Source organism: Streptomyces sp. bgisy027, assembly GCF_057710365.1.
The window spans coordinates 1-56,502 of the sequence record NZ_JBYIVZ010000040.1; the positions used below are offsets into that span (position 1 = coordinate 1).

Consider the following 56,502-nt stretch of genomic DNA (forward strand, 5'->3'; position numbering starts at 1 on the left):
TGCCGGGCAACCGCCCGACCGAGGACGGACACCCCCCGGCACGGCCCCGACCCACCCACCGAACCGCAGGCGCTACGCGCACCCCCACCACCCGGCACAGGCCGCCGCAGGCATCACCGCTGCCCATACCCCCGCAACCGCTCCCCCACCTCCGCCACCTGCCCCTCCGACAGCAGCGTCGGGGTGAGCCCCGGGACGGACGACGCCGTCAGCCAGACGCGGCACATCCACTCCAGCTGGGCCGTGCGGTCGTACGCCTGGTCCAGGTTCGTGCCGTACGCGATCGTGCCGTGGTTCTGGAGGAGACAGGCGGTGCGGTCGGTGAGCGCACGGAGCATGTTCTCGGCCAACTCCGGCGTGCCGTACGTCGCATATGGGGCGACCCGGACCGGCCCCCCGAGCGCCGCGGCCATGTAGTGGATCAGTGGCAGCTCCGGCACCAGCGTCGAGACCGCCGTCGCATGGACCGCGTGGGTGTGGACGACGGCACCGGCGTCCGTCGCGCGGTAGATCGCCAGGTGCATCGGCAGCTCACTCGTCGGCACGAGCGATCCGAGCACCCGGTCCCCGGCCAGATCGACCCCCGTCACATCGTCCGGCGACAGCCGGTCGTACGGCACCCCCGACGGCGTGACCAGCACCGTGTCCCCGACCCGCACCGAGACATTGCCGGACGTGCCCACGACGAGCCCCTCCGAGACGGTCCGCCGCGCCGTCGCCACGAGGGCCTCCCAGGCCTCCACCTCCTCAGGGCGCGCACTCCTGCCCCACGCCTCCCCCACGTCCTGGGCATCCTCCCGCGCGTCCCGCGCCCCCCGCCCGCCCCGCTGGTCCCGCCGCTCCTCAACCATGCGGCGATCCTGCCAGCCACCACGTCGACACGGCGTCAAGTCGCCGCCGGGGCGGCGCACTTTAAGGGGGAAGCCCGGCCTCCGGCAGGGCGCACAGAGGGGAACACCACCCTCGCCCCCGCCTTGGCCTGAGATCGATCAGCGTTCAACGATCTTCCAGTAACCTCGGGGAGATTTGTCGCACACGTCGCCATTCCGGGGGGAAATATGGCCCGTGATCACAAACCGTCCCACCTCGAACTGCCCCGCCACGAACCGTCCCACCGCGAACCGTCCCACCGCGAACCGCCCCGCCACGAACCGCCCCGCCACGAACCGTCCCACCACGAACCGCCCCGCCGCCGCCCCCGCCACCGCTCCCGCCTCATAGCGATATCCGTGGCGGCCCTCACCCTCAGCGGAACCGCCCTCGCCGAGATCCCGGCGGCGGCCGCGAGCAAGCCCAAGGGCCACGACGTCTCGTCCCACCAGAAGAACGTCGACTGGCAGGGCTCCAAGGCGAAGGGCGCGAGATTCGTCTACGTCAAGGCGACCGAGTCCCACACCTACCGCAACCCCTACTTCGGCCAGCAGTACAACGGCTCGCGCAACACCGGCCTGGTCCGCGGCGCGTACCATTTCGCACTGCCGAACAAGTCCTCGGGCAGGACCCAGGCCGCGTTCTTCGTACGCAACGGCGGCGCCTGGCGGTCGGACGGCTGGACCCTGCCGCCCGCCCTGGACATCGAGTACAACCCGTACGGCAGGCAGAAGTGCTACGGACTGAGCAAGGCGAAGATGGTCGGCTGGATCCAGTCCTTCAGCAACGAGGTGAAGCGGCTGACCGGCCGTCGCCCGGTGATCTACACCACGACCCACTGGTGGAACACCTGCACCGGCACCAGCCGCGCCTTCGCCTCGAACCACGCTCTGTGGATAGCCCGCTACAACTCCTCGACGGCCGGCTCGATGCCGGCCGGATGGCAGTTCTGGACCTTCTGGCAGTACGACAACAGCGGCAGCCTGCCGGGTGATCAAAATCTCTTCAACGGGTCCATGACCCAGCTGAGGAAGTTCGCCCGGGGCCACTAGCCCCGCAGCGTCCGGGCCGCGCGGCGACCGGCCGGTCCGAGGTTGCCTCATCCAGCCCTCTCGGACACCGTGCGGCCCACCCCAGTTCACCTTTCGTTCACCCAGGTTACCTACGTTCGTCCGGCCAATGACCTCGAACGATTGCCTGGGTAAATGGAAAACTTCTCGCTGATCCTCGCGATTGTGGTGGTAACCGCACTCGCGTTCGATTTCACGAACGGTTTCCACGACACCGCCAACGCGATGGCCACCACCATCTCGACCGGTGCGCTCAAGCCCAAGGTGGCGGTGGCCATGTCCGCCGTGCTGAACCTTGTCGGCGCCTTCCTCTCCGTGGAGGTCGCCAACACGATCTCCAAAGGTCTCGTCGACGAGACCGGCATCCGTCCCGAGGTCATCTTCGCCGCGTTGGTCGGCGCGATCCTCTGGAACCTGCTCACCTGGCTGGTGGGCCTGCCCTCCAGTTCCTCGCACGCCCTGATGGGCGGTCTGATCGGCGCCACCATCGCCTCGGCCGGCATCGGCGCGGTCCACGGCGACGCGCTCCTCACCAAGGTGCTGATCCCGGCGATCGCCGCCCCGCTGGTCGCGGGCATCGCCGCGCTGCTGGGCACCCGCCTGACCTACCGCCTCGGCAAGAAGGCCGACGGCGAGGCCGCCGCCAAGGGCTACCGGACCGGCCAGATAGCCTCCGCCGGCCTGGTCTCCCTGGCGCACGGCACCAACGACGCGCAGAAGACGATGGGCATCATCACCCTCGCCCTGGTCGCCGGCGGCGTCGTCGCCCCCGACTCGGACCCGCCCATGTGGGTCATCCTCTCCGCCGGCCTGGCCATCGCGCTCGGCACCTACCTCGGCGGCTGGCGCATCATCCGCACCATGGGCAAGGGCCTGACCGACCTTCAGCCGCAGCAGGGCTTCGCCGCCCAGACCAGCGCGGCCACCGTCATCCTGGCCTCCTCCCACCTCGGCTTCTCCCTCTCCACCACGCACTCCGTCTCCGGCTCGGTGATGGGCGCCGGCCTCGGCCGCAAGGGCGGCGTCGTCCGCTGGTCGACGGCCACCCGGATGTTCGTCGCCTGGGGCCTGACCCTGCCGGCCGCCGCCCTGGTCGCCGCGCTCGCGGAGTACGTGACGGGCTTCGGCACCTGGGGCACGGCCGTGGTCGCCGTCTTCCTGGTCGCCTCCAGCGCCGCGATCTGGAAGATCTCCCGCCGCGAGGTCGTCGACCACACCAACGTCAACGACTCCGACGAGGCGCCCGGCGTGGTCACCACCGCCATCGCCGCCGTCACCCCGCCCCCGGCGGGCACGCCGGCCGAGGACCTCTCGGCCACGATCCCGGCCCCCTCGTCCTCCGAGCCCGCGTCCTCCGAGCCGGCGTCCTCGCAGGCCACCGTCTGACCGCCCCGTAATCCGGCTATCCAGAAAGTAGAAGCATGAAGATCGACTGGGCGGCACTCGGCTCCGTCTTCGGCGTCAGCCTCGTGGTCACGGTGGCCCTCGTGGGCCTGTTCACCCTCGGTGTCGCGGGCCTCTCACGCCGCGAACGGGCCGTGGCCCAGGGCGACTCGGCCGCGCTCGCGGTCACCGGCGCCTACGCCTGCTTCGCGGCCTGCGCGGCCGCCGTGGGCTACGGGATCTATCTGATCGTGGCGTGACCCACAGGCCCTTCGTGGCCTGACCCACAACACGCGAAACACCCGAGGTGGGGGGCGGACGACCGTCCCGCACCTCGCCGCTGTGTGGGCCTTCGCACACTCTCCCGTCGCAGGTCAACGGCAAGTTGACGCCCCTCGGAACCCCGTGGTGGACTTCCGGGGCCAAGTACGACGGCAGAAGAGGAAGCCGGTGAGAATCCGGCGCGGTCCCGCCACTGTCACCGGGGTAGCAATCCCCGGGAGCCAGGAACTCTCGCCGTCGGTCTCTTCGAACCAGGGCGCGGACACCCTGAGTGAGGACACAACGCGATGCTCGCCTGCCGATCGACATGCAGTAGCACAACCTCGTCCGGCCGCACGGTCGGCTGACCCCGATGCGAGCCGATCGCGTCTTCGCGTACGGCGCCGCCGCCGGGCTCCTCGGTGACCTGCTGCTCGGCGACCCCCGCCGGGGGCATCCGGTCGCCGCGTTCGGACGGGCCGCGGCCGCCGTGGAACGGGTCTTGTGGCGCGACGACCGCGCACGCGGTGCCCTGCACACCGCCGTGTGCGCCGGTGGCGCCATGGCCGTGGGTGCCGTCGCCGCCCGTGTCGTCCGTACCTCCCCGGCCGCCTCCCTCGCGCTGACCGGCGCCGCCACCTGGGCGGTCGTCGGGGGCACCTCGCTCGCCCGGGAGGCCCGCGCGGTCGGGCGGGCCCTGGAGGCGGGGGATGTCGAGGGCGCCCGGGCACGGCTGCCTCATCTGTGCGGACGGGATCCGCAGGCGCTGGACGCGGACGGGATCGCGCGGGCGGTCGTGGAGTCCGTCGCCGAGAACACCTCCGACGCGGTCGTGGGCGCCCTGGTGTGGGGGGCCGTCGGCGGGGTGCCCGGACTGCTCGGCTTCCGGGCCGTGAACACGCTCGACGCGATGGTCGGGCACCGGTCGCCCAAGTACCTGCGCTACGGCTGGGCTTCGGCCCGCCTCGACGACGTGGCCGGCTGGCCGGGGGCGCGGCTGACGGCCGTACTCGCCACCCTCGCCGGCGACGATCCCCGGGGTGCGGTGCGGGCCTGGCGTGCCGACGCCGCCGCGCACCCCAGCCCCAACGCCGGGCCCGTCGAGGCCTCGTTCGCGGGAGCCCTCGGGGTGCGGCTGGGCGGGACCCTCTCCTACGGCGGCCGGGTCGAGCACCGTCCGGTGCTCAACGGGACGGGACGGGCCGTGGGCATCCACGACGTCGAACGGGCCGTACGGCTGTCGAAGCGCGTCAGTTGGCTGGCGCTGGGCGTCTGTGTCGCCGCGCGCCGCATCGCGAAGGGACGTACGTCATGACGGGCGGTGGCCTTCTTGTCGCCGGCACCACCTCGGACGCCGGCAAGAGCGTCGTCACCGCGGGGATCTGCCGGTGGCTGGTGCGGCAGGGGGTGAAGGTCGCGCCGTTCAAGGCGCAGAACATGTCCCTGAACTCGTTCGTGACGCGCGAGGGCGCCGAGATCGGGCGGGCGCAGGCCATGCAGGCCCAGGCGTGCCGTGTCGAGCCGACCGCGCTGATGAACCCCGTGCTGCTCAAGCCCGGCGGTGAGCAGAGCAGTCAGGTCGTGCTGCTGGGCAGGCCGGTGGGTGAGCTGAGCGCGCGGGGCTACCACGGCGGGCGGCAGCAGCAGTTGCTCGGGACGGTGCTGGAGTGCCTCGCCGAGTTGCGGGGCACGTATGACGCGGTGATCTGTGAGGGGGCCGGCTCTCCGGCCGAGATCAATCTGCGGCGGACCGACATCGTCAACATGGGCATCGCCCGCAATGCCGGGCTTCCGGTGCTCGTCGTCGGCGACATCGACCGCGGCGGCGTCTTCGCCTCCTTCTTCGGGACCGTCGCGCTGCTGTCCCGCGAGGACCAGGAACTGATCGCCGGCTTCCTGGTCAACAAGTTCCGCGGCGACGTCTCGCTCCTCGAACCCGGCCTCGACATGCTGCACGACCTCACCGGGCGGCGGACCTACGGCGTCCTGCCCTTCCGGCACGGCCTCGGCATCGACGAGGAGGACGGGCTGAGAATCTCCCTGCGGGGCGCCGTACGGGAGTCCGAGGTCTCCTCCCCCGTCGGTGAGGACGTGCTGCGCGTCGCCGTCTGTGCCGTGCCGCTGATGTCCAACTTCACCGACATCGACGCCCTCGCCGCCGAACCGGGCGTCGTCGTGCGGTTCGTGGACCGGCCGGAGGAACTGGCCGACGCGGACCTGGTGGTGGTCCCCGGCACCCGGGGCACCGTCCGCGCCCTGGAGTGGCTGCGGGAGCGCGGGCTCGCGCGGGCCCTGGTCCGCAGGGCGGCCGAGGGGCGGCCGATCCTCGGCATCTGCGGCGGTTTCCAGCTCCTCGGCGAACACATCGAGGACGACGTCGAGAGCCGGCGCGGACAGGTCGAGGGACTCGGGGTACTGCCCGTACGGGTGCGGTTCGCCCGGGAGAAGACCCTGACCCGGCCCGTCGGCGAGGCGCTCGGGGAGCGCGTCGACGGCTACGAGATCCATCACGGCGTCGCCGACGTCACGGGAGGCGAAGCCTTCCTCGACGGCTGCCGGGTCGGCCGGACCTGGGGCACCCACTGGCACGGCTCGCTGGAGTCGGACGGTTTCCGGCGGGCGTTCCTGCGCGAGGTGGCGGCCGCCGCGGGCCGCCGGTTCGTGCCGGCGCCCGACACCTCGTTCGCCGCGCTGCGCGAGGAGCAGCTCGACCGGCTCGGCGATCTCATCGAACAGCACGCGGACACGGACGCGCTGTGGCGGCTCATCGAGTCCGGCGCGCCGCAAGGACTGCCTTTCATTCCACCGGGAGCGCCCGCATGAGCACAGTGTTGTTGTTGTCGACCGCCGACACGGATCTGCTGGCGGCCCGCGCCGCCTCCGGTGCCGACTACCGGATCGGCAACCCGACGCGCGTGGACGTCGAGACCGAGCTGCCCGCGCTGCTCGACGGCGCGGACCTCGCCGTCGTCCGGCTGCTGGGCGGCAAGCGGGCCTGGGAGGACGGGCTCGCGAAGCTGAAGGCGTCGGGCGTGCCGACCGTGCTGCTGGGCGGCGAGGCCGTGCCGGACGCGGAGCTGATGGCGGAGTCGTCCGTCCCGGCCGGTGTGGTCGCCGAGGCGCTGAAGTACCTCGTCGAGGGCGGCCCCGCCAACCTCACCGAGCTCGCCCGGTTCCTCTCCGACACCGTGCTGCTGACGGGCGAGGGGTTCGTCGAGCCGCAGAAGATGCCGGAGTACGGCGTCCACGGCGACCGTACGCTCCAGGAAGGCCGTCCGACCGTCGGCGTGCTCTTCTACCGGGCCCATGAGCTCAGCGGCAACACCGCGTTCGTCGACACCCTGTGCGACGCGATCGAGGCGCGGGGCGCCAACGCGCTTCCCGTGTACTGCGGTTCGCTGCGCGGCGCGGACCCGGAGCTGTACGAGATCCTGGGCCGGGCCGACGCCCTGGTCGCCACCGTCCTCGCGGCGGGCGGCACGCACGCCTCGCAGGCTTCGGCGGGCGGCGACGAGGAGGCGTGGGACATCGGCAGGCTGGCCGAGCTGAACGTCCCCGTGCTGCAGGGGCTGTGCCTGACGTCGTCCAAGAGCGCCTGGGACGAGTCCGACGCCGCCCTGACCCCCATGGACGCCGCGATGCAGGTCGCGATCCCGGAGTTCGACGGCCGTCTGATCACCGTCCCGTTCTCCTTCAAGGAGCAGGGCCCCGACGACGTGCCCGTGTACGTGGCCGACCCGGAGCGGGCCGGGCGCGTCGCCGGGATCGCCGTACGGCACGCCCGGCTGCGGCACAAGCCGAACGCCGGCAAGAAGCTCGCCCTGGTCTTCACCGCCTACCCGACCAAGCACTCGCGCGTCGGCAACGCGGTCGGCCTGGACACGCCCGCCTCCGCCGTGCGGGTCCTGGACGCGCTCAAGCAGGCCGGGTACGGCGTGACCGAGTACCCGGACAACGGCGACGAGCTGATCCACCGGCTCATCGAGGCGGGCGGGCACGATGTCGAGTGGCTGACCGAGGACCAGCTGGCGTCGGCGCCCGCGCGCGTGCCGCTCGCCGACTATCAGGCTTGGTTCGACAAGCTCGATGCGGAGCTGCGGGACGCCATGACCGAGGCGTGGGGCGAGCCGCCGGGCTCGCTGTACGTCGACGGGGACGACATCGTGCTGGCCTCCCTCCGGTTCGGGAACGTCGTCGTGATGATCCAGCCGCCGCGCGGCTTCGGCGAGAACCCGATCGCGATCTACCACGACCCGGACATGCCGCCGTCGCACCACTACATGGCGGCGTACCGCTGGCTGGAGGCTGCGCCAGCGGAAGGGGGCTTCGGCGCCGACGCGATCGTGCACATGGGCAAGCACGGCACGATGGAGTGGCTGCCGGGCAAGGGGCTCGGGCTGAGCGGCGGCTGCGCCCCGGACGCCGTCCTCGGGGACCTGCCGCTGATCTACCCGTTCATCGTCAACGACCCCGGCGAGGGCACCCAGGCCAAGCGCCGCGGTCACGCCACCGTCGTCGACCACCTGGTGCCGCCGATGGCCCGTGCGGACACCTACGGCGACCTGGCCAAGCTGGAGCAGCTGCTCGACGAGTACGCGCTCGTCTCCGACCTGGACCCGACGAAGGCCCCGGCGGTCAGGGCCCAGATCTGGACGCTGGTCAAGGCGGCCGAGCTGCACCACGACCTGCATGTCGACGAGCAGCCGGGCGACGACGACTTCGACGAGTTCGTCATGCACATCGACGGCTATCTGTGCGAGATCAAGGACGTGCAGATCCGCGACGGCCTGCACATCCTGGGCGGCGGCCCGGTCGGCGAACCGCGTGTGAACCTGGTCCTCGCGGTGCTGCGTGCCTCGCAGGTGTGGGGCGGGCAGGCGAACGCGCTGCCGGGCCTGCGGGCGTCGCTGGCCGAGCACTTCGGTCTGCTGGAGAAGGAGCTGCTCGCCGAGCCGGGCGCTCCGGTGAAGGTCCCGGTCGAGCTGAGCGACCTCGTCGAGGGCCCGTCCCGTACGGCCGCCGACGCGATCGACCTGCTGGAGCAGCTGTGCCGGCGGGTCGCGGAGGGCATGGAATCCAACGGCTGGAAGGTGTCGGAGGCCCCCGGTCTCGTCCGTGACGTCCTCGGCACCGAGCTCCCCGAGGCCGTCGCCGTGCTGGAGTTCGCCTGCACCGAGGTCGTGCCGCGGCTCGCCCGGACCACGGACGAGATCGGCCACATCCTCAAGGCGCTCGACGGCGGTTACGTCCCGGCGGGCCCGTCCGGTTCGCCGACGCGCGGTCTGGTCAACGTCCTGCCGACGGGCCGGAACTTCTACTCCGTCGACCCCAAGGCCATCCCGTCCAGGCTGAGCTGGGAGGTCGGGCAGTCGCTCGCCGACTCGCTGGTGCAGCGGTACCTCCAGGACACGGGTGAGTACCCGAGGTCCGTCGGCCTGACGGTCTGGGGCACCTCGGCCATGCGCACCCAGGGCGACGACATCGCCGAGATCCTGGCGCTGCTGGGCTGCCGCCCGGTGTGGGACGACGCCTCGCGCCGGGTGACCGGCTTCGAGATCATCGGCCTCGGCGAGCTGGGGCGGCCTCGCATCGACGTCACGGTCCGCATCTCCGGCTTCTTCCGGGACGCGTTCCCGCACGTCGTCGGCCTGATCGACGACGCCGTGCGCAAGGTCGCCGAACTGGACGAGCCCGCCGAGCGGAACTTCGTGAAGGCGCACGCCGACGAGGACACCGCCGAGCACGGCGACCGGCGCAGGGCCACGGCCCGTGTCTTCGGCTCGAAGCCGGGCGCGTACGGCGCCGGTCTGCTGCCGCTGATCGACGCCCGCAACTGGCGCTCGGACGCGGACCTCGCCGAGGTGTACGCCGTCTGGGGCGGCTACGCCTACGGGCGCGGGCTCGACGGGCGGGCGGCGCGCGGCGACATGGAGACCGCGTTCAAGCGGATCAACGTCGCCGCGAAGAACGTCGACACCCGTGAGCACGACCTCGTGGACGCCGACGACTACTTCCAGTACCACGGCGGCATGGTCGCCATGGTGCGGCACCTGACGGGCGCCAACCCCGAGGCGTACGTGGGCGACAGCGCCACTCCCGACCAGGTGCGGACGCGCACCCTCGGCGAGGAGACGCACCGCGTGTTCCGCGCCCGTGTCGTCAACCCGCGCTGGATGGCGGCCATGCGCCGGCACGGCTACAAGGGCGCCTTCGAGATGGCGGCGACCGTGGACTACCTGTTCGGCTACGACGCCACCGCGGGCGTGGTCGACGACTGGATGTACGAGAAGCTCAGCGCGGAGTACGTCTTCGACGCCGAGAACCGGGACTTCATGAAGAAGTCCAACCCGTGGGCGCTGCGCGGCATCACCGAGCGGCTCCTGGAGGCCGCCGACCGCGGACTGTGGGCCGAGCCGGACGCCGACACGCTGGAGCGGCTGCGCGCCACGTACCTGGAGCTGGAAGGCGACTTGGAGGGCGACGAGAAGTGACCACCCCCTTCCCCTTTACGGCCGTTGTCGGCCAGGACGACCTGCGCCTCGCGCTGCTGCTGAACGCCGTCTCGCCGGCGGTCGGCGGCGTGCTGGTGCGCGGCGAGAAGGGCACCGCCAAGTCGACGGCCGTACGGGCGCTGTCGGCGCTGATGCCCGAGGTCCCGGTGGTCCCCGGCTGCCGCTTCTCCTGCGCCCCCGGCGCCCCGGACCCCGCGTGCCCGGACGGACCGCACGAGGAGACGGGCGTGGGCACACGACGCCCCGCCCGCATGGTCGAACTGCCGGTCGGCGCCTCCGAGGACCGGCTGGTCGGCGCGCTGGACATCGAGCGCGCGCTCGCCGAGGGCGTGAAGGCCTTCGAGCCGGGCCTCCTCGCCGACGCCCACCGCGGGATCCTGTACGTCGACGAGGTCAACCTCCTCCACGACCACCTGGTCGACCTGCTCCTTGACGCGGCGGCGATGGGCGCGTCGTACGTCGAACGCGAGGGTGTCTCGGTCCGGCACGCCGCCCGTTTCCTTCTCGTCGGGACCATGAACCCCGAAGAGGGCGAGCTGCGGCCGCAGTTGCTCGACCGGTTCGGGCTGACCGTCGAGGTCGCCGCCTCGCGGGAGCCCGACCAGCGGGTGGAGGTCGTACGGCGGCGGCTCGCCTACGACGACGACCCGGGCGCCTTCGCCGCCCGGTGGGCCGACGAGGAGCGTGCCGTACGCCAACGCATCGTCGCCGCACGGGAGTTGCTGCCGTCGGTGCGGCTGGGTGACGGGGCGCTCCGGCAGATCGCGGCGACCTGTGCCGCGTTCGAGGTGGACGGCATGCGGGCCGACATCGTGATGGCCCGTACGGCCACCGCTCTGGCCGCCTGGGCCGGACGGACCGATGTGCTCGCCGAGGACGTCCGGCAGGCGGCGCTGCTCGCGCTGCCGCACCGCAGGCGCCGCAACCCCTTCGACGCGCCCGGCCTGGACGAGGACAAGCTCGACGAGACACTGGAGGAGTTCGGGGGTTCCGAGGACGAGGACGAGGACCCGGATCCGGGCCCGGACGGTCCCGGCGGGGGCGGGGGGCAGCCGCCGCGGTCCGACGACGGCCCCCGCGGCGGTGACACGGCCGCGCGTCCCGAGGCCGGTGAGGACGGGGAGCCGCAGGGCTCCGGGGCCGGGGAGCAGACTCCCGTACGGGCTTTTGAGCCGTTCCGGACGAAGGCGCTGAGCGTGCCGGGTGTCGGTGAGGGCGGTGCCGCCGGGCGGCGTTCGCGGGCCCGGACCGAGCACGGGCGGACCACGGGGGCCCGGCGGCCCCGGGGCGCGCTGACCAAGCTGCATCTGGCGGCCACCGTGCAGGCGGCGGCCCCGCATCAGCGGGCCCGGGGCCGGTCGGGGCGCGGTCTCGTGGTGCGCCGGGACGATCTGCGGCAGGCCGTGCGGGAGGGGCGCGAGGGGAACCTCGTGCTGTTCGTGGTGGACGCCTCGGGATCGATGGCCGCGCGGCAGCGGATGGGCGCGGTCAAGGGCGCGGTGCTGTCGCTGCTGCTGGACGCCTATCAGCGGCGGGACAAGGTGGGCCTGGTGACGTTCCGGGGGTCGGCCGCCGATGTGGCGCTGCCGCCGACCTCGTCCGTGGACGCCGCCGCGGCCCGGCTGGAGTCCCTGCCGACCGGTGGGCGGACCCCGCTCACGGCGGGGCTGCTGAAGGCGCACGAGGTGCTGCGGGTCGAGCGGCTGCGGGATCCGGCCCGGCGGGCGCTGGTGGTGCTGGTGACCGACGGGCGGGCCACGGGCGGGCCGGATCCGGTGGCGCTCGCGGGACGGGCGGCCCGGCTGTTCGCGGCCGACGGGGTCGCCTCCGTCGTCGTGGACTGCGAGTCGGGGCCGGTGCGGCTGGGGCTCGCGGGGCAGCTCGCGGGTGAGCTGGGCGGTACGGCGGTGACGCTGGACGAGTTGCGGGCGGACTCGATCGCGGGGCTGGTCAGGGATGTTCAGGGTGGGTCGAAGAGGAGGGCCGCGTAATGCCGCAGGGACAGCCGAGTGTGGTTCCGGACGACGGTCTGACGACGCGTCAGCGGCGTAATCGGCCGCTGGTGGTCGTGCACACCGGCATCGGGAAGGGCAAGTCGACCGCCGCGTTCGGGCTCGCGCTGCGCGCCTGGAACCAGGGGTGGCCGATCGGGGTGTTCCAGTTCGTCAAGTCCGCCAAGTGGAAGGTCGGCGAGGAGAACGCGCTGCGGGTGCTCGGCGCATCCGGTGAGGGCGGCTCCGTCGACTGGCACAAGATGGGCGAGGGCTGGTCCTGGGTCCAGCGGGACGCCCAGATGGACAACGAGGAGAAGGCCCGGGAGGGCTGGGAGCAGGTCAAGCGGGACCTGGCCGCCGAGACTTACAGGCTGTACGTGCTGGACGAGTTCGCGTACCCGATGCACTGGGGCTGGGTCGACACCGACGAGGTGGTCGACGTGCTGCGCAACCGGCCGGGGACCCAGCATGTCGTGATCACGGGGCGGAACGCACCCGAGAAGCTGGTCGGGTTCGCCGATCTGGTGACCGACATGTCCAAGGTCAAGCACCCCATGGACGCGGGCCAGAAGGGCCAGAGAGGCATCGAGTGGTGATGTCCTCCGTCCCTCGGCTGGTCATCGCCGCGCCTTCCTCCGGCAGCGGCAAGACCACCGTCGCCACGGGGTTGATGGCCGCGTTCGCCGCGCGGGGGCTCGACGTGTCCCCGCACAAGGTCGGACCGGACTACATCGACCCCGGGTACCACACGCTCGCGAGCGGGCGGGTGGGGCGGAATCTCGACGCGTACCTGTGCGGGCCGGAGCTGGTCGGGCCGTTGTTCCTGCACGGGGCGCGCGGGTGTGACATCGCCGTCGTCGAGGGTGTGATGGGGCTGTACGACGGGGCCGCCGGGGAGGGCGAGCTGGCGTCCACGGCCCATGTGGCGAAACTGCTGCGGGCGCCGGTCGTGCTCGTCGTGGACGCCTCGTCGCAGTCTCGGTCCGTGGCGGCGCTGGTGCACGGGTTCGCGTCCTGGGATCCGCAGGTGCGGGTCGGGGGCGTGATCCTCAACAAGGTCGCGTCGGACCGGCACGAGGAACTGCTGCGGGACGCCCTGGACTCGGCGGGGGTGCCGGTGCTGGGCGTGCTGCGGCGGGCGGCCCGGGTGGACACGCCGTCGCGGCATCTGGGGCTGGTGCCGGTCGCGGAACGGCACGCTGCCGCGGTGGAGGCCGTGGCGGCGATGGGGGCGCAGGTCGAGGCGGGGTGCGATCTGGAGGGGTTGCTGGGGCTGGCGCGGAGTGCGGGCGCCTTGTCGTGTGCGGCTTGGGACGCGGCTGAGGTACTGGCTCCCGCGGCGGAGCCGCTGATGGATGCAGCGCCCCCGCCGCCCCTTCCCGCCCCGACCCCGGGGGCTGCGCCCCCGCACCCCCGCTTTCGGCCCGAAGGGCCTCGTCCTCGAACTCCCCCAGAGGGGGCACCCCCGGACGGGCTGAAGGACGCGAAGCGGCGTGTGAGAGTCGCCGTCGCCGGCGGTCCCGCCTTCACCTTCTCCTATGCCGAGCATGCCGAGCTGCTCACCGCCGCCGGTGCGGAGGTCGTCGCCTTCGATCCGTTGCGGGACGAGCAACTTCCCGACGGGACGGCCGGGTTGGTCATCGGGGGTGGTTTTCCCGAGGTGTACGCGGCCGAGCTGTCGGCCAACGAGCCGCTGCGCAAGGCCGTCGCCGCGCTCGCGCGGAGCGGCGCTCCCGTCGCCGCCGAGTGCGCGGGGCTGCTGTATCTGTGCCGTGAACTGGACGGGCTGCCCATGTGCGGGGTGCTCGACGCGAGCGCGCGGATGAGCGAGCGGCTCACGCTCGGGTACCGGGACGCCGTGGCCGTCGGCGACAGCTCACTCGCCGTCGCGGGGACGCGGATGCGGGCGCACGAGTTTCATCGGACCGTCGTCGAGCCCGGCTCGGGGGCGGCGCCCGCCTGGGGAGTCAGGTCTCCTCGGCGCCGGGTCGAAGGTTTCGTACAGCAGGGCGTGCACGCGAGTTATCTGCACACGCACTGGGCCGCCGAGCCCGGTGTCGCCCGTCGGTTCGTGGAGAGGTGCCGGACGTCATGAGCAGCAGGTTGATCGGAGTCGGGGTCGGTCCCGGCGATCCGGAGCTGGTGACCGTGAAGGGCGTGGGCGCGCTGCGCGAGGCCGATGTCGTCGTCGTACCCGTCATGGACAGCGGGGAGCGGGGGCGGGCCGAGGCGACCGTGCTGCACTACGTGCCCGAGGAGAAGGTCGTGCGGGTCGTGTTCGCGCTGAACGAGCGCACCGACCGGGCGCGGCGCGAGGCCGCCTGGGACGCGGCCGGCGAGCGGGTCGCGGGGCTGCTGAAGGAGCACCGGGCCGTCGCCTTCGCCACCATCGGCGACCCCAACGTGTACTCCACGTTCACGTATCTCGCCCAGACCATCGGCGAGCTGGCGCCCGGCACCGTCGTGGAGACCGTGCCCGGCATCACCGCCATGCAGGACCTCGCCGCACGCTCCGGCGCGGTCCTCACCGAGGGGACGGAGCCGCTGACGCTGGTGCCCGTCACCGCCGGCTCGGCCGTGCTGAAGGACGCGCTGGCCGGGCCCGGCACCGTCGTCGCCTACAAGTTCGGGCGGCAGGCGGCCGAGGTCGCCGAGGCACTGCGGGAGACCGGGCGGCTCGACGACGCGGTGTGGGGGTCGGCGCTGGGCCTCGCGGAGGAGTCGATCCGGCCGGCCGCCGACCTCGACGACACCCCGCTGCCCTATCTCTCGACCCTCATCGCACCGGCCCGGCGCGACGGCGGCCGGGGCGGCAAGCTCTGACGCCCGCCCCGCGCCCACCAACCCCCTGTACCTGTAGGAGAGGACCGATCCCCATGGCCGATGCCCCCACCGGCAAAGTGACCTTCGTCGGTGCCGGCCCCGGCGCCGCCGATCTGCTGACGTTCCGTGCCGCGCGCGCCATCGCCGAGGCCGACATCGTGATCTGGGCGGCCAGCCTGGTCCAGGCGGAGGTCCTCCAGCACGCGCGAAAGGACGCCGAGATCCTCGACTCGGCGACCATGTCCCTGGAGGACGTCGTCGGCGTGTACGAGCGGGCGTGGGCCGGGTGCCTCAAGGTCGCCCGTGTCCACTCGGGCGACCCGGCGCTGTGGGGCGGCACGCAGGAGCAGCTCGACCGGTGCGCCTCGATCGGCATCGCCACCGAGGTCGTCCCCGGCGTCTCCGCCTTCTCCGCCGTGGCCGCGCTCGCCCGGCGGGAGCTGACGATCCCCGAGGTCGCCCAGTCCGTGGTGCTGACCCGGCTCGGCGGCGGCAAGACGCCGATGCCGCCCGGCGAGGAGGTGCGGGAGTTCGCCAAGCACGGCACGACGATGGCGATCTTCCTGTCGGCCGCCCGCAGCGGGCAGCTCGTGCGGGAGCTGCTGGAGGGCGGGTATCCGACGTCCACGCCGGTCGTCGTCGCCTACCAGGCGACCTGGCCGGAGGAGCTGGTGGTGCGGTGCACCATCGGGACGCTGGAGGAGACCGTCAAGGAGCACAAGCTCTGGAAGCACACCCTGTTCCTGGTCGGCCCGGCGCTCGACGCCCACGGCACGCGCTCGCACCTGTACCACCCCGGTCACTTCCACGGGTACCGCAAGGCCGACCCGCAGGCCCGCAAGGCCCTGCGGGAGCGGGGAGCCGGCACGTGATCACCGTCGTCGGCACGGGGACGGGCGAGCCGCTGCCCGAGGACGTCCTCGCCGGGGCCGAACTCGTCGTCGGGGGGCGGCGGCACCTGGACGCCGCCGCCCCGGGCGACGACGTGGAGCGGGTCGTGCTCGGGGCGCTGGCTCCGGCTCTCGACACCATCGCGGAGTACGTGGAGAAGGACCGGCTCGTGGTCGTGCTGGCCTCGGGCGACCCCGGGTTCTTCGGGATCGTGCGGGTACTGGCGGAGCGGTTCGGGTCGGAGCGGCTGCGGGTGCGGCCGGGGGTGTCGTCCGTCGCCGCCGCGTTCGCCCGGATCGGGCTGCCCTGGGACGACGCGGTCGTCGTCAGCGCGCACGGGCGGGAGCTGCGTACGGCCGTGAACGTGTGCCGGGCCCGTCCGAAGGTGGCCGTGCTGACCGGCCCGGGTTCCGGGCCCGCGGAACTGGGCGCGGCGCTCGCCCGCAAGGCCGACGCGCGGGTGCTCGTCGTCGCCTCCGCGCTGGGTACCGGGGACGAGCGCGTGGAGCGGGTGACGCCCGCCGAGGCCGCCGCGCGTGACTGGGGCACGTCCGTGAACGTGGTGCTGTGTCTGGACCCGGCGCGGGCGCTCGGCGGGCCGCGCACGGTCGCCGGGGCGGGTGCCGGGCCGACCGAGTGGGCGCTGGACGAGGGCGAGTTCGCCCACCGCGACTCGATGATCACCAAGTTCGAGGTACGGGCGCTCGCCCTGGCCCGCCTCGGCCCGCACCTCGGCGACCTGGTGTGGGACGTCGGCGCGGGCTCGGGGTCGGTGGCCGTGGAGTGCGCGCGGCTGGGTGCCGCCGTCACCGCGGTCGAGAAGACCCGGGACGGGATCGAGCGGATCCGCGCCAACGCCGACGCGCACGGCGTCGACGTCCATGTCGTGCACGGCGCGGCGCCCACCGTCCTGTCCGACCTGGAGGCCCCGGACGCCGTGTTCATCGGCGGCGGGGGGCGCGAGCTGCCGGCCATCGTCACCGCGTGCGCGCGGCGCGCCCGGCGTGCGGTGGTCGTCGCGATGGCGGCGCTGGACCGGGTGCCGGCCGCCCGCGAGGCGCTGAGCTGCGCCGGGTTCGACTGCGACGGGGTGCTGCTGCACTCCTCGCGGCTCGCGCCGCTGCCGGGGGATGTGACGCGGCTCGCGTCGACGAATCCGGTGTTCCTGTTGTGGGGTGTCAGAAAGCCCCTGGACCGTGAGGGAGTTGATCGGTGATCGGCCTCATTTCCGCCACCGCGGCGGGGGCGGCGGCGCGGGACCGGCTGGCCGCGGCGTGGCCGGACCGGGTGCGCGTGTACGACGGGCCCGTCGGGGACGCCGTGCGGCGGGCGTTCGCGGAGTGCGAGCAGCTCGTGTGTTTCCTGGCGACCGGCGCGGTCGTCCGGCTGATCGCCCCGCTGCTGGGTGACAAGGCGTCCGACCCGGGTGTGGTGTGCGTCGACGAGGGCGGGCGGTTCGCCGTGTCGCTGGTCGGCGGGCACGGCGGCGGCGCCAACGAACTCGCCCGTGAGGTGGGTGAGTTGCTGGGCGCCGAGCCGGTGGTGACGACGGCGACCGATGCCGTGGGGGTGCCCGGTCTGGACACGCTCGGGCTGCCCGTCGAGGGCGATGTCGCCGGGGTCTCGCGAGCGCTGCTCGACGGGGAGCCGGTGGCGCTGCGGGCCGAGGTGGCCTGGCCGCTGCCGCCGCTGCGGGCCGGCGCCGAGGGGGCGTACACGATCCGGGTGACGGACCGGCTGGTGGAGCCCGGCGAGCGGGAGGTCGTGCTGCGTCCGCCGTCGCTCGTCGTCGGCGTCGGGGCGTCCAGGGGCGCGCCGGCCGACGAGGTGCTCGGGCTGGTCGAGAGCGCGCTGCGGGACGCCGGTCTGTCCCCCGTCTCCCTCGCCCGGCTCGCCACCGTCGACGCCAAGGCCGACGAGCCCGGCATCGTCGAGGCCGCCGAGCGCCTCGGTGTCCCGCTCGTCACCCACTCCGCGGACGAGCTGGCCGTGGTGGAGGTCCCCAACCCCTCCGACGCGCCGCTGGCCGCCGTGGGCACCCCCTCGGTCGCCGAGGCCGCCGCGCTCGTCGGCGGCGGTGAACTCCTCGTACCGAAGCGGAAGTCCGCGCGTGCCGACGGGCGCCCGGCGATGGCGACCTGTGCCGTCGTACGGCGTCCTGGGCGCGGGCGGCTCTCGGTCGTCGGTCTCGGGCCAGGCGCCCGTGACCTGCTGACGCCGCGTGCCAGGGCGGAGCTGCGGCGGGCGTCGGTGCTGGTCGGGCTGGACCAGTACGTCGACCAGATCCGCGACCTGCTGCGGCCCGGCACCCGGATCCTTCAGTCCGGGCTCGGCGCCGAGGAGGAGCGGGCGCGCACGGCCGTCGAGGAGGCCCGCAAGGGGCAGGCCGTCACGCTGATCGGCAGCGGGGACGCCGGCGTGTACGCCATGGCCTCCCCCGCGCTCGCGGAGGCGTCCGACGACATCGACGTGATCGGCGTACCGGGGGTGACGGCCGCGCTCGCCGCCGCCGCGATCCTCGGCGCCCCGCTCGGCCACGACCACGTGTCGATCAGCCTGTCCGACCTGCACACTCCGTGGGAGGTCATCGAGCGGCGGGTGCGGGCGGCGGCCGAGGCGGACATCGTGGTCACCTTCTACAACCCCCGTTCCCGGGGGCGCGACTGGCAGCTGCCCAAGGCACTGGCGATCCTCGCCGAGCACCGGACGCCCACGACGCCGGTCGGGGTCGTACGGAACGCGTCGCGGCCGGACGAGTCCAGTCGGCTCACGACACTGGGCTCCCTGGACCCGGCGACGGTCGACATGATGACGGTCGTGACCGTCGGCAACACGGCGACCCGGGACGTCGCCGGGCGCATGGTGACGCCGCGCGGCTACCGCTGGCAGGCATCGCAGGAGGGCCCGAGGTGAACCGAGTCGTCCATCCGATAGAGGTGGAGTCCTACCGGCGCATGCGTGCCCGGCTGGACACCTCGCACCTCCCGCCGCTGACCCGGGCGGTGGTGGAGCGGGTCGTCCACTCGGCCGCCGACCTCGACTACGCGTCCGATCTCGTCATGGACGAGGGGGAGCTGGCGAAGGCGCACGCGGCGCTGCATGCCGGGGCTCCCGTGGTCACCGACGTGGAGATGGTGGCCGCCGGGATCACCCGCCGCGAGACCGTCTGCCGGCTCGGGGACGCCGTGGCCGGTCCGGGGCTGACGCGTTCCGCGCACGCGATCCGGCTCGCCCACGAGCAGGTCGGTCCGGGTGCGCTGTGGGTGATCGGCAACGCGCCGACCGCCCTGGAGGAGCTGCTGACCCTGGACGTCTCCCCCGCGCTCGTCATCGGCCTGCCCGTCGGCTTCGTCGGCGCGGTCGAGTCCAAGGCCGCGTTGCGCGAGAGCGGGCTGCCCGCCGTGAGCAACGTGTCCGAGAAGGGCGGCTCGGCCGTGGCCTCCGCCGCGCTCAACGCCCTGCTGTACCACCCCGTTTCGCACTCCGAGGAGAAATCGTGACCACCCCGCCGCCCGCCCTGCTCATCGCCGGTCATGGCACCCGGGACGAAGCCGGAGCCGAGGCGTTCCGCGACTTCGTCCGGGAGCTGGGGCGCCGCCACCCCGAACTGCCCGTCGCGGGCGGCTTCATCGAGCTGTCCCCGCCGCCGCTGGGCGAGGCCGTCACCGAACTGGTCGAGCGCGGCGTCCGGCGGTTCGCCGCGGTGCCGCTGATGCTGGTGTCCGCCGGGCACGCCAAGGGCGACATCCCGGCCGCACTCGCCCGCGAGAAGGAGCGCCACCCCGGGATCTCCTACACCTACGGCCGCCCGCTGGGCCCGCACCCGTCGCTGCTGTCCGTGCTGGAGCGGCGGCTGGACGAGGCCCTCGGCGCCGAGGGCAGCCGCACGCCCGGCGACCGGGCCGAGGTCACGGTGCTGCTGGTGGGGCGCGGCTCGACCGACCCGGACGCCAACGCCGAGGTGCACAAGGCGGCGCGGCTGCTGTGGGAGGGGCGCGGTTACGCGGGCGTGGAGACGGCGTTCGTGTCGCTGGCGGCGCCGGACGTGCCCAGCGGGCTCGACCGGTGCGTGAAGCTGGGGGCACGGAAGATCGTCGTGCTGCCCTACTTCCTGTTCACCGGGATCCTGCCGGACCGGGTGCGCCACCAGACGGAGGGCTGGGCTGCCGCCCACCCGGAGATCGACGTGCGCTCGGCGGACGTCATCGGTCCCGAGCCGGAGCTGCTGGACCTGGTGATGGAGCGCTACGAGGAGGCCGTGAAGGGCGACCTGCGGATGAACTGCGACTCGTGCGTGTACCGCATCGCGCTGCCCGGCTTCGAGGACAAGGTCGGCATGCCGCAGCAGCCGCACTTCCACCCGGACGACGACGACCACCACCACGGGCACGGTCATCACCACCACGGCGCCCACTCGCATGCCCACTGAGGCGCACGACCTGCGCCATCACGGCGACGCGGAGGTCCGTGACGACGGCTCGGCGCTGGTCGACCTGGCCGTGAACGTCCGCGCGGACACGCCGCCCGGGTGGCTGCGCGAGCGCATCGCCGGGTCGCTGGGCTCGCTCGCGGCCTACCCGGACGGGCGGGCCGCGCGGGCGGCGGTCGCGGCGCGGCACGGGCTGCCGACGGAGCGGGTGCTGCTGACGGCGGGGGCGGCGGAGGCGTTCGTGCTGCTGGCCCGCGCCCTGAAGGTGCGCCGGCCGGTGGTCGTGCACCCGCAGTTCACGGAGCCGGAGGCGGCGCTGCGGGACGCCGGGCACACCGTCGACCGGGTGCTGCTGCGGGAGGAGGACGGCTTCCGGCTCGATCCGCGGGCCGTCCCCGAGGACGCCGACCTGGTGGTGATCGGCAACCCGACCAACCCGACGTCGGTCCTGCACCCGGCCGGGTCGATCGCCGAACTGGCGCGGCCCGGGCGGACGCTGGTGGTGGACGAGGCGTTCATGGACGCGGTGCCGGGCGAGCGGGAGGCGCTCGCCGGGCGGACGGACGTGCCGGGTCTGGTGGTGCTGCGCAGCCTGACCAAGACCTGGGGGCTGGCCGGGCTGCGGATCGGCTACGTCCTGGCCGCCCCGGAGACCGTCGCCGAGCTGGAGAGCGCCCAGCCACTGTGGCCGGTCTCCACGCCGGCGCTGGCCGCCGCCGCGGCCTGTGTGTCGTCGCAGGCGCTGGCGGAGGCGGCCCACGCGGCCCACCGCATCGCCGCCGACCGGGCCCATCTCGTCGCGGGACTGGCCGACTTCGCGGCGGCGGGGCTGCGGGTGGTGGAACCGGCCGAGGGCCCCTTCGTGCTCGTACGGCTGCCGGGGGCGGCCGCGGTGCGCCGGCACCTGCGCGACCTCGGGTACGCGGTCCGGCGCGGGGACACCTTCCCCGGCCTCGGCGAGGAGTGGCTGCGCCTCGCGGTGCGGGACCGCGCGACCGTCAGCGGGTTCCTGCGGGCACTGGAGCGGGCGCTGAAGTCGACGGCGCGCTGAGCCGGCGCGCCGTCCGCTTCCGTGCGCCTCGCGGTCAGTTGCGGCCGCGTCGGGCCACGGCCACCGCGCCGCCGCCCACGAGGAGCAGGGCCACCGCGCCGCCCGCGATGTACGGCGTCATGGAGTTGCCGCCGGTCTCGGCGAGCCCCTCGTCGGCGGGCCCGCCCTGGGGCTTCACGTCGCCGGCCGGTTCGGTGCTCGGCTCGGCCTGCTGCTCGGGCGCGGCCGGGGTCTCGCAGGTCGCCTTCGCCAGCGTCAGGGTGCCCTCGACCTCGGCGACGTTCAGCTTCAGCGGATTGACGGAGACCTTGAGTTCGAGCGCGGTGGCGGCGGCGGTGCGCGAGGTCTTCTCGGTCTTGGAGTAGTCGAGCCGCACCTCGCCGACGCCGGGCACCTCGACGTTCGTGGTGCCGCCGGCGGTCAGCGTGACCTTCTTGCCCAGCACGGTGACGTCGCCGAGCAGGTTGGAGGAGGCGGTCGGCGCCTTGCCGGCCTCGCAGGTCGCCCTGGAGGTGACCTGGCCGACCTCGATGAGCGACAGCAGCGGCAGGCCGGGGACGTGGACCTTGGCGTGGGCGAGGTTGGTGTACCCCTCGGCCCTGCCGTCCTCGACGGTCGCCTTGGACCGGGCGACCTCGGCGTTCAGGACGCTGAAGGGCCGGCCGCCGTCGACGCCGTTCAACTCGGCCGTCAGGGTGGCCTTCTCGGCGCTCTGCGGCGCCTGGACCTCGTTCAGGGAGACCGCGAGCGGGACGTTCACGGTCTTGTTGAGCAGGGAGACGTCGAGCCCGGTACGGAGCACGACGGCGCTCGCGCGACCCTCGTCGCCGGTCGCGTGTGCGGGGCCCGCGACGCCCATGACGACCGGGGCGGCGGTCAGGGCGGTGGCCGTCGCGACGGTGGCGAGACGGCGTGCGGGCAGGCGGAAGTTCTTGCCGTTCAAGGTGGGGACCCCCAGAGGAGACTTGCTCGGGACCCGGCAAGAATTGCGCACTGAGAGTGAACAGTCAGCATTCCGGCGCTACTTCACTCCAACGTGACTTTCCCGTGAACCTTTTCGAATCCCCGGGCACGGATGTTCCTTCAAGTCACCGCTGTACCCCCTCCTGTGCGAGCGCGCGTGTGGCGGCATCGGCGCACGCCAGGGAGGCTGCGCAACAGCCTGGTCCGACGCCTGTCACGCTGAGTGAACGGGCGGCTAGCCGACGACCCGCCCGTCGAGGACGATCCGCCGGGGTGCCGCGAGGACGCGGACGTCCGCGCGGGGGTCGCTCTCGTACACCACGAGGTCCGCTGCCGCGCCCTCCTCCAGGCCCGGCCGGCCGAGCCAGGCCCGAGCCCCCCAGGTCGTCGCCGCGAGGGCCTCCACGGCGGGGATGCCGGCGGTGACCAGCTCCGCCACCTCGGCCGCCACGAGCCCGTGCGGCAGGGTGCCGCCGGCGTCGGTGCCGACGAAGACGGGGATCCCGGCGTCGTAGGCGGCACGGACCGTGTCGTAGCGGCGCTCGTACAGCCGGCGCATGTGGTCCGACCAGCGCGGGTACTTGGACTGGCCGCCGTCGGCCAGGTTCGGGAAGGTCGCGATGTTGACGAGGGTGGGGACGATGGCCACCCCGCGCTCGGCGAACAGCGGGATCAGGTCGTCCGTCAGGCCCGTGGCGTGCTCGACGCAGTCGATGCCGGCCTCGACCAGGTCCCTCAGCGAACTCTCGGCGAAGCAGTGCGCGGTGACCCGGGCGCCCAGCCGGTGCGCCTCCGCGATGCCCGCCTCGACGGCCTCGCGGGGCCAGGTGGGCGCGAGGTCCCCGAGGTCGCGGTCGATCCAGTCGCCGACCAGCTTGACCCAGCCGTCGCCGCGCCGGGCCTCCTGGGCGACGTAGGCGACCAGGTCCTCCGGCTCGATCTCGTGGGCGTAGCCGCGGATGTAGCGGCGGGTGCGGGCGATGTGCCGGCCGGCCCTGATGATCTTCGGCAGGTCGTCACGGTCGTCGACCCAGCGGGTGTCGGAGGGCGAGCCGGCGTCGCGGATCAGCAGGGTGCCCGCCTCACGGTCGGTGAGGGCCTGCTTCTCGGCGACGTCGTCGTCGACCGGGCCGTGCGCGCCGAGGCCGACATGGCAGTGCGCGTCGACGAGACCGGGCAGGACCCAGCCCTGAACGGTACGGACGTCGTGGGCGCCGACGGGACGGTCGTAGGAGATCCGGCCGTCGACGACCCACAGTTCGTCCCGGACGTCTTCCGGGCCGACGAGAACCCGGCCTTTTACATGCAGCACCGCACGATTGCTCATGCCACGCACGATAGTTCGTCGGCTGCGGGTTCCTTGAGGCTGGTCGCGCAGTTCCCCGCGCCCCTTACGGGGCGCTCTCCTCGTCCTCGACCTCGGCCATCGCCGGGTCCAGCAGCCGGGACAGGAAGTGGCGGGTCCGCTCGTGGGCCGGGTTGCCGATGACCCGGTCCGGGGTGCCGTCCTCGACGACCACTCCGCCGTCCATGAAGACGACCCGGTCGGCGACCTCGCGCGCGAAGGTCATCTCGTGCGTGACGACCATCATGGTCATGCCCTCGTCGGCGAGCATGCGCATGACCGCCAGGACGTCCCCCACCAGCTCGGGGTCGAGCGCGGACGTCGGCTCGTCGAAGAGCATCACCTGCGGGCCCATGGCGAGGGCGCGGGCGATGGCGACGCGCTGCTGCTGGCCGCCGGAGAGGGACGCCGGGTACGCGGTCGCCTTCTCCGACAGGCCGACCCGCTCCAGGTTCTCGGCGGCGACCTTCGCGGCGGCCGCCTTGTCACGCCCGAGGACCCGGCGCTGCGGCAGGGTGAGGTTCTCGGTCACCGTGAGATGCGGGAACAGGTTGAACTGCTGGAAGACCATGCCGATGCCGCGGCGTACGGCGTCGATGTCGACGTCCGGATCGGTGAGCTCGGTGCCGCCGACGAAGACCTGGCCCTTGGTGGGCTCCTCCAGCAGGTTGACGCACCGCAGCAGCGTCGACTTGCCCGAGCCGGACGGGCCGATGACGCACACGACCTCGCCCTGCGCGATCTCCAGGTCGATGCCGCGCAGCACCTCGTTGTCGCCGAAGGACTTGTGCAGGCCGCGGACCTCGATCTCCGCGGCCGGCTCGCGAAGGCTCTCGCTCATTTCACTGCCTCCTGGGCCTTGGCCTCCATACGGCGTACGACGAAGCCGAGCGGGATCGTGACCAGCAGGTAGCACAGGCCCGCGACCAGGATCGGCGTGGAGTTGGCGGTCTGGCTGGCCAGGTCGCGCCCGAACTTGGACAGCTCGCGCTCCTGAAGCGTCACACCGAGGAACAGCACCAGCGAGGAGTCCTTGAACAGCAGGACGAGTTCGTTGGTGAGCGGCGGCAGGATGATCCGGAACGCCTGCGGGATGATGATCGAGATCATGGCGCGGGCCGGCGAGAAGCCGAGCGAACGCGCCGCCTCCATCTGCCCCTTGGGCACCGCCTGGATGCCCGCGCGGATCGTCTCCGCCATGTACGCGGCGGCGACCAGGCCGAGCGCGAGCGCGACCTTGCCGTAGGTGCCGCCCGGGATCTCCGTGCCGGGGAAGGCCAGGGGTACGGCCACGCCGATGAAGATGAAGATCAGCAGGGCGGGCAGGCCGCGGAAGATCTCGATGTAGATGCCGGCGACCCAGCGGTAGGGGCCCACGGACGACAGCCGCATCAGCGCGATCACCATGCCGAGGACCAGTCCGACGACGAAGCCCGACACGGTGTACAGCACGGTGTTCTTCAGCGCGAGGGTGATGACGTCCGGGAACATCTCCCGGGCGATCGACCCTTGCGCGAACTGGTTCTTCAGCCGGCCCCAGTCGGCCGCGACCGCGAAGGCGATCACGGCCGCGACGAAGACGACGTACTGGACGCCGCGCGACAGGCTCCGCTTCTGGCGCCGGGTCAGGCCCTGCTTCTTCGGCCGGAGTGGTACCTCTGCGCCGCTCATCGGGCTCAGGCGGCGGGCGACGGAGAGGCGGCGGACTCGTCGTACGGGCCGATCCACTGCTCGTACAGCTTCTTGTACGTGCCGTCGGCCTTCGCGTCCTTGATCGCCTTGTTGACGGCCTCGCGAAGCTTGTCGTTGCCCTTCTTCACCGTGACGCCGTACTGCTCACCGGTGTTGACCTGCTCGGCGACCTCGAAGGCGGCGGCGTTGGCCTTGTCCTTCAGCCAGCCCTGGACGACCGGGTAGTCGATGACGACGGCCTCGACCTGGCCGGTGCGCAGGCCGTTGAGGACGGCGTCGGAGGACTCGAAGGAGACCGGGTCCAGGCCCTTGCTCTTGGCGTAGTCCTCGCCGGTGGTCTGCGCCTGGGCGCCGACCTTCTTGCCCTTGAGGTCGGCGAAGGAGGAGATGCCGCTCTTCCTGTCGACCAGGACGGCCTGGGTGGCCTCGAAGTACGGGTCGGAGAAGTCGACGTTCTTCTTGCGCTCGTCGGTGATGGTCATGCCGGCGGCGGCGAGGTCGCACTCGCCGGAGTTCAGGAAGGCGCCCGTCTTGAAGTTCTCGAAGGGCGTGTCGAGGATCTCCTGCTGCACGCCCAGGTTCCCCGCGACCAGGTCGATCAGGGCGACGTCGAAGCCCTGCACCTTGCCGTCGATCTCCGACTGGAAGGGCGGGTAGGGCAGGTGGGTGCAGGTGGTGAGCCGGCCCGCCTTGACGAGCTCGACACCGCCGGCCGCGGTCTTCGAGCCGCTGCCGCCGTCGTCGCTGGAGGAGCAGCCGGCCACGAGCACCAGCCCGGCCGTCGCGGTGGTGGCGGCCAGAATGCGGGTCCGGCGCCCGAGGGTCGTCTTCACGGGGGGCCTCCTGTGAGGGAACATTGAGTTCCGATTATAAGGAAACGTTTGGGGTCCTCAAACCAATCCGATGGCTCCGTGGCCGCCGGACCTAAGAAGTCGGGAGCGGTGGGCGATATCGGGCGCCCGGTGCGGGGTGCCGGGGCGCCGTGCCACGCCCCGGTGCCCCGTGCCAGGCTCTCCCTATGACCGCCGACACCCCCCAGACCCTCCCCGACGGCCGGCTCGTCCCCCTCATGACCGGCGACGAGCGGCCCATGCTGGAGAGCTGGCTCGACTTCCATCGCGCCACGCTGGAACTCAAGTGCGCGGGACTGGAGGACGCGCAGGTGCGCAGTACACCCGCCGGGCCCTCGGAGCTCTCGTTGCTCGGACTGGTGCAGCATCTCGCGGAGTGTGAGCGCAACTGGTTCCAGCGAGTGGCGGGTGGGCTCGAGCTGCCGCCGGTGCACGGCGAGGAGAAGTGAGCGGGTACGGGCTCGAACCCGGGCGCGGGATCCGTGAGGCGCTGGACACCTGGCGGCGGGAGATCGCCCGAGGGCGCGAGGTGTGTGCCGGGCGGGCGCTGGAGAGTGCGGGGCGGATCGGGGAGGGACCGATGGCCGGGGCGGAGGTCAGCCTGCGATGGGTGTTCCTGCACTTGATCGAGGAGTACGCGCGGCACAACGGTCATGCCGACATTCTGCGGGAGCACATCGACGGGGTTACCGGAGCTTGAATTCAGGGTAATTCTGGAATTCTTTTCCAGGGCAGCTCCCCATACTCTTCTGCCCGCTTTCTCCGAACCTAAACGCAGAGATTTCACGAGCGTCGACCGGACTAATTCGGTCAGGTACCGAGAGAGTTACACTTCTGTGACGCGTTCCACATCGCGACCGTTTTGTGCGGTATTAAGGGGGCGAAAAGGGCATCTCGCCCCCTCTGGGGCGCCTCCCTCACGCCCGCGTGATAACACATCACCGCGTCACACGTAACCCCATCCGGCCATGCAATTTCGAATTTCACTCGGTAAATTCAATTCGCATGACTGCCGCACAAGCAGACCTGCAAATCGACCGTCCGGCGGTGGCCGACGGGGCCGCGCTGTGGCGTATTGCCAGAGACTCCAAAGCCCTCGACCTCAACTCGTCGTACAGCTATCTGCTGTGGTGCCGCGACTTCGCCGGCACGTCGGCCGTCGCGCGCGACGAGCGCGGGGAGCCGGTCGGCTTCGTCACCGGGTACGTCCGCCCGGACCGCCCGCACACCCTCCTCGTCTGGCAGGTGGCCGTGGACGACGCGTACCGCGGCCGCGGCATCGCCGCCGCACTGCTCGACGGACTCGTCGCGCGGGTCGGCCGCGAGTACGGCGTCACGAGCGTCGAGACCACCATCACCCCCGGCAACACCGCATCCGATCGGCTGTTCGACTCCTTCGCCGAGCGGCACGGCGCCGCCCTGGAGCGGGAGGTGCTCTTCCCCACCGGCCTGTTCCCGGACGGACCGCACGACCCCGAAGTCCTGTACCGCATCGGCCCCCTTTCTCTCTGACACCCCACGCAACGAGGAGCGATTCGTCGTGACCATCACCCAGCCCGACCTCAGCGTCTTCGAGACCCTCGAGTCCGAGGTGCGCAGTTACTGCCGCGGCTGGCCCACAGTCTTCGACCGCGCGCGGGGCAGCCGTATGTACGACGAGGACGGCCACGAGTACCTGGACTTCTTCGCCGGCGCGGGTTCGCTGAACTACGGGCACAACAACCCCGTCCTGAAACGGGCGCTGATCGACTACCTGGAGCGTGACGGCGTCACGCACGGGCTCGACATGTCCACCAGCGCCAAGCGGGTCTTCCTGCAGACCTTCCAGGACCTGGTGCTGCGTCCGCGGGACCTGCCGTACAAGGTCATGTTCCCGGGCCCGACCGGCACCAACGCCGTGGAGTCCGCGCTGAAACTGGCGCGCAAGGTGAAGGGCCGCGAGGCCATCGTGTCCTTCACCAACGCCTTCCACGGCATGTCCCTGGGCTCGCTGGCCGTCACCGGCAACGCCTTCAAGCGGGCCGGCGCCGGCATCCCGCTGGTGCACGGCACCCCCATGCCGTTCGACAACTACTTCAACGGCGCGGTCGAGGACTTCCTGTGGTTCGAGCGGCTCCTGGAGGACCAGGGCTCCGGCCTCAACAAGCCCGCCGCCGTGATCGTGGAGACCGTGCAGGGCGAGGGCGGCATCAATGTCGCCCGTCCGGAGTGGCTGCGGGCGCTCGCCGAGCTGTGCGAGCGGCAGGACATGCTGCTCATCGTGGACGACATCCAGATGGGGTGTGGTCGTACCGGGGCCTTCTTCTCCTTCGAGGAGGCCGGCATCACCCCGGACATCGTCACCGTGTCCAAGTCCATCAGCGGCTACGGCCTGCCCATGTCGCTGTGCCTGTTCAAGCCCGAGCTGGACATCTGGGAGCCGGGTGAGCACAACGGCACCTTCCGCGGCAACAACCCCGCCTTCGTCACGGCCACCGCCGCCCTGGAGTCCTACTGGGCCGACGGCAGCGCGATGGAGAAGCAGACCCGGGCCCGCGGTGAGCAGATCGAGCAGGGCCTGATCGCCATCTGCGAGGAGAACCTCCCCGCCGTGAAGGAGTACCGGGGCCGCGGGCTGGTGTGGGGCATGGAGTTCCACGACAAGGAGCGGGCCGGCCAGGTCGCGCGCCGCGCCTTCGAGCTCGGACTGCTCGTGGAGACGTCCGGCCCCGAGAGCGAGGTCCTCAAGCTGCTGCCCGCGCTCACCATCACCCCGGACGAGCTCGACGAGGGGCTCCGCATCCTGGCCCGCGCCGTCACCGAGACCGCCTGACCGGCGCCGAAAGACCCCCGGCCGACGGACGGCCCGCCCGATGGGCCGTCCCTCCGGCCGGGCGCACCGAGTACACCCCACCTAGGAGGCATCGCAGCACTGTGATCGTCCGTTCGTTCAAGGACATCGAAGGCACCGACCGCCATGTGAAATCGGCGTCCGGCACCTGGGAGAGCAAGCGCATCGTCCTCGCGAAGGAGAAGGTCGGCTTCTCGCTGCACGAGACGATCCTGTACGCGGGTACGGAGACGTCGATGTGGTACGCGAACCACATCGAGGCCGTCGTCTGCGTCGAGGGCGAGGCCGAACTGACCGACCACGAGACCGGGCTGACGCATGTGATCACGCCCGGGACCATGTACCTCCTGGACGGCCACGAGAGGCACACACTGCGGGTGAAGGAGGACTTCCGCTGCATCTGTGTCTTCAACCCGCCCGTGACCGGCCGCGAGGACCACGACGAGAACGGGGTGTACCCGCTGCTCACCGAGCCCGAGGAGGTGTGAGAACCCCATGACCACCGCCATGACCGGAAACGTCACCGATCTCTACCCCAGCCGCGGCGCCACCGAGGTGTCGACGCCGCGCCAGGACCCCGTCGTGTGGGGCGCTCCCGACACGCCGGGCCCGATCGCGGCCGGCGACCTCCAGTCGTTCGAGCGTGACGGCTTCCTCGCCATCGACCAGCTGATCGGCGCGGACGAGGTGGACGTGTACCACCGCGAGCTGGAGCGGCTGATCGCCGACCCGGCGATCCGCGCGGACGAGCGGTCGATCATCGAGCCGAAGTCCAAGGAGATCCGCTCCGTCTTCGAGGTGCACAAGCTCAGCGAGGTGTTCGCCGCCCTGGTGCGCGACGAGCGCGTCGTCGGCCGGGCACGGCAGATCCTCGGCTCGGACGTGTACGTCCACCAGTCGCGGATCAACGTCAAGCCGGGCTTCGGGGCCAGTGGCTTCTACTGGCACTCGGACTTCGAGACCTGGCACGCCGAGGACGGTCTGCCGAACATGCGGACGGTGTCCGTCTCGATCGCGCTGACCGAGAACCACGACACCAACGGCGGGCTGATGATCATGCCCGGCTCGCACCGGACCTTCCTCGGGTGTGCGGGGGCCACTCCGAGGGACAACTACAAGAAGTCCCTCCAGATGCAGGACGCGGGCACGCCGTCGGACGAGGCGCTGACCGAGATGGCGTCCGAGTACGGCATCAAGCTTTTCACGGGCAAGGCCGGTTCGGCGACCTGGTTCGACTGCAACTGCATGCACGGCTCCGGCGACAACATCACGCCGTTCCCGCGCAGCAACGTGTTCATCGTGTTCAACAGCGTGGACAACGCGGCGGTGGAGCCCTTCGCGGCTCCGATCCGGCGCCCGGAGTTCATCGGTGCACGGGACTTCACGCCCGTGAAGTGAGCACCGCGCAGGTGCGTTTCACAGCCACGCCAGCGACGCGGCCCGCTCCAGTACCTTCCGTACGGCGGCCGCGTCGCCCGTGGTTCCCCGGGGCACCGCCTCCGGGGCGTACCGTCCGCCGACCAGCAGGCAGAAGTCGTACGGATCGAGACTGAGTTCGGCCTGTACGGGCTCGTCCGCGGAACCCAGCACCCACTCCTCGCCCCCGGTGACCGAGAACAGCACCGGGGGCGCGGTCGGTCCCAGGGCCAGTCCGAGGACGCGGACGGCCAGGCGGACCAGCCGCTCCAGGTGCTCCGGCGGCGGCAGCGGAACGGCGAGGCCCAGCGCGCGGCCGAGGTCGTCGGTGTGGATCCACGTCTCGAAGCCGCGCACCAGGAAGTGGTCGGCGACGGGCAGCCGCATCCCCATCAACGTCACGGCCCGCGCGGCGAGTTCGACGTCCCGGGCCTCGGGCGTGCCGAGCAGCTGCCCGGCCTGCGCGGCCCAGTCGGCCACGGTCTCCTCGGGCGTACGGCCGTGCTCATGGGCGATGACGTCGGCGCTGCGGCGGATCCAGGCGTCCTCCCAGTGCGCGCCCTCCTCGATGTGCGAGGGCGGCACGCGCGCGTCGACGCCGAGCCGGCCGGCCAGGTGCTCGTCGGCGGCCAGGAGGTGGGCGACGGTGGCGTGCGCGTCCCAGTCGTGCACGACCGGCGTGGTCCAGCGGCCCGCCAGCTCCGGCAGCAGGGCCTTGAGCCCGGCGACCGCCGCGGCGTAGGGGGCGGCGTGCGCGGCGACGCGGGCGAGGGGGGTCCGGGTGCGCAGCGCGAGGGAGAGCACCCCGTCGGACGACCGGGTGGGAGCCGTGAGCGGCGTCCCGTCGAGCAGCCGTACCGTCTCCTTCAGCCTCGCCGCCTCCGCGGCGCAGCCCTCGCACCCGGCCAGGTGCCCCGAGACCGTCTCCGCCTCGGCCCGGTCGAGGGCGCCGAAGGCCCAGGCGGCCAGCAGATCACGCACGGCCTCGTGCCCGTCGGTCATCGCGTCCCTCCTCTGCGTGCCCGTTGCCCGCGAGTACCCCTCTCGCCATCATGCGCCCCTTTCGAGCGCGGGGTCGGGCGGGTCCGCCAAAGTTTCCGCCAAGGAGCGCAGGGCGCTGCGCAGCCGGGTCTTGGCGGTGCCCTCGGGTATGCCCAGCTCGACGGCGGCCTGCCGGTAGGTGCGGCCGGCGAAGTAGGCGAGGTGCACGACCTCGCGCTGCGGCTGCGGTAGTTCGGCGAGGGCGGTGTGCAGCAGCAGGGAGCGCTCGCGGTCGACGACCGTCTCGTCGGGGCCGGGCCCGGCGTCGGGGATGGCCTGGAGCGCCGAGTCGTCGGCGCCGGCGTCCTTGCGGTGCCGGGCCTCGCTGCGCACCCAGTCCACGGCCCTCCGGTGGGCGAGCACGGACAGCCAGGTGCGCAGCGAGCCACGGCCCGCGTCGAACGTGTAGGGCCGGCTCCACAGATGGGCGAAGACCTCCTGCGCCACGTCCTCGGCGGCGGCCGGGGAGCGGGTCACGCGCACGGCGACCCGGCGCACCAGCCCGCCGTACGCCACGTACACCTCGGCCAGCGCGGACTCGTCGCCGTACACCAGCCGCCGGTGCACCTCCGCGTCGGCAGGCGGCGGTGCGGAGGTACCGCCCGTGGACTCCACGTGCCCTTCCTAGCGTCCCGGCAGGGGCCGGCGCCAGGGGTTCAGTCGGAGAGGACGCCGAGCAGCCGGTCGACATCGGCGGGCGTGTTGTAGAGGTGGAAGGCCGCGCGCAGGTTGCCCGCGCGGTCGGAGACCTCCACTCCGGCGGCGCTCAGCGCCTCCTGGCGGCTGCCGAGTCCGGGCACGGAGACGATCGGCGAGCCGGGCGAGGGGACGGGCTCGTGGCCGAGGGCGGCCAGGCCCGCGCGGAAGCGGTCGGCGAGAGCGAGGTCGTGGGCGCGCACGGCGTCCACGCCGAGTTCCTCCAGCAGTTCCAGGGAGCGGCGGGCGCCGGCGTAGGAGAAGAGGGCGGGGCTCTCGTCGAACCGCCGTGCGGAGTGGGCCAGTTCGGCGATGGGGCCGTAGCACGCGTCCCAGGGGCGCTCCCCCGCGACCCAGCCGGCGAACAGCGGGGTGAGGCCGCCGAGGTCCTCCGGGACGACCAGGAAGGCCACGCCCCGCGGGCAGACGAGCCACTTGAAGGCGACGGAGGCGGAGTAGTCGTAGGCGTCCGCGTCGAAGTCCAGCCATCCGCTCGCCTGGGACGCGTCGATGTACGTACGCGCCCCGTGCTCGCGCGCCGCCTGGCGGATCGCGGGCAGGTCGGCCACCCGGCCGTCCGCGGACTGGGCGGCGCTGACCGCGACCAGGGCGGTGCCGGGCCGCACGGACTCGGCGATCCCCTCCAGCGGCACGCTGCGCACCTTGAGGTCGGGGCGGACGTGGAAGGGGTTCACGAGGGAGCTGAAGTCGCCCTCGGCGGTGAGGACTTCGGCGCCCGCCGGGAGGGAGGCGGCGATCAGGCCGCTGTAGACCGCGACGGAGGCCCCGGCAGCCACCCGGCGCTCGGGGACCGAGACGAGCCGTGCGAAGGACGCGCGGCTCGCCTCGACGTCCGAGAACATGTCGGTCGGCCGCCCGGCCGCCGCGGCCTCCACGGCGGTGTGCATGGCGGCGACGGTACGGGCGGGCAGCAGGCCGGTGCTGGCCGTGTTCAGGTAGGTGTTCTTCGGCGTGAACTCGGTGCGGACGAGGCTCTCGAAGGTCTCCATGGCTCCACTGTGGGCCCCGGAGAACTAACAGTCCATTGCCTATTTTTGCGTGGTTTCGCCAAGGATCCCTTATAGATCCGCCGTCACCTGCGCTTTCAGTGCTGCGGCACCGCGCACCCGTCGGGGCCGCACGCGTCCGCGTCACCCTGGTCGATGAGCCGAAGCGGGGACCGCTCGCCCCACGCCTGCGTCAGGGCCTGCTGGAAGACCTCGGCGGGCTGGGCGCCGGAGACGCCGTACTTGCGGTCGAGGACGAAGAAGGGCACGCCGTTCGCGCCGAGCTCGGCGGCCTCGCGCTCGTCGGCGCGGACGTCGTCGGCGTAGGCGTCCGGGTCGGCGAGGACCTTGCGGACGTCGTCGGCGTCGAGTCCCGCGGCCACCGCCAGCTCCACGAGCCGCTCGTCACCCTCGGAGAACACGGACCGCTCCTCGGCGAAGTTCGCCTGGTACAGGCCCTGGATCAGCTCGTCCTGGCGGCCCTGCTCCTTGGCGAAGTGCAGCATCCGGTGCATGTCGAACGTGTTGCCGTGGTCGCGGCCCTCGGTGCGGTACGCGAGGCCCTCCGCGGCAGCCTGCGCACCGAGGTTCTCCTCACCGGCCTGCGCCTGCGCGGCGCTCATGCCGTACTTCTTGGTGAGCATGGTGATGACGGGCTGGATGTCGCCCTTGGCGCGCCCGGGGTCCAGCTCGAAGGAGCGGTGCACGACCTCGACCTGGTCGCGGTGCGGGAAGGCTTCGAGCGCCTTCTCGAAGCGGGCCTTGCCCACGTAGCACCAGGGGCAGGCGATGTCGCTCCAGATCTCGACGCGCATGTCTTCGGCTCTCTCCAGCTCGGACGGATACGGAGACACCCTCCGCAGACTGGATGAACGTTCAAGCAGCGGGGTTCATTCCCGGTCGGGTGCGTCGCCCGTCACGGAGAAACGCAGGTACAGGTGGTGGTCCCCGTCCGCGGGCGGGTTCTCCGGGTCCGGCTGCCAGCCCCGGCCGGCGTAGAAGCTCTGCGCGCGCCGGTTGTCCACGTGGACGTCGAGCACGGCCGTGCGCCTGCCGTCGGCCCGCCACTCCTCGACGCAGGCCGCGTGCAGGGCCGTACCGACGCCGCGGCCCCAGTGACCGGGGTCGACGTGGAACTGGAACAGCTTGACCGTGTCGGCGGGGCCGCCCTCGGGCCGCCGGAAGGACGCGAGGCCGACCATCCGGCCGTCCTCGACCAGGCACAGCACATGCCCGTCGGGCCGCTCGATGGCACGGCGCCAGGCGGCGGACCAGTCGGTGCCGTCGTCGGGTAGTCCGTCCGGGTAGTACGTCGCCCTCGCACGGGTGTGCAGGGCGGCGACGGTCTCCGCCTCGGCGGGCAGAACGGTACGGATCATCCGGTGCGCGGTCACTCGGTCACTGATCATGCAACGGAGGACGTGGCTCCGGCCGTCCCGGTTCCGAGCCGGCGGGTGTCGGAGCAGGCGTTGCCGCGCTCGGGCGGCAACGGGGTCTCGGTGAACCGGGTCTGGCCGCCGGGCCGTACGGGGGCGACCAGGGCACGCCGGGCGACCTCGTCGGCGACGGCGGCGCCGTAGTCGGTGCGCACGATGTGCAGGCACAGGTCGATGCCGGCCGCGTAGCCGGAGGAGGTGACGCAGGGCCCGTCCTGGACGTGGAGCACGTCTGCGCGCAGGTCGGCCCTCAGCTTCCGTCTCGCAGGTCCTTCGGCCAGTGCGGCCTGAACTCCAGGTGGTCGTACGTCACCACGCACCCCTCCCCCAGCGGCGACTGCGTCATGAAGCCGACCAGGGCCGCGCCGGTCTCCTTCTCGTCGGCGAGCGTGAACAGCCGGACGAAGGTCCAGCGCTCGCCGTCACGGGAGGCGTGGAAGGCGAAGGCCCGGCCGGTACGGCTCACCCGCAGCCACACCGAACTGCCCTCGACCGTGAAGGAGTTGGCGTCGTCGGAGTGGCCCCGGGTCACGACCGTGCAGACGGTGGGCACGTCCGGGGAGTACTCCAGGCACAGCTTGGCCCAGGCCCGCTCGCCGACGTGGACGTAGAGGACCCCGGCGTCGAAGGCGCCGGCGAAGCCGACGGTGACGCGGGCGATCAGCTGGAAGTCGCCCTCGGGGGCGCCCAGCAGCCGGGGTGCGTCGGAGGCGGCGTCCAGGGCCTCGCCGGTGGGCGGCACGAAACGGTCCTGCCGGGGGCCGGCCCATCCGGAGAGGATGCCGTCGTCCTCGTAGGACCAGTGGCCGTCGGGGCCGTAGGTGCGCAGTGGGAAGGGGAGTTCGGGGATTTCCAGGTCCATGGCGGGATTCTTCCAGGCCGTCTCCCGTACCGCGCGCCCGAGGGGGTCCCGGTCAGCGGGACTGGAGCGCGTCCAGGGCGACGGCCTGCGCGATGGCGAGGCGCAGGTCGAGGTCGGGCGAGTCCACGTCGAGCAGATAGCGGTCGCGCAGCCCTGTCTTCTTGTCGACCTTCATCACCGGCTTCCCGTCCGAGGCGAAGTCGAAGTGGTACGGCCACGCGAACGGCACGAAGTCGAGCGGCAGCAGCTCCCAGACCCGGCGCAGCACGGCCACGAACCGGTTGCGCTCGGTCCCGACGGCGGTGACGGAGCCCGGCTGCTCCATTTCCCACGTCGAGCGCAGCAGGGAGGCGGCGAACTTCTTGCGGAAGGTGCCGACGGGGTTGCCCGTCGCGTCGCACACGTCGTAGGCGGCGCCGACGTCGAGGACCTGGCGGGCCTTCGCGGTGAACAGCACGCGGTCTCTGGACTCGTCGGTGTAGAAGGTCATCTGCTCCTTGAGCGCCATCCGCTTCTGCTCGGCGAAGGCGACGACCTTGCCGTCGGAGCCGTCCGGCAGCGTCTCGGTCACGACGTACCGGTTGATCATGAACGTGGTCTTCTGCCGGATGGTGAATCGCTCGTTCGCCTGCGGTCGCGCGCTGTCCACTGTCCCTCTCCCCTTGCCCGTGATGCCGGCCGCCGGCGTCCTGGTCCGGCGGGATCCATACTCGTCGCGCGCCCGCGCCCGGGGCAGTCTCCGTAAGTCGACGTCCGCAGCGACCAAAGATGACGGGCCCGACGGGGGGACGGTGTCGACTTTCGTCGTTCGGGACCGAGCCGAAGGGGGGCTGCGGGCGGCACCGGGCGGCTGACTATCGTCTGCGCGTGGACGTAAGCCAGACACCCCGCACGGACCGGCCGCTCCGCTCCCGGCTCCTCGCCGCCTCCCCCTGGCCCCGCAAGCGGATCGTCGGGGAGAGCGTGCTCGCCCTCGTGCTCGCCGGGATGGCGGGCCTCTTCGACGACCAGCCCGGTTTCGGCGCGTGGACCGTCGTCGTGGCCCTGGCGGCCGCCGTACTGTCGCTGGCCCGCCGCTCGCTGCCGGCGACGGTGCTGCTCGTCGCGTCGGCCATGTCCGGGGTGGTGGCGGGCGCGGTACCGCTGCTGGTGTGCGCGAGCTGGTCGGCGGGCAGCCGGATCATGCGCCCCTCGCGCGCGCTGGCCGCGTACGCCGCCGGGTTCGTGCTGTACGCGGTCGTCGGCATCGCCGAGGCGCCCGACGAGGAGGTCCGGTTCTCGCTGGTCGTCACCGGCTCGCTGGCGGCGGGCTCGTTCCTGGCGCTGGTGATCGTGCCGGGCCTCGCCTCCCGCTATCGCGCCCAGCGCCACGCGCTGCTCGACGCGCTGCGGCGGCACAACGCCCAACTGGTGCGTGAGCAGGCGATGGTGGCACGGCAGGCCCGGCTCCTGGAGCGCCAGCGCATCGCCCAGGACATGCACGACAGCCTCGGTCACCAGCTCGCCCTGATCGCGGTGCACGCCGGGGCGCTGGAGGTGGACCCGGAGCTGGGCGACCGGCACCGGGAAGGGGTGGGCATCCTGCGCGAGGCGTCCCGCACGGCGATGCGGGAGCTGCGCGAGGCGGTGGGCATCCTGCGGGACGACCTCGGTGAGGCGGCCGGGCAGCGGCCGGACCCGGCCGACGCCGAGCACCCGCCGGCCCGGGTGGCGGCGTCCGTCGACGGCCTCGTCGAGTCGTCGCGGGCGGCGGGCGCGGCCGTGGAGCTGCACCGTTCCGGGGACGTACGGCCTCTCGCGCCGGCCGCCGACCATGCCGCGTACCGCATCGCCCAGGAGGCGCTGACCAACGCGCACAAGCATGCGCCGGGCGCCCCGATCACGGTGGCGCTGCGCTACGAACCGGACAGCCTGGTCGTCGAGGTGGCCAACGGGCCGGTGCCGGACGGGGCTCCCGCGTCCCCGCCCGCGGTGAGCGGCGGCCAGGGGCTGGCGGGTCTGCGGGAGCGGGCCCGGCTGGTCGGCGGCATGGTGCACACCGGTCCCACGCCCGACGGCGGTTTCCGGCTCGCCGGGGTACTGCCCTACGGCGGCGGCGAGACCCTGCCCGGCCCGGAGGGCGCGACCTCCGTGGCGGCGGGCGACGACTTTCGGGGGCAGCCCTTCGAGGGTGCGGCGGGCGACGGTGGAGCGGTCATCGACCGTTCCGATCCGCAAGGGGAGTTCGCCGCCATCATGAGCAGCAAGAAGAAGGTCGCCCTCGGCTGCGCCGTCACCGCCGTCGTCCTGGTCGCGGGCGTCGTCGCCCTCGGGGCCTGGGGGCTGAAGGCACTGTGGGACGAGATGGAGAGCGGCACGATATCGGCCGACGTGTACAAGTCCGCGAAGATCGGGGACGCCGAGGCCGACGTGAAGGCCGAACTGCCCGAGGGCAGTTCGCTGCTCACCGACGGCCAGGAGAAGCAGGGCCCGCCGCTGCCCGAGGGTGCGAAGTGCCGTCACTACCTGGACCTCGACGAGGACATCGTCTACCGGTTCTGCTTCCGCGACGGGAAGCTGGTCGCGAAGGAGAGCTTCAAGGACAAGCTCTGACCGGCGGCACGTGGTCGCCCCCGTGACCGGATCGGGCATGATGACGGGGCTCTGCCATCCGTTCATCGCACCGACACCGCGCAGGAGGCCGCGTGATCCGGGTCCTCGTCGCCGACGACGAGCCGCTCATCAGGGCCGGCATCAGGATGATCCTCACCTCGGCGGACGACATCGACGTCGTCGCCGAGGCGGCGGACGGGCGGGAAGCGGTGGAGACCGCCCGGAGCACCGCGGTCGACGTGGCCCTGCTGGACATCCAGATGCCGGTGATGGACGGGCTGACCGCGCTCGCCGAGATGGGCCGGGCCGCGCCGGACGTACGGGTGCTGATCCTGACCACGTTCGGTGAGCGCGACAACGTGCTGCGGGCGCTCGGTCACGGCGGCGCGGGCTTCCTGCTGAAGGACTCCGCGCCGCAGGAACTGATCCACGCGGTCCGTGCGGCGGCGGCCGGCAACGCCTATCTCTCCCCCGCCGCCACCCGGCACGTCGTGGACACTCTCGCCTCCCCCGCCGCCACCGCGCGCGGCGAGGAGGCCCGCCGCCGGCTGGCCGGACTGACGGCCCGCGAGCGCGAGGTCCTGGCCCTGCTCGGCGAGGGCCTGTCCAACGCGGACGCGGGCAGCCGCCTGCACATGAGCGAGGCCACGGTGAAGACGTACGTCAGCCGCATCCTGACCAAGCTCGACTGCGACAACAGGGTGCAGGCAGCCCTCCTGGCCCGGGACGCGGGCCTGGAGTCGAACGCGGGTTGACAACCGACGCCGACGGCTGCCGCGCCCCGAAAAGGGCGCGGGGCAGTCCGACATACGGTTCGGCAACGCCCTGAAGGGGCGCGGGGAACTGCGCGACCAGCCACGACGGAGCCGCAGCCTTACGACGGCCGCCCCGGCGAACGCCTACCGCTCCAGCGTGCCGTTGAACCGCCGAGGCAGCCCCAGCGGATTCTCATCCCGCAGCTCCGCCGGCAGCAGCGCCGCAGGCGCCCCCTGATAGACCACCGGCCGCAGCCACCGCTCGATGGCGGTACCCCCCACCGACGTGGACGTCGACGTCGTCGCCGGGTACGGACCGCCGTGGTGCTGGGCCGGTGCCACGGCGACGCCCGTCGGCCAGCCGTTGACGAGCACGCGCCCGGCCAGCGGCGTCAGCTCCGCGAGGATCTCCGCGCCGCGTCCCTCGCCGGCCGCCTCCTCGCTCGACAGGTGGACCGTCGCGGTGAGGTTGCCGGGCAGCCGGGACAGCACGGCCTGCGCCTGCGCGTCGTCGTCGTAGCGGGCCACCACCGTGACGGGGCCGAAGCACTCCTCCAGGAGCAGGTCGTAGGCGCCCTCGCTGGTGAGCCTGTCGGCCGCGACCGTCAGGAACCCGGCGCTGACCGTGTGCTCGCCGCCCGCGCCCGGTGTCACCGGCGACTGCACGTCCGGCAGTTCGGTGCGCTCGGCGACCCCGGCGATGAAGTTGTCCCGCATCCGGTGGTCGAGCAGGACCCCGGCGTCGGTGTCGCTGACGGCGTCCGTGAGGGACTTCAGCAGGCCGTCGCCCGCGGCGCCGGACGGCACCAGGACCAGGCCCGGCTTCACGCAGAACTGCCCGACGCCCAGCGTCATCGACCCGGCGAGTCCGGTGCCGATGGCCTCGCCGCGCTCGGTGGCGGCCGCCTCGGTGACGACGACCGGGTTCAGGGAGCCCAGTTCGCCGTGGAAGGGGATCGGGACCGGGCGGGCGGCGGCCGCGTCGAAGAGGGCGCGGCCCCCTCGTACGGAACCGGTGAAGCCGGCCGCCGCGACCAGCGGGTGCCTGATCAGTTCGATGCCGGCCTCGAAGCCGTGCACCAGACCGACGACGCCGGCCGGGATGCCGTGCTCGGCGGCGGCGATGCGCAGCACCTTGGCGACCAGCTCCGAGAGCGCCGGGTGGTCGGGGTGGGCCTTGACGACGACCGGGCAGCCCGCGGCCAGCGCACTGGCGGTGTCGCCGCCGGCGACGGAGAAGGCGAAGGGGAAGTTGGACGCCGAGTAGACGGCGACGACCCCGAGGGACACCTTGTAGCGGCGCAGGTCGGGGACCGGCGGCGTCGCGGTGTCGTCGGGGTGGTTGACGACGACGTCGAGGAAGGCGCCCTCGTCGACGATGTCCGCGAAGGCACGCAGCTGGTAGCAGGTGCGGGCGAGTTCGCCGGTGAGGCGGACCGGGCCGAGCGCGGTCTCGGCGTCGGCGGCCTCCACGAGCTGGTCCTTGGCCGTCTGGAGCCGGTCGGCGGCGGTGCGCAGGAACGCCGAGCGGACCGTGCGGTCGGCGAGGGAGCCGCGGGCCTCGTGCGCGGCGCGGACGGCGGTGTCCACCTCCTGGGCTGTGGCCTCCACCGCAACCTGTTCACGCTGCTTCCCGGTTCGGGGGTCGACACTCCAGACTGGTGCTGCTGCCACCGCGGGTCCCTCCACATGTCATGCCGCAGTACTGGGTCATCCACCAGAGGTGTTCGATATACTGAACACTGTCTCTGATGATGAATACGCTGTCGGAGACTATAACTCTGGGTTCTCGTCGAACGAAGGGGTCAAGGGCGATGTCGGCAGGCGAGACGGGCGGCGGAGCGCAGGTCAAGTCCGCGGTACGGACGGTTGAACTGCTCGAATACTTCGCCGGGCGCCCCGGCATGCACTCCCTCGCGGCGGTCCAGGAGGCCGTCGGATACCCCAAGTCCAGCCTGTACATGCTGCTGCGCACACTCGTCGAGCTGGGCTGGGTGGAGACGGACGCGACCGGCACCCGCTACGGCATCGGCGTACGGGCGCTGCTGGTCGGCACGTCGTACATCGACGGCGACGAGGTGGTCGCGGCGGCCCGCCCGACCCTGGACCGGCTGTCGGACGACACCACGGAGACCATCCACCTGGCGCGTCTGGACGGCACGAACGTCGTCTACCTCGCCACCCGCCAGTCCCAGCACTACCTGCGCCCCTTCACCCGGGTCGGCCGCCGGCTGCCCGCGCACTCGACCTCCCTCGGCAAGGCGCTGCTGAGCACCTACTCGGACGAGCAGGTCCGCAAGCTGCTCCCGGAGACGCTCCCCGCGCTGACCGAGAACACGATCACCGACCGCGAGAAGCTCATCGAGGAGCTGCGCCAGGTCCGCGAGCAGGGCTTCGCCGTGGACCGCGAGGAGAACACCCTGGGCCTGCGCTGCTTCGGCGTGGCGATCCCGTACCGCACCCCCGCCCGCGACGCGATCAGCTGCTCGGTGCCGGTGGCCCGGCTGACGCCCGCGCACGAACAGATGGTGAAGGACGCGTTGTTCGACGCACGGGACCGGCTGACACTGGCCACTCGTAGGCTCTGACTCCATGGATGTGGAACTGCGCGAGGTGCACGACAGCGATCTGCCGGTCTTCTACCGCCAGATGAACGACCCCGAGGCCCTGCGGATGGCGGCCTTCACCCCCAAGGACCCGGCGGACCGGGACGCGTTCGACGCGCACTGGAGCCGGATCCGGTCCTCCGCGGACGTGCTGCGCACGATCCTGGCCGACGGTGACGTGGTCGGGAGCGCGGCGGTGTACGGGGAGCCCGGCGAGCGGGAGGTGACCTACTGGGTCGACCGCGCGTACTGGGGCCGCGGGGTGGCCACGGCCGCCCTGCGCGGGCTGCTCGCCCAGGTGCCCGAACGCCCGCTGTACGCACGGGCGGCGGCGGACAACGAGGGCTCGCTGCGGGTGCTGACCAAGTGCGGCTTCGAGGTGAGCGCCCGGGCGCGGGGGTTCGCGAACGCGCGGGGCGAGGAGATCGACGAGCTGGTCCTCACGCTGCTGGGCTGAGCGGGCCTCCCCCGTGCGGCGGAGACGGATCACCGTCGCGCAGGAGGTGAACCCCTGCCGCCGCGCGGGAGCGTGGGGGCATGACGCAGACGCTCGCCCCAGCCCCAGCCCCAGCCCCGGACCACGACGGCGCCGACGCCCCCGGTCCCGGCCGCCCCCGCCGGATCCTGCGGGCCGTCGCCATCGTCTCGTGCGTGCCGTAATCTCGGGCTCAAGGCCGCCTGGATCGCCGGGAGTCACGTCGGGATCCCGGCCGGCAGCTCGCTGCTGGAGCACCGGGTGCCGATGGCTGTGGCCAACGGCGTCTCGGTGCTGCTGGACAGTGCCGTGATCGTGCTGGCGCTGGTGCTGACCCGGCCGTGGGGGCTGCGGGTGCCCGCGTGGCTGCTCGTCCTCCCGGCCTGGGTGGCGACCGGGCTGCTCGCACCGATCATGACCGGGTTCCCGCTCCAGCTCGTCGTGCGCCTGTCCGGCGGGGGCGGCCACCGCGGCCCCGCGGGCGAGCCCTTCCTCGACGAGTGGGTGTTCGGCGTCGTGTACAGCGGGTTCATCGTGCAGGGGCTCGCGCTGGGCGCGCTGTTCGCGCTGTACGCCCGGGACCGGTGGGCGCATCTGTGGCGCGGGCGGGTGTGGGAGCTGCCGGTCAGTGTGATCGGTCCGGCCCGGCAGGTGACCGCCGTCGCCGCCGGGCTCCTCGCGCTGTTCCCGCTGACTGTGCACCTGTGGTGGGCCTGCGGCGGCACTGGCGGGCTCAGTGAGGGCCGCGCGCACGAGGCGACCGCCGACTTCCGGGTCCTGGAGGTCATGTACGTGGTGTTCCTCGCCGCCGCCGTCGCGGGCGCCTGGCAGCTCGCCTTCCGCTGCGGGCGCGCCCTGCCCGTCCTCGTGCCGCTCGCCCTGGCCTGGGTCGGCTCGGCCGCCGTCGCCTGCTGGGGCGGCTGGCTGTCGCTGGCCTCGCTGGGCGGCGTCGACGACATCGCCGACCGGCCGACGCAGCTGATGAACCTCGCCTACGCTGGCCAGATGATCGTCGGCATCCTCGTCGCCGGCCTCGGCGTCCACTTCCTCGCGGAGCGCTCGGAGAGGTCGAAGTGCCGTACGGCGTGAACGACTTGCTCCGTACGCTGTTCGGCCGGCGGGCGCGGCTGCGCTGGATCCATCTGATCCTCGGCGGCGCGCTCGCCATGCCGTACGTCTTCGTGGGCCAGCTCGTCGTGGGCCCCGCCATGGACTCCCGGTACGTCTTCAACGACCTGCCGCTCCAACTCCTGTCCTTCGCCGTCGGGTTGCCCCTGGCCGCGGTCACCGCCGCCGTGTTCCCGCTGACCCGTCCGCTGGAGTCGGGTGCCGTCCGGTCGCTGTGCGGCGTCGGGGCGGACCGGCTGGCCCTGGACCCCGCGCGGACGTGGGCGGCGAAGAGGCGTGCCGCGGCCTGGTTCACGCTGCATCTGGGGTTCGGCGGGATCATCTCCGGGATGTCGCTGGCGGTGCCGCCGTTCGCCGGGTTCCTGACCGCGCTGCCGCTGCTCGTGTGGCTGGGCGGGGACACCCTCGTCGAGCTGCCCGGGCCCCTCGACCACTCCTGGGTGCCGGCGCTCGCGCCGGTCGCGGGCGTGGCGGCGATGCTGGCGCTGGCCGGCTGCGCCGCGGTCTCCGGCGCGTTCCTGGCCCGCTGGGCGCCCGTACTGCTCGGGCCTGCGCCGGAGGACCGGCTCGCGGCGGCCGAGGCGCGCGCCGCGGACCTCGCCGTGCGCAACCGGCTCGCGCGCGAGCTGCACGACTCCGTGGGCCACGCGCTGAGCACCGTCACCCTGCAGGCGAGCGCGGCCCGCCGGGTGCTCGACACCGACCCGGAGTTCGTCCGCGAGGCGCTCGCCGCGATCGAGGACACCACCCGGCGCACGGTCGGCGAACTCGACGCCGTGCTCGGCGTGCTGCGGGACGGCGACGCACCCGGTACGGCCCCGGCGCCCACCCTCGGCGGGGACCTCGCCGGTCTGCTGCGGCGCACGCGCGCGTGCGGGCTGCGGGTGACCTCGGCGGTCGGCATCGCCCCGGAGACCCTGCCGCCCGTCCTGTCCCGCGAGGCGTACCGGATCGTGCAGGAGGGGCTGAGCAACGCCCTCAGGCACGCCGGTGACGGCACGAGCGTGACCCTGTGCGTCGGGATCGCCGACGGGCATCTGGAGATCACCGTCGAGAACCCGCTGGAGCGGGCCCCGTCCTGCCGTCCCGGCGGCGGTCACGGCCTGCGCGGCATCGCCGACCGGGCCCGGCTGCTGGGCGGGACGGCCGAGGCCGGCCCCGAGCGGGGGGCGTGGCGGCTGCACGTACGACTTCCCATGAAGGGCCCCGCATGACGACCTGCCCGCCCGTCCGGATCGTCCTCGCCGACGACGAGCGCATGGTGCGCACGGCCCTGCGCGCCATCCTGTCCGCCGAGCCGGACCTGGAGGTGGTCGGCGAGGCGGCGACCGGGGCCGAGGCCGTGTCGGTCGTGCGGGAGCTGCGGCCCGACGTCGTCCTCATGGACGTCCGGATGCCGCAGACCGACGGCATCCGCGCCACCGAGCAGATCCTGGCCACGCTCGACGACCCGCCCCGCATCGTCGTCGTCACCACCTTCGAGAACGACTCCTACGTGTACGACGCCCTGCGCGCCGGAGCCGCCGGTTTCCTGCTGAAGCGGTCGGACGCCGACGCGCTCGTCCAGGCCGTACGGCTGGTCTCGCACACCGACACGCTGCTGTTCCCCTCGGCCGTCCGCGCCCTCGCCGCCGAGCACGCGCGCGCGTACCCCGCGCCACCGCCCTGGGTGGCGCGGCTCACAGGGCGGGAGAGCGATGTGCTGCGGCTGATGGCGCAGGGCCTGACCAACGCGGAGATCGCACGCCGGATGGAGGTCGGTCCGGCCACCGTGAAGTCGCACGTGGCGGCGGTGCTGGCGAAGACCGGCACCCGGGACCGCACCCAGGCGGTGATCGCCGCGTACGAGGCGGGCTTCATGAACGCCCGATGAGAAAACGGGGCGCAAGGGAACGTTTGCCCCCAACCTGATCGTCCTTGGGAGTGGGATGAACAAGACGATCAGGCGGGCGTCCGTCTTCACGCTGCTGCTGGTGTTCGCTCTGCTGGTCAGGGCGACCTGGGTGCAGTTCTACGACGGCAAGGCACTCGCGGACGACAAGGACAACCGACGGAACACGATCGCTCTGTACAGCGAGCCGCTCGGCAACATCGTCGTGGGCGGAGAGTCGATCACCGGCTCCGCGCGCACGAAGAGCGGTGACCTCGCCTACAAGCGGACGTACACGGACGGCTCGCTGTACGCCGCCGTCACCGGCTTCAGCTCGCAGGCGTTCGGCGCCACCCAGCTGGAGGGGATCTACCGGGACCTGCTCGACGGCACGGACAACCGGCTCAAGAGCGCGCTGGACACGGTCACCGACAAGCGGTCCGAGCCGGGCAACGTGATCACGACGATCGACCCGGACGTGCAGAAGGCCGCCTATGACGCGCTCGGCGACAAGAAGGGCGCGGCCGTCGCGATCGATCCGGCCACCGGGAAGATCCTGGCGGTCGTCTCGACGCCGTCGTACGACCCGTCGCGCATCACCACGGGCGACTCGGACGCCTGGAAGCAGCTGACCCAGGACTCCGACAAGCCGATGACGAACCGGGCGCTGCGCCAGCCGCTGCCGCCGGGTTCGACGTTCAAGCTGGTCGTGGCGGCCGCCGCGCTGGAGGACGGGCTGTACTCGTCGGTGGACGAGAAGACGGACAGCCCGGATCCGTACCCGCTGCCGGGCTCCAGCAGCAAGCTGACGAACGAGAACCCGTCCGCTCCCTGCGAGGACGCCTCGATCCGGGTCGCTCTGCAGTACTCGTGCAACAACGTCTTCGGCAGCCTGGCCGTCGACCTGGGGCAGGACAAGGTGCGGGCGATGGCCGAGAGGTTCGGCTTCAACGACGCGTCGCAGGACGTGCCGGTGCGGGCGTACGAGAGCGTCTACCCCAAGGACATGGACGAGGCGCAGACCGCGCTGTCCGGCATCGGCCAGTTCGACGTCACCGCGACGCCGCTCCAGATGGCCATGGTGTCCGCCGCCATCGCCAACGACGGCAAACTGGTCTCGCCGCACATGGTGTCGCAGATCACCGACAGCGGCGGCAACGCACTGGAGAACTACGACGACTCGGCCGACACGACGGAGATCGTCAGCTCCTCGACCGCCGAGCAGCTCCAGTCGGCGATGCAGACGGTCGTGCAGGACGGCACCGGCACGAACGCGCAGATCGCCGGCGCGACGGTCGGCGGCAAGACGGGTACCGCCCAGCACGGCGAGAACAACAGCAAGACGCCGTACGCCTGGTTCACGTCCTACGGCAAGGCCGACGGCAAGGAGGTCGCCGTGGCGGTCCTGGTCGAGCAGTCGGACGCGGCCCGCTCGGAGGTCAGCGGCAACGGGCTGGCCGCGCCGGTGGCCAAGGCGGTCATGGAGGCGGCCCTGAAGAAGTGAGGTGGGCTGCCCCGCGCCCCTTTCGGGGCGCGGCCTCACTGCGTCACCCCACGCCGAGAATCTGCTCGATCGGATCGATCGCGAAGTACACCAGGAACAGCGCCGAGGTCCCCCACATCAGCCAGTGGATCTCCTTGGCCTTCCCGAGCACCGTCTTGATGAGCACGAAGGCGACGAAGCCGGCGCCGATGCCGTTGGTTATCGAGTAGGTGAACGGCATGACGGCGATGGTCAGGAACGCCGGGATGGCGATCTCGTACTTGTCCCAGTCGATGTGCTTGACCTGGGTCATCATCAGGAAGCCGACGGCGACCAGCGCGGGGGCGGCGGCCTGGAGGGGGACGATCGTGAGCAGCGGGGTGAGGAACAGGGCCAGGGCGAAGAGGCCGCCGGTGATCAGGTTGGAGAAGCCCGTACGGGCGCCCTCGCCGACGCCGGCCGCCGACTCGATGTAGGAGGTCGCGGAGGACGCCGAGGCCGCTCCGCCCGCGGCCGCCGCGGCACCGTCGATCAGCAGCACCCGGCCGAGGTTGGGCACCTTGCCCTCGTCGTCGAGGAGACCGGCCTCGGCGCTGACGCCGACGACGGTGCCCATGGTGTCGAAGAAGTCCGACAGCACCAGCGTGAAGATCAGCAGCACGACGGTGATGGCGGTGGTCTCGCCGAACGCCCCGAACAGACTGAAGTCGCCGAGGAGTCCGAAGTCCGGGGTGTCGACCACCTTGTCGGGCCACGCGGGTGTGGTCAGGCCCCAGGCCTTTATGTCCGCGACCGAGTTGATGATCATCGCGACGACGGTCATCGTCACGATGCTGATCAGGATCGCGCCCTTCACCTTGCGGGCGAGCAGCGCGATCGTCAGCAGGACTCCGAGGCAGAACACGAGGATCGGCCACCCGGTGAGCTGACCGGTGGCGCCGATCTGAACCGGCACGGTGGTGTTCGCTGCGTCCGGGATCCGGCTGACGAACCCGGCGTCGACGAAGCCGATGAACGCGATGAACAGACCGATGCCCACGCTGATCGCCTGCTTCAGCGGCTGCGGGATGGCGTGCATGACGGCCTCACGGAGCCCCGTCGCCACCAGCACACAGATCAGCAGGCCCTCCAGGACGATCAGGCCCATCGCGTCGTCCCACGCCATGAGCGGGGCGATCTGGAAGGCGACGACGGCGTTCAGGCCGAGGCCGGCGGCGAGCGCGAGCGGCAGGTTGCCGCCGACGCCCATGATGATCGTCATGACCGCGGCCACCAGGGCCGTGGCGGTGGTGAGTTGGACCGCATCCAACTGGTGGCCGAACTTGTCCTTCGCGCTCCCGAGGATGATGGGATTCAGGACAAGGATGTAGGCCATCGTGAAGAACGTGGCGAAGCCGCCCCGTATCTCACGGGCGAAGGTGGACCCGCGTTCGGAGATCTTGAAGTACCGGTCGACGCTGTTCGCGCCTGGGGGTGGGGCACTTGACCGGTCGGCCACCTTCTGCGTTTCGGACATGGCGGTAACTCCTTGTTGCCTGACGGATCGGTGTGCGGATGCTGGCTGGATTGTTCCCGCGTTGAACGGGTTTCAGGTTTTCTCCGTGTTACGGAATCAGCGCTGTTCACGTGCGAGGTGCCACACAGCGTTCGACACCCCGCACAGTAAGGGCTTTCGGACGCTGCTACGCTTCCGGATCCGCCCGGATGATCGCGCAATGATCGCCGGACGATCACACGCCGTCCACACGCCACCGGCAGGCAGGAGGGGTCGCCCGTGGGCACGGTCGTCGACGACGCCGCCTCCGTGGAGTTCCACGCCTTCTTCGAGCGCTACTACGCCGAACTCTCCCGCCTGGCCCATCTGTTGACGGGCGAGGCGGACGCCGCGGACGACCTCGCGGCGGACGCGTTGCTCGCGCTGTGGCACCGCTGGGACCGGGTGCGCGCGGCCGACCATCCGGTGGCGTACGCCCGCGGCGTCGTGGCCAACCTGGCCCGCACCAGGATCCGCAGCGCGGTCCGGGAGCGCCGCCGGGTCGCCCTCTTCTGGTCGCAGCGCGAGGAGAAGGCGGAGAACCCGGACGTGGCGGGCGTCGTCGACGTCCAGGAGGCGTTGCGTGGCCTCCCGTTCCGCAAACGCGCCTGTGTGGTGCTGCGGCACGCGTTCGACCTGTCCGAGAAGGACACGGCACTCGCCCTGGGCATCTCCGTCGGTACGGTGAAGAGCCAGACCTCGAAGGGGATGGCCGAGCTCCAGCGGCTGCTCGGGACGCGGCAGGCTCCGCTCAGGGTGCACGCCGCGGCGATGGGGGCGGCTCCCCGCCCGCTCGCCGTGGAGGGCCTGGGGGACCGCGCCGGGGACGCCCGAGGAAGGAACCGATGATGCGGCGGGACGGGCACGACGAACTGCGTGCGCGGCTGCACCAGGCGGCCGGGGCGCACGAGCCCGACCGCGAGCGGATCCTGGCCCGCGTCGAGCGCGGCATGGCCGAGCGGACCCGCCCCGGCCACCGGGCGACCCGGCCACCGGCGCACGGCTGGCTCCGGGTGGTGACCGCGACGGCCGCGGTGGCCGGTGTGCTCGCGGCCGGCGGCTACGCGGTGGCGTCCGCCGTGAAGGAGGACCGCCCGCGGCAGACGGTGGCCACGTCGCCGACGCCCGCCCCGTCCCGGGACACCACGACCCGCACCCCGGCCCCGCCCGCCCCGTCCACGGCCCCCACGCCGGAGCGGACGCCGACCTCCCGCGGGACGACCGGGGCACCGGCCCGGCAGCCCACGGCCACGCCCGAGCCGCCCACCGCCGAGGGCGAGCAGGACGGCCCGCTGTGGTCGGACGGCTCGGTGGACCCGCACAGCAACGACTTCTGGGCGCAGAGCAATCTGACCCTGCGCACCAGCGGCCGACTCAGCGCGCTCACCGTCCGGTTGAAGGTCGCGCAGACCGGCGGGGTCACCTCGGCCGGCGCCTGGCGCTCGCTGCCGGAGGACGACTTCACGCTGACGGTCGAGGAGAAGGACGGCTTCCTCGTCTACACCTGGGTGCTCAAGGAGGGCCGTACGGTCCGTGTGGGTGAGTGGGTGTTCGCGGGACAGTACGACCATGAGCGCGGCGGCCGGGACGCGAAGGACGACAGCTACACGATGACGGCCACGGCGGGCGGCGAACAGCTCTCCGTGACGGGCGGTTTCGCGGCGCACGACGGCAACGCCCCGACAGCCGCCGGAGATTCGTGAAGAAGTTCCGCGGCACCGGCAACCCATTCCGCACGCGTGGCGACCAGGAGACGCAAGGATCCCCTCCACGCAAGGAAGACCCGTTCATGACTGCACAGACCGAACAGCGCGTCCGGCACCGCCGCAAGGTCACCAAGCGGCGGGCGGTGATCGCCGGCGTCTCCGCGCTCGGCATCACCGGCGCGGCCCTCGTCGCCACCACCTCGCTGCTGTCGACCGCCGGCGCGGCCACGTCCTGGCCGACGGAGAACGGCAGCAAGCCGGTGTCGAGGACGATCCCGGTGTCGGGCACCTACGACGGCAGGCTGGCGAGGTTCTACGGCACCGGGGACCTGGGCGGCAGCGGCCAGGAGGAGGGCCAGGACCCGATCTTCGAGCTGGCCGACGGCGCGGTCCTCAAGAACGTCATCATCGGCAGCCCGGCCGCCGACGGCGTCCACTGCAAGGGCTCGTGCACCCTTCAGAACGTGTGGTGGCTGGACGTCGGCGAGGACGCGGCCACCTTCAAGGGCAAGTCGTCGTCCGCCGTGTACACGGTGTACGGCGGTGGCGCGAAGAACGCCGACGACAAGGTCCTCCAGTTCAACGGCGCGGGCAAGCTGGTCGTGACCAGGTTCCAGGTCGAGAACTTCGGCAAGCTGGTGCGCAGTTGCGGCAACTGCTCCACGCAGTACAAGCGCACGATCATCATCAACGACGTGGACGTGACCGCGCCGGGCAAGTCGATCGTCGGCATCAACTCCAACTACGGCGACACGGCCGCGCTGCGCAAGATCCGTATCCACGGCGACAGCGGCAGGAAGATCAAGACCTGCACCCGCTTCGAGGGCAACAGCAGCGGCAAGGAACCGAAGGAACTCGGCAGCGGTCCGGACGCAACCTCCTGCAGGTTCTCGTCATCTGACATCACGTACCAGTGAGCACGCTGGCACCATGCCTGCTGGCCTGAGCCCCCCTTCGGTCAGCAGTGGAACGCCCCCGCCGGTGACGACTGGCGGGGGCGTTCGGATCCCGTACGGCGCCGAGGCTCAGCTCACGAAGTACGTCGGGTTGGGCAGCTTGTACGTGCGGTCCACGTACCCGCCGTCCAGATCGCTGTACTGGTCGCCGAAGCCGGCGACGATCTCGTAGCCGAGGTCGTCCTCGATGTGCTGCCGGGTGCCGGACTTGTACTGCACGGTCGTGCAGTTCCAGGTGCCCGGCGTGGCGCACTCGGCGAGGTAGGCAGGCGGGTTCGCCTTGTCCTTGAGGAACATGTGGCCGGGGTCGAGGTTCACGTCGGCGCCGATCTTCTTCAGGTTCTCGACGGCGGCGGTCCGCTGCGCCTCGCTCAGGCCCGAGTTGTAGAACACCTCGACGCCCCTGGCCTCGGCGTACCGCACCAGCTCGGCGCTGCCGAAGACGGCCGGGCGGTCGGCCTTGTTCACGTACTCGGCCCAAGTGGTGGGGTTGTACGTGTAGTTGGTCTTCTTCTCGTAGTCGAGGCTGAGCAGCAGCGTGTCGTCGATGTCGAAGACGACGGCCGGCTTCTCGCCGTGGTGGCGGGCCTTGCGGGCGGCCTTGTCGATGTACTTGCGCGCGGCCGCGTCGATCCGGGCGAGGTCCTTGGCGTACGGGCTGTCCGGGGACGCCTGGTACACGCCGTCCGCGTCGAGCGTGGTGCCGTAGTAGGCGTCGATGTCCTTGGTGAGCAGACCTATGTTGTAGGGCTCGTGGGTACTGTTCGCGGTCGACTGTCCGGCCGTGGCGGCGCCGGCGCCGTACAGGGCGGCTCCGGCTACGGCACAGGCGGTGGCGACGGCCGCGATACGCAGTGGTTTATGCATGACAATGAGTTCTACGCGCGTCACCCCGGCGGGCGCGAGACCCGTTGCCCGATCTTTACCCTGTCCCGGACGGACGGGCCCCGCGCCGCCACCGGCAGGTCAGCCCATCGTCGCCCCGATGGCGGTGCTGCCGGCGGTCAGGAAGGCGATGCCGACGACGTTCACCCGTGGTTGGCGGCGTCGTCGTGGCCGTAGGCGCCGATGGGCTCCTCGGCCCTGGCGCGGGCGGCCCGGCGCCAGGCGTGGAAGTCGCGGATCGGCGACCGTCCCCGGGCGAGCGGGACGGTCAGTCCGGCCTTGAGCGCGGCATGGGAGTCGGGCAGCGGCCCCTGCACGACGGCCGCGTCCGCCGCGGCCCGTTCCCCCGGCGGACGGCGCCGCCCCGGCACCCACCACGAACGCCCGGCGCCCCACCGGGTCATGGCCGCCGCTCATACGGCCGCCAGCCCCCGAGTCCACGGCGTCCAGTCGCCCAGGTACGCGGCGCGGGTCGCCGACGCGGCCTGTTCGGCGGTGAGCTGGGGTCTGTTCTCGGGGACCGTGACGAGCGCGCCCGGGCCGGTGTTGCGGTACTCGGCGAAGCGCTGGGCCTGCCACGGGAAGCTGTCCGACATGTTGGTCCAGGGCGCGACCGCGTCGATGCCGGAGCCCAGGTGGGTGTCGCGGACGGTGAGCGACGGGTGGGCGGTGGGGTCGGAGCTGGGTACCCAGGGGCGGGCCAGCTTGTAGTAGGCGTCCGGGGCCGCACTGGTGACGCGGCTGCGGGTCACCAGGTATCCGCGCGGGTTGGCGCCGGCGGTCGAGGGGGCGAAGACGAAGCCGTACGGGGCCGAGGACAGGTCCGTCCGGGTCAGGGTCCGGAAGTGACAGTGCTCGAAGACGGCGGTGCCGCGGCCGAAGACGAAGTCGACGTCACCCTCGGCGTAGCAGTGCGCGAAGTACTGTCGGGCGAAGACGCCGAGGGCCGGGGAGTCGGCGTACAGGGTGTCCTGGTGCCCGAGGAACCGGCAGTGGTGGAACGCGGACCGGTCGCCCTGCACCTTGATGGCGACCGCCTGGGTGCCGCTGACGCCGGGGTGGTCGGCGCGCAGCCAGTCGTTGGCGAAGGTGATGCGGTGGGCGGTGAATCCGTCGGCCTGGACGACGGTGGTGGCGGAGCCGGTGGTGCCGTAGGTGCCGCCGCCGGGCCTGGGGGTGCCGGCGGCGTTGTCGTACACGATGACGACGGCGCGCGGGTCGTCGCCGGCCCCGATCCAGGTCATGCCGGTCCGGGTCGCGTCGACGGCGACCGTCTCCCGGTAGGTTCCCGGCGCGACGACCAGTGTCCAGCCGCTCCCGTTCACCGCGGTCACCGCGGCCTGGACGGAGGTGAAGTCGCCGTGGCCGGCGGGGTGGACGTACAGGGTCTTCGGGGTGAGGCGGGCGGCGGGTGAGCCGTGGCGGCCGAAGGGGCGGGGCCCGGCCCACGCGGGTCCCGGTGCGAGGGCGAGGGCGGCGGCGGTGCCCGCCGTGAGGAACCCCCTTCTGGACAGGGGCGGTCGGACACGGTCGTGCGACGGCATGCGGATGCTCCTTCGCGGGGCGGATCTGCTGGGTTGCCGGGGAGGGGCGGGCGCGGTGCCCGCCCCTCCCCCGCCGGGTGGGTCAGCGCAGGCGGCCGGCGCCCGCACGGTGGTCGACGATCCCGGGCACGGCCCTGGGGCTGTCGACCCTCGTCCGCAGGGTCGGTGTCCATCCGGCACCGGACTGGAGGGTCTCGCCGGGGATCTCGGCGTTGTGGACGGCGATGAGGTCCGTCAGCCTGCCGTTGACGTAGTTGTTCTCGGCGGTCAGCGGTGCCTCGTTCCACTTCTTCAGCGCCTTGCCGACGCTCACGCCGGAGGCCAGCGACAGGGCGTTGTCCGTGGCGTACAGCTGCGAGGAGGCGCCGATGCCGAAGACGTACCCGTAGTTCTGGCCCTTGGTGACGACGAAGTGGTTGTTGTACGAGTCGACCTGCCCGAACCGCACGCGCGGCGCCCGCTCGACGATGCCCTCGAAGCGGTTGTGGTGCAGGGTGACCTTGAGCTTGCCGGTGTCGGTGGAGCCGGCGCTGTCGCTGTTGCCGATCAGCATGGTCTTGTCGTGGTCCTCGAAGGAGTTCCAGGACACGGTCACGTGGTCGGCGCCGCGCACGACGTCGAGGAGGCCGTCGTGCTGCTGGTAGACCTTGCCGAAGTACGACGGCAGGGAGCTGTCGGGGTAGCGGCCGTCGGTGAGTGTGTTGTGGTCGATCCACACATGGGTGGAGCCGTACACCACCACTGAGTCGTATTCGGAGTTCCAGGCACCGGTCTTGTTGTCGTCGGTCGGGTCCCACTGCGGGAAGCAGTCGATGGGGGCCTCGACGGTGAGATTGCGCAGGATGACGTTGTCGACGCCCTTGATCTGGAGGCTGCCGCCGAGGATGCCGGAATTCCTGCCGACGCCCACGATGGTGGTGTTGGCGGGGACGTTCGCCTTGACGGCCTGGTCCTGGACGGCGGCGGACGCGGCCCGCAGCTCCTCCTGGACACCGCTGACGGGGGTGTCGTGCCCCCATACGGCGGGGTCGTAGTCGGCGAGGTACCGCTGGAAGTCGTACCCTTCGGCCGCGAAGGCGTCGCACCCCTCGGAGACGGCGTCGATCATGCCCTTGACCTTGATGATCTTCGGCGCGCTGCCGCCGTCGGCGAGGGCCTGCCGGAACTCCGCCCAGGTGGTGACGGTGTGGACGTGCGCGGCGTCGGCGGCCGACCCGCCGGTGGTGCCGGCACCCTCCGAGGCCCAGCCGTCGCCCGCGGGAAGCACCTCACGCCCGAGGCCCCGGCCGCCGGCCTGCGCCGGCCCGGTCCCGGTGAGTCCGAGCACCAGCGCGGTGCACCCCACCAGGACGGCAGCGCGTGTCGTGGCATGCCCATGCCATGTCCCTGCATTCATTGTGCGGCTCTCCTTCACAGTCGGGGTTATGCGGTGGCCTGCGGCCAGGTGATCCAGGACTCCGGGATCTCGTCGTGCAGCCGGCGCACGTCCCGCGCGGCCAGCACACGGGTGCGCACCAGCTCGCGCGCGACGAGCCGCGCCACGGCGATCGCGCCCGGCGGGTTGAAGTGCGTGTTGTCCTGCTCGGTGGCGGTCCAGTTGAAGTACGTCTTCGTTCCCTCGGCCCCGAGCTGCTGCCACAACGCGAGCGACAGCGCCTGGATGTCGAGCAGCGCCACGCGCTCCTCGCGGGCGAGTGCGCGCATCGCCGCCGGATAGTCGCCGTGGGTCGGCACGGCGTTGCCGCCCGTGTCGAACCGACGCCGCTCGACGGCGGTCGCCAGCACCGGCCGCGCACCCCGCACACGGGCGCCGTCGACATACAGCCGCAGATGGTCCTGGTACGTCGACCAGGGCTCGGTGTACCGAGTCGGATCGGTGTCCTTCTCGTCGTTGTGCGCGAACTGGATCAGCAGGAGATCGCCGGGACGAACGGCCTGGAGAATGACATCGAGCCGCCCTTCGTCCACGAAGCTCTTCGAACTGCGCCCGTTCACGGCGTGATTGGAGACGGACAGCTGCTTGCGCAGAAAGAAGGGCAGCGCCATGCCCCACCCGGTCTCGGGAGCGGCGTCGGCGAATTTCTGGGCGGCGGTGGAGTCGCCGGCGATGAAGAGGGTGCGGTGGCGCTGACTTGCTTCGGCGGTACTGATGCCCGAGAGGGCGAGAGGAAGGGCGGCGAGGCCCGCCAGACCGATTTGTCTACGGGTGAGCGACACAACAGTGCCTTTCAGCCGGGGCGGTGGACACCGCCAAGGGGCGCGGGGCTGTACCGATCTGCGGCTCCGCCGCGTGGGCGCGACCAGCCACGAACAATCCGCAGCCGGCCGCGCACAGAAGCAACCGAGCTCTCAGCCGTTCCTTTGCTTCCACTCGGTCTGAGCCTCATTCAGCTGACCGGCCATGGTGTCCAGGAACCCCTTGGCGCTCATGTCCCCGTTCAGCACCTTCTGGAAGTTCGGCTCGTTGTCGGCCTTGGAGATCGTGTTCCAGTCCGGCAGGTAGTAGGGCAGCTGCACGATCGTCGTGGACCCGTCGGTCAACGCCGCCGCGGCCAGCTTCGTGGGCTCGGCCTTGGAGATCCACGCGTCCTTGGCCGCGTCGTTGTTCGCCGGCACCTGCCCCGCCGACTCGTTGAACTTCGAGCTCTCCGCGTGCGAGGAGGCGAACTCGATGAACTTCCAGGCGGCCTCCTTGTTCTTGGAGTTCTTGAACAGCCCGACCCCGTCCACCGGGTTGGAGACCTGGACCCGCTTGCCGTCGGCGAGCGTGGGCTGCGGAATGCCCCGGAACTTCTCGGTGCCGAGCGCCTTCACATGGTCCTGGTACGACCCCAGGTTGTGGTTCAGCATTCCGATGGTGCCGGAATCCCACTGGGCGACCATCTTGGTGAAGTCGTTGTTGAGGTCGGCGGCCGGAGTGACCTTCTTGTACAGCGCGGCGTACTTCTCCAGCGCGGCCACGTTCTTCGGGTCGTTGACGGTCGTCTTCTCGCCGGAGGCGTCCCAGAAGGACGTGATCCCGGACTGCCCGTACATGGCGTCCAGCGCCTGCGCGATGGAACCGGCACCACCGCGGATGGTGTAACCGAACTCGTTCTTCCCGGAATCGGTGAGCTCCTCGGCCGCCTCGTAGAACTTCTCCCACGTGGTCGGCGCGTCCAGCCCGGCCTTCTCGAACAGGTCGGTGCGGTAGTACAGCACGCCGTTGTTCGCGGAGGTCGGGATCGAGTACAGCTTGCCGTCGCCGCCGCCGGCGGCCGTCAGCGAGGTGACCATGTCCTTGTTGAGCACGCCGTTCAGGGGGGACTTCGCGAGCCGGTCGTCCAGTGGCTCCAGCGCGTTCTGCGCGGCGAACCCGGCGAGCATCGCCGCGCCGACACCGCCGACGTCCGGCAGGCCGCCGCCCTGGATCGCGGTGTCGACCTTGGACTGGTAGTCGGTGGACGGGATCCCGACGTACTCGACCTTGATGTCCGGGTTCGCCTTCTCGAAGTCGGCGATGATCTCCTTCCAGATGTCGGTGCGGACACCGCCGTTGTTGTCCC

At 72.0% G+C, this 56,502-nt stretch carries 51 protein-coding genes, 3 pseudogenes and 1 riboswitch (1 of these 55 only partly in view); of the genes and pseudogenes, 32 read left to right on the top strand and 22 right to left on the bottom strand.

Annotated elements, in window-relative coordinates; all coding sequences use genetic code 11:
* Positions 1-113: 113 nt before the first annotated feature.
* Complete coding sequence (locus AC3ETA_RS33355) at positions 114-851, bottom strand: class II aldolase/adducin family protein (RefSeq protein WP_432196628.1); 738 nt, start codon at positions 849-851, stop codon at positions 114-116.
* 378 nt (positions 852-1,229) lie between these two features.
* On the opposite strand from AC3ETA_RS33355, the gene AC3ETA_RS33360 reads away from it, so the two are divergent.
* The 16 genes from AC3ETA_RS33360 to cobC all read left to right on the top strand — a co-directional run bounded on the left by AC3ETA_RS33360 (position 1,230) and on the right by cobC (position 21,284).
* Entirely contained in the window at positions 1,230-1,922 is a 693-nt protein-coding gene (locus AC3ETA_RS33360) for a lysozyme (RefSeq protein WP_432196701.1), read from the top strand.
* A gap of 153 nt (positions 1,923-2,075) precedes the next feature.
* On the top strand, positions 2,076-3,326 hold the full coding sequence (locus AC3ETA_RS33365) for an inorganic phosphate transporter (protein ID WP_432196629.1): 1,251 nt from the start codon (positions 2,076-2,078) through the stop codon (positions 3,324-3,326).
* Positions 3,327-3,361: 35 nt separating this feature from the next.
* A complete protein-coding gene (locus tag AC3ETA_RS33370) occupies positions 3,362-3,583 on the top strand; it encodes a hypothetical protein (protein ID WP_432196630.1) in 222 nt (73 codons plus the stop codon).
* A 129-nt stretch (positions 3,584-3,712) separates the two neighbouring features.
* Positions 3,713-3,858, top strand: a riboswitch (cobalamin riboswitch).
* 99 nt (positions 3,859-3,957) lie between these two features.
* The gene (locus AC3ETA_RS33375) at positions 3,958-4,899 is read left to right on the top strand and encodes a cobalamin biosynthesis protein (RefSeq protein ID WP_432196631.1); all 942 of its coding nucleotides are present in this window, start codon (positions 3,958-3,960) and stop codon (positions 4,897-4,899) included.
* Positions 4,896-6,407 carry a cobyric acid synthase gene (locus AC3ETA_RS33380; protein ID WP_432196632.1) on the top strand — a complete coding sequence of 504 codons (1,512 nt, stop codon included), beginning with the start codon at positions 4,896-4,898 and terminating at the stop codon, positions 6,405-6,407. Before AC3ETA_RS33375 ends, AC3ETA_RS33380 begins: the two co-directional genes overlap by 4 nt.
* Complete coding sequence (cobN, locus tag AC3ETA_RS33385; protein WP_432196633.1) at positions 6,404-10,075, top strand: cobaltochelatase subunit CobN; 3,672 nt, start codon at positions 6,404-6,406, stop codon at positions 10,073-10,075. The genes AC3ETA_RS33380 and cobN overlap by 4 nt, the downstream gene beginning before the upstream one ends.
* The gene (locus tag AC3ETA_RS33390) at positions 10,072-12,087 is read left to right on the top strand and encodes a putative cobaltochelatase (protein ID WP_432196634.1); all 2,016 of its coding nucleotides are present in this window, start codon (positions 10,072-10,074) and stop codon (positions 12,085-12,087) included. Before cobN ends, AC3ETA_RS33390 begins: the two co-directional genes overlap by 4 nt.
* Positions 12,087-12,686, top strand: a complete 600-nt coding sequence (gene cobO / locus AC3ETA_RS33395) for a cob(I)yrinic acid a,c-diamide adenosyltransferase (RefSeq protein WP_133910341.1) — start codon at positions 12,087-12,089, stop codon at positions 12,684-12,686. Before AC3ETA_RS33390 ends, cobO begins: the two co-directional genes overlap by 1 nt.
* Positions 12,686-14,185, top strand: coding sequence for a cobyrinic acid a,c-diamide synthase CobB (locus AC3ETA_RS33400; protein ID WP_432196635.1), 1,500 nt, complete (start codon positions 12,686-12,688; stop codon positions 14,183-14,185). Before cobO ends, AC3ETA_RS33400 begins: the two co-directional genes overlap by 1 nt.
* The gene (gene cobI / locus AC3ETA_RS33405) at positions 14,182-14,913 is read left to right on the top strand and encodes a precorrin-2 C(20)-methyltransferase (RefSeq protein ID WP_432196636.1); all 732 of its coding nucleotides are present in this window, start codon (positions 14,182-14,184) and stop codon (positions 14,911-14,913) included. Before AC3ETA_RS33400 ends, cobI begins: the two co-directional genes overlap by 4 nt.
* A gap of 53 nt (positions 14,914-14,966) precedes the next feature.
* Positions 14,967-15,785, top strand: coding sequence for a precorrin-4 C(11)-methyltransferase (cobM, locus tag AC3ETA_RS33410; RefSeq protein WP_432196637.1), 819 nt, complete (start codon positions 14,967-14,969; stop codon positions 15,783-15,785).
* The gene (gene cbiE, locus AC3ETA_RS33415) at positions 15,782-17,020 is read left to right on the top strand and encodes a precorrin-6y C5,15-methyltransferase (decarboxylating) subunit CbiE (RefSeq protein ID WP_432196638.1); all 1,239 of its coding nucleotides are present in this window, start codon (positions 15,782-15,784) and stop codon (positions 17,018-17,020) included. The genes cobM and cbiE overlap by 4 nt, the downstream gene beginning before the upstream one ends.
* Positions 17,017-18,717: a precorrin-3B C(17)-methyltransferase gene (cobJ, locus tag AC3ETA_RS33420; protein WP_432196639.1), complete on the top strand. Its 1,701-nt coding sequence runs from the start codon at positions 17,017-17,019 to the stop codon at positions 18,715-18,717. The genes cbiE and cobJ overlap by 4 nt, the downstream gene beginning before the upstream one ends.
* Positions 18,714-19,304, top strand: a complete 591-nt coding sequence (locus AC3ETA_RS33425) for a precorrin-8X methylmutase (RefSeq protein ID WP_432196640.1) — start codon at positions 18,714-18,716, stop codon at positions 19,302-19,304. The genes cobJ and AC3ETA_RS33425 overlap by 4 nt, the downstream gene beginning before the upstream one ends.
* Positions 19,301-20,233 carry a sirohydrochlorin chelatase gene (locus AC3ETA_RS33430; protein WP_432196641.1) on the top strand — a complete coding sequence of 311 codons (933 nt, stop codon included), beginning with the start codon at positions 19,301-19,303 and terminating at the stop codon, positions 20,231-20,233. Before AC3ETA_RS33425 ends, AC3ETA_RS33430 begins: the two co-directional genes overlap by 4 nt.
* Entirely contained in the window at positions 20,223-21,284 is a 1,062-nt protein-coding gene (gene cobC, locus AC3ETA_RS33435; protein ID WP_432196642.1) for an Rv2231c family histidinol phosphate aminotransferase CobC, read from the top strand. Before AC3ETA_RS33430 ends, cobC begins: the two co-directional genes overlap by 11 nt.
* A 34-nt stretch (positions 21,285-21,318) precedes the next feature.
* Here the strand turns inward: cobC and AC3ETA_RS33440 are convergent, their stop codons facing one another.
* From AC3ETA_RS33440 to AC3ETA_RS33460, 5 genes are all read right to left on the bottom strand, one after another.
* On the bottom strand, positions 21,319-22,227 hold the full coding sequence (locus AC3ETA_RS33440; protein ID WP_432196643.1) for an SCO1860 family LAETG-anchored protein: 909 nt from the start codon (positions 22,225-22,227) through the stop codon (positions 21,319-21,321).
* A 255-nt stretch (positions 22,228-22,482) separates the two neighbouring features.
* Complete coding sequence (locus AC3ETA_RS33445) at positions 22,483-23,574, bottom strand: amidohydrolase family protein (protein WP_432196644.1); 1,092 nt, start codon at positions 23,572-23,574, stop codon at positions 22,483-22,485.
* A gap of 64 nt (positions 23,575-23,638) precedes the next feature.
* Positions 23,639-24,433, bottom strand: coding sequence for an amino acid ABC transporter ATP-binding protein (locus tag AC3ETA_RS33450; protein WP_432196645.1), 795 nt, complete (start codon positions 24,431-24,433; stop codon positions 23,639-23,641).
* Entirely contained in the window at positions 24,430-25,263 is an 834-nt protein-coding gene (locus tag AC3ETA_RS33455; protein ID WP_432196646.1) for an amino acid ABC transporter permease, read from the bottom strand. The genes AC3ETA_RS33450 and AC3ETA_RS33455 overlap by 4 nt, the downstream gene beginning before the upstream one ends.
* A 5-nt stretch (positions 25,264-25,268) precedes the next feature.
* Positions 25,269-26,117 carry an ABC transporter substrate-binding protein gene (locus tag AC3ETA_RS33460; protein WP_432196647.1) on the bottom strand — a complete coding sequence of 283 codons (849 nt, stop codon included), beginning with the start codon at positions 26,115-26,117 and terminating at the stop codon, positions 25,269-25,271.
* A gap of 185 nt (positions 26,118-26,302) precedes the next feature.
* Here AC3ETA_RS33460 and AC3ETA_RS33465 point away from each other — a divergent pair.
* From AC3ETA_RS33465 to thpD, 5 genes and pseudogenes are all read left to right on the top strand, one after another.
* Positions 26,303-26,835 (top strand): annotated as a pseudogene (locus AC3ETA_RS33465) (DinB family protein).
* Between the two features lie 305 nt (positions 26,836-27,140).
* Positions 27,141-27,647: a diaminobutyrate acetyltransferase gene (gene ectA / locus AC3ETA_RS33470; protein ID WP_432196648.1), complete on the top strand. Its 507-nt coding sequence runs from the start codon at positions 27,141-27,143 to the stop codon at positions 27,645-27,647.
* Positions 27,648-27,675: 28 nt separating this feature from the next.
* Entirely contained in the window at positions 27,676-28,947 is a 1,272-nt protein-coding gene (gene ectB, locus AC3ETA_RS33475) for a diaminobutyrate--2-oxoglutarate transaminase (RefSeq protein ID WP_432196649.1), read from the top strand.
* A gap of 101 nt (positions 28,948-29,048) precedes the next feature.
* Entirely contained in the window at positions 29,049-29,453 is a 405-nt protein-coding gene (locus tag AC3ETA_RS33480) for an ectoine synthase (RefSeq protein WP_030950026.1), read from the top strand.
* 7 nt (positions 29,454-29,460) lie between these two features.
* Positions 29,461-30,363, top strand: a complete 903-nt coding sequence (thpD, locus tag AC3ETA_RS33485; RefSeq protein WP_432196650.1) for an ectoine hydroxylase — start codon at positions 29,461-29,463, stop codon at positions 30,361-30,363.
* Between the two features lie 18 nt (positions 30,364-30,381).
* Here the strand turns inward: thpD and AC3ETA_RS33490 are convergent, their stop codons facing one another.
* From AC3ETA_RS33490 to AC3ETA_RS33525, 8 genes and pseudogenes are all read right to left on the bottom strand, one after another.
* Positions 30,382-31,383 carry a maleylpyruvate isomerase family mycothiol-dependent enzyme gene (locus tag AC3ETA_RS33490; RefSeq protein WP_432196651.1) on the bottom strand — a complete coding sequence of 334 codons (1,002 nt, stop codon included), beginning with the start codon at positions 31,381-31,383 and terminating at the stop codon, positions 30,382-30,384.
* A 48-nt stretch (positions 31,384-31,431) separates the two neighbouring features.
* Positions 31,432-32,037 carry an RNA polymerase sigma factor gene (locus AC3ETA_RS33495; RefSeq protein ID WP_432196652.1) on the bottom strand — a complete coding sequence of 202 codons (606 nt, stop codon included), beginning with the start codon at positions 32,035-32,037 and terminating at the stop codon, positions 31,432-31,434.
* A 41-nt stretch (positions 32,038-32,078) separates the two neighbouring features.
* Positions 32,079-33,128, bottom strand: coding sequence for an aminotransferase class V-fold PLP-dependent enzyme (locus AC3ETA_RS33500; protein ID WP_432196653.1), 1,050 nt, complete (start codon positions 33,126-33,128; stop codon positions 32,079-32,081).
* A gap of 95 nt (positions 33,129-33,223) precedes the next feature.
* The gene (locus tag AC3ETA_RS33505; protein ID WP_432196702.1) at positions 33,224-33,940 is read right to left on the bottom strand and encodes a DsbA family oxidoreductase; all 717 of its coding nucleotides are present in this window, start codon (positions 33,938-33,940) and stop codon (positions 33,224-33,226) included.
* 75 nt (positions 33,941-34,015) lie between these two features.
* Positions 34,016-34,534, bottom strand: a complete 519-nt coding sequence (locus AC3ETA_RS33510) for a GNAT family N-acetyltransferase (RefSeq protein WP_432196654.1) — start codon at positions 34,532-34,534, stop codon at positions 34,016-34,018.
* Between the two features lie 41 nt (positions 34,535-34,575).
* Positions 34,576-34,806: pseudogene (locus tag AC3ETA_RS33515) on the bottom strand (AraC family transcriptional regulator); the annotation flags it as partial.
* Between the two features lie 5 nt (positions 34,807-34,811).
* Entirely contained in the window at positions 34,812-35,423 is a 612-nt protein-coding gene (locus AC3ETA_RS33520) for a DUF1349 domain-containing protein (protein WP_432196655.1), read from the bottom strand.
* A 52-nt stretch (positions 35,424-35,475) separates the two neighbouring features.
* Positions 35,476-36,072 carry an LURP-one-related family protein gene (locus tag AC3ETA_RS33525; RefSeq protein ID WP_432196656.1) on the bottom strand — a complete coding sequence of 199 codons (597 nt, stop codon included), beginning with the start codon at positions 36,070-36,072 and terminating at the stop codon, positions 35,476-35,478.
* 218 nt (positions 36,073-36,290) lie between these two features.
* Here AC3ETA_RS33525 and AC3ETA_RS33530 point away from each other — a divergent pair, with 218 nt between their 5' ends.
* Entirely contained in the window at positions 36,291-38,015 is a 1,725-nt protein-coding gene (locus AC3ETA_RS33530; RefSeq protein WP_432196657.1) for a sensor histidine kinase, read from the top strand.
* Positions 38,016-38,107: 92 nt separating this feature from the next.
* The gene (locus AC3ETA_RS33535) at positions 38,108-38,770 is read left to right on the top strand and encodes a response regulator transcription factor (RefSeq protein WP_388216822.1); all 663 of its coding nucleotides are present in this window, start codon (positions 38,108-38,110) and stop codon (positions 38,768-38,770) included.
* Between the two features lie 144 nt (positions 38,771-38,914).
* Here AC3ETA_RS33535 and AC3ETA_RS33540 read toward each other — a convergent pair whose 3' ends face one another.
* Positions 38,915-40,444, bottom strand: coding sequence for an aldehyde dehydrogenase (NADP(+)) (locus tag AC3ETA_RS33540; protein ID WP_432196658.1), 1,530 nt, complete (start codon positions 40,442-40,444; stop codon positions 38,915-38,917).
* A 140-nt stretch (positions 40,445-40,584) separates the two neighbouring features.
* Between AC3ETA_RS33540 and AC3ETA_RS33545 the strand changes: the two genes are divergently transcribed.
* From AC3ETA_RS33545 to AC3ETA_RS33570, 6 genes and pseudogenes are all read left to right on the top strand, one after another.
* Positions 40,585-41,358: an IclR family transcriptional regulator gene (locus AC3ETA_RS33545; protein ID WP_432196659.1), complete on the top strand. Its 774-nt coding sequence runs from the start codon at positions 40,585-40,587 to the stop codon at positions 41,356-41,358.
* 4 nt (positions 41,359-41,362) lie between these two features.
* Complete coding sequence (locus tag AC3ETA_RS33550; RefSeq protein WP_432196660.1) at positions 41,363-41,833, top strand: GNAT family N-acetyltransferase; 471 nt, start codon at positions 41,363-41,365, stop codon at positions 41,831-41,833.
* Between the two features lie 80 nt (positions 41,834-41,913).
* Positions 41,914-42,940 (top strand): annotated as a pseudogene (locus tag AC3ETA_RS33555) (hypothetical protein).
* Positions 42,937-44,193, top strand: coding sequence for a sensor histidine kinase (locus AC3ETA_RS33560; RefSeq protein WP_432196661.1), 1,257 nt, complete (start codon positions 42,937-42,939; stop codon positions 44,191-44,193). The pseudogene AC3ETA_RS33555 and the gene AC3ETA_RS33560 overlap by 4 nt, the downstream one beginning before the upstream one ends.
* Positions 44,190-44,852, top strand: coding sequence for a response regulator transcription factor (locus AC3ETA_RS33565; protein WP_432196662.1), 663 nt, complete (start codon positions 44,190-44,192; stop codon positions 44,850-44,852). Before AC3ETA_RS33560 ends, AC3ETA_RS33565 begins: the two co-directional genes overlap by 4 nt.
* 55 nt (positions 44,853-44,907) lie before the next feature.
* Positions 44,908-46,353, top strand: coding sequence for a peptidoglycan D,D-transpeptidase FtsI family protein (locus AC3ETA_RS33570; protein ID WP_432196663.1), 1,446 nt, complete (start codon positions 44,908-44,910; stop codon positions 46,351-46,353).
* Between the two features lie 43 nt (positions 46,354-46,396).
* Here the strand turns inward: AC3ETA_RS33570 and AC3ETA_RS33575 are convergent, their stop codons facing one another.
* The gene (locus tag AC3ETA_RS33575; RefSeq protein ID WP_432196664.1) at positions 46,397-47,848 is read right to left on the bottom strand and encodes an NCS2 family permease; all 1,452 of its coding nucleotides are present in this window, start codon (positions 47,846-47,848) and stop codon (positions 46,397-46,399) included.
* Between the two features lie 258 nt (positions 47,849-48,106).
* Between AC3ETA_RS33575 and AC3ETA_RS33580 the strand changes: the two genes are divergently transcribed.
* From AC3ETA_RS33580 to AC3ETA_RS33590, 3 genes are all read left to right on the top strand, one after another.
* Positions 48,107-48,715 (top strand): SigE family RNA polymerase sigma factor, encoded by a 609-nt coding sequence (locus AC3ETA_RS33580; RefSeq protein WP_432196665.1) that lies wholly within the window; start codon positions 48,107-48,109, stop codon positions 48,713-48,715.
* Positions 48,712-49,569 carry a hypothetical protein gene (locus AC3ETA_RS33585; RefSeq protein ID WP_432196666.1) on the top strand — a complete coding sequence of 286 codons (858 nt, stop codon included), beginning with the start codon at positions 48,712-48,714 and terminating at the stop codon, positions 49,567-49,569. The genes AC3ETA_RS33580 and AC3ETA_RS33585 overlap by 4 nt, the downstream gene beginning before the upstream one ends.
* Before the next feature lie 86 nt (positions 49,570-49,655).
* Complete coding sequence (locus AC3ETA_RS33590; protein ID WP_432196667.1) at positions 49,656-50,489, top strand: pectate lyase; 834 nt, start codon at positions 49,656-49,658, stop codon at positions 50,487-50,489.
* A gap of 108 nt (positions 50,490-50,597) precedes the next feature.
* Here the strand turns inward: AC3ETA_RS33590 and AC3ETA_RS33595 are convergent, their stop codons facing one another.
* From AC3ETA_RS33595 to AC3ETA_RS33620, 6 genes are all read right to left on the bottom strand, one after another.
* The gene (locus AC3ETA_RS33595) at positions 50,598-51,395 is read right to left on the bottom strand and encodes an HAD family acid phosphatase (RefSeq protein ID WP_432196668.1); all 798 of its coding nucleotides are present in this window, start codon (positions 51,393-51,395) and stop codon (positions 50,598-50,600) included.
* 161 nt (positions 51,396-51,556) lie between these two features.
* Positions 51,557-51,817 carry a hypothetical protein gene (locus AC3ETA_RS33600; RefSeq protein WP_432196669.1) on the bottom strand — a complete coding sequence of 87 codons (261 nt, stop codon included), beginning with the start codon at positions 51,815-51,817 and terminating at the stop codon, positions 51,557-51,559.
* A gap of 9 nt (positions 51,818-51,826) precedes the next feature.
* Positions 51,827-52,957 carry a pectinesterase family protein gene (locus tag AC3ETA_RS33605; protein ID WP_432196670.1) on the bottom strand — a complete coding sequence of 377 codons (1,131 nt, stop codon included), beginning with the start codon at positions 52,955-52,957 and terminating at the stop codon, positions 51,827-51,829.
* Positions 52,958-53,039: 82 nt separating this feature from the next.
* Positions 53,040-54,353 carry a pectate lyase family protein gene (locus AC3ETA_RS33610; RefSeq protein ID WP_432196671.1) on the bottom strand — a complete coding sequence of 438 codons (1,314 nt, stop codon included), beginning with the start codon at positions 54,351-54,353 and terminating at the stop codon, positions 53,040-53,042.
* A gap of 26 nt (positions 54,354-54,379) precedes the next feature.
* Entirely contained in the window at positions 54,380-55,174 is a 795-nt protein-coding gene (locus AC3ETA_RS33615; protein WP_432196672.1) for a rhamnogalacturonan acetylesterase, read from the bottom strand.
* Positions 55,175-55,306: 132 nt separating this feature from the next.
* Positions 55,307-56,502: the 3' portion of an ABC transporter substrate-binding protein gene (locus AC3ETA_RS33620; protein ID WP_432196673.1), read on the bottom strand. It continues 154 nt past the right edge of the window; the window shows 1,196 of its 1,350 coding nt (coding positions 155-1,350); its start codon lies beyond the right edge, outside the window; the stop codon is at positions 55,307-55,309.

Excerpts from the sequence above, each read along its gene's own strand:
- AC3ETA_RS33355 (WP_432196628.1), bottom strand. The coding sequence starts at position 851 with ATGGTTGAGGAGCGGCGGGACCAGCGGGGCGGGCGGGGGGCGCGGGAC.
- AC3ETA_RS33365 (WP_432196629.1), top strand. The coding sequence starts at position 2,076 with ATGGAAAACTTCTCGCTGATCCTCGCGATTGTGGTGGTAACCGCACTC.
- AC3ETA_RS33370 (WP_432196630.1), top strand. The coding sequence starts at position 3,362 with ATGAAGATCGACTGGGCGGCACTCGGCTCCGTCTTCGGCGTCAGCCTC.
- AC3ETA_RS33375 (WP_432196631.1), top strand. The coding sequence starts at position 3,958 with ATGCGAGCCGATCGCGTCTTCGCGTACGGCGCCGCCGCCGGGCTCCTC.
- AC3ETA_RS33380 (WP_432196632.1), top strand. The coding sequence starts at position 4,896 with ATGACGGGCGGTGGCCTTCTTGTCGCCGGCACCACCTCGGACGCCGGC.
- cobN (WP_432196633.1), top strand. The coding sequence starts at position 6,404 with ATGAGCACAGTGTTGTTGTTGTCGACCGCCGACACGGATCTGCTGGCG.
- cobO (WP_133910341.1), top strand. The coding sequence starts at position 12,087 with ATGCCGCAGGGACAGCCGAGTGTGGTTCCGGACGACGGTCTGACGACG.
- AC3ETA_RS33400 (WP_432196635.1), top strand. The coding sequence starts at position 12,686 with ATGTCCTCCGTCCCTCGGCTGGTCATCGCCGCGCCTTCCTCCGGCAGC.
- cobI (WP_432196636.1), top strand. The coding sequence starts at position 14,182 with ATGAGCAGCAGGTTGATCGGAGTCGGGGTCGGTCCCGGCGATCCGGAG.
- cobM (WP_432196637.1), top strand. The coding sequence starts at position 14,967 with ATGGCCGATGCCCCCACCGGCAAAGTGACCTTCGTCGGTGCCGGCCCC.
- cobC (WP_432196642.1), top strand. The coding sequence starts at position 20,223 with ATGCCCACTGAGGCGCACGACCTGCGCCATCACGGCGACGCGGAGGTC.
- AC3ETA_RS33445 (WP_432196644.1), bottom strand. The coding sequence starts at position 23,574 with ATGAGCAATCGTGCGGTGCTGCATGTAAAAGGCCGGGTTCTCGTCGGC.
- AC3ETA_RS33450 (WP_432196645.1), bottom strand. The coding sequence starts at position 24,433 with ATGAGCGAGAGCCTTCGCGAGCCGGCCGCGGAGATCGAGGTCCGCGGC.
- AC3ETA_RS33455 (WP_432196646.1), bottom strand. The coding sequence starts at position 25,263 with ATGAGCGGCGCAGAGGTACCACTCCGGCCGAAGAAGCAGGGCCTGACC.
- ectA (WP_432196648.1), top strand. The coding sequence starts at position 27,141 with ATGACTGCCGCACAAGCAGACCTGCAAATCGACCGTCCGGCGGTGGCC.
- thpD (WP_432196650.1), top strand. The coding sequence starts at position 29,461 with ATGACCACCGCCATGACCGGAAACGTCACCGATCTCTACCCCAGCCGC.
- AC3ETA_RS33490 (WP_432196651.1), bottom strand. The coding sequence starts at position 31,383 with ATGACCGACGGGCACGAGGCCGTGCGTGATCTGCTGGCCGCCTGGGCC.
- AC3ETA_RS33500 (WP_432196653.1), bottom strand. The coding sequence starts at position 33,128 with ATGGAGACCTTCGAGAGCCTCGTCCGCACCGAGTTCACGCCGAAGAAC.
- AC3ETA_RS33505 (WP_432196702.1), bottom strand. The coding sequence starts at position 33,940 with ATGCGCGTCGAGATCTGGAGCGACATCGCCTGCCCCTGGTGCTACGTG.
- AC3ETA_RS33510 (WP_432196654.1), bottom strand. The coding sequence starts at position 34,534 with ATGATCAGTGACCGAGTGACCGCGCACCGGATGATCCGTACCGTTCTG.
- AC3ETA_RS33520 (WP_432196655.1), bottom strand. The coding sequence starts at position 35,423 with ATGGACCTGGAAATCCCCGAACTCCCCTTCCCACTGCGCACCTACGGC.
- AC3ETA_RS33545 (WP_432196659.1), top strand. The coding sequence starts at position 40,585 with ATGTCGGCAGGCGAGACGGGCGGCGGAGCGCAGGTCAAGTCCGCGGTA.
- AC3ETA_RS33550 (WP_432196660.1), top strand. The coding sequence starts at position 41,363 with ATGGATGTGGAACTGCGCGAGGTGCACGACAGCGATCTGCCGGTCTTC.
- AC3ETA_RS33565 (WP_432196662.1), top strand. The coding sequence starts at position 44,190 with ATGACGACCTGCCCGCCCGTCCGGATCGTCCTCGCCGACGACGAGCGC.
- AC3ETA_RS33570 (WP_432196663.1), top strand. The coding sequence starts at position 44,908 with ATGAACAAGACGATCAGGCGGGCGTCCGTCTTCACGCTGCTGCTGGTG.
- AC3ETA_RS33575 (WP_432196664.1), bottom strand. The coding sequence starts at position 47,848 with ATGTCCGAAACGCAGAAGGTGGCCGACCGGTCAAGTGCCCCACCCCCA.
- AC3ETA_RS33585 (WP_432196666.1), top strand. The coding sequence starts at position 48,712 with ATGATGCGGCGGGACGGGCACGACGAACTGCGTGCGCGGCTGCACCAG.
- AC3ETA_RS33590 (WP_432196667.1), top strand. The coding sequence starts at position 49,656 with ATGACTGCACAGACCGAACAGCGCGTCCGGCACCGCCGCAAGGTCACC.
- AC3ETA_RS33595 (WP_432196668.1), bottom strand. The coding sequence starts at position 51,395 with ATGCATAAACCACTGCGTATCGCGGCCGTCGCCACCGCCTGTGCCGTA.
- AC3ETA_RS33600 (WP_432196669.1), bottom strand. The coding sequence starts at position 51,817 with ATGACCCGGTGGGGCGCCGGGCGTTCGTGGTGGGTGCCGGGGCGGCGC.
- AC3ETA_RS33605 (WP_432196670.1), bottom strand. The coding sequence starts at position 52,957 with ATGCCGTCGCACGACCGTGTCCGACCGCCCCTGTCCAGAAGGGGGTTC.
- AC3ETA_RS33610 (WP_432196671.1), bottom strand. The coding sequence starts at position 54,353 with ATGAATGCAGGGACATGGCATGGGCATGCCACGACACGCGCTGCCGTC.